At 66.8% G+C, this 53,947-nt stretch carries 44 protein-coding genes; 20 read left to right on the plus strand and 24 right to left on the minus strand.

Going from position 1 to position 53,947, the window contains the following annotated elements; genetic code table 11:
* Window positions 1–7: 7 nt before the first annotated feature.
* The 10 genes from A7X97_RS22180 to ligA all read right to left on the minus strand — a co-directional run bounded on the left by A7X97_RS22180 (window position 8) and on the right by ligA (window position 12,781).
* Entirely contained in the window at window positions 8–292 is a 285-nt protein-coding gene (locus A7X97_RS22180; protein WP_088497061.1) for a hypothetical protein, read from the minus strand.
* 47 nt (window positions 293–339) lie between these two features.
* Entirely contained in the window at window positions 340–834 is a 495-nt protein-coding gene (locus A7X97_RS22185) for an XAC2610-related protein (RefSeq protein ID WP_409349625.1), read from the minus strand.
* A gap of 58 nt (window positions 835–892) precedes the next feature.
* On the minus strand, window positions 893–1,213 hold the full coding sequence (locus tag A7X97_RS22190) for a lysozyme inhibitor LprI family protein (protein WP_227836985.1): 321 nt from the start codon (window positions 1,211–1,213) through the stop codon (window positions 893–895).
* A 40-nt stretch (window positions 1,214–1,253) separates the two neighbouring features.
* Window positions 1,254–3,782 carry a membrane-bound PQQ-dependent dehydrogenase, glucose/quinate/shikimate family gene (locus A7X97_RS18010; protein WP_088497060.1) on the minus strand — a complete coding sequence of 843 codons (2,529 nt, stop codon included), beginning with the start codon at window positions 3,780–3,782 and terminating at the stop codon, window positions 1,254–1,256.
* A gap of 130 nt (window positions 3,783–3,912) precedes the next feature.
* A complete protein-coding gene (gyrA, locus tag A7X97_RS18015; protein WP_088497059.1) occupies window positions 3,913–6,627 on the minus strand; it encodes a DNA gyrase subunit A in 2,715 nt (904 codons plus the stop codon).
* A gap of 215 nt (window positions 6,628–6,842) precedes the next feature.
* The gene (mtnA, locus tag A7X97_RS18020; RefSeq protein WP_088497058.1) at window positions 6,843–7,907 is read right to left on the minus strand and encodes an S-methyl-5-thioribose-1-phosphate isomerase; all 1,065 of its coding nucleotides are present in this window, start codon (window positions 7,905–7,907) and stop codon (window positions 6,843–6,845) included.
* A 47-nt stretch (window positions 7,908–7,954) separates the two neighbouring features.
* A complete protein-coding gene (locus tag A7X97_RS18025; protein WP_072168143.1) occupies window positions 7,955–8,683 on the minus strand; it encodes a DUF3011 domain-containing protein in 729 nt (242 codons plus the stop codon).
* A 138-nt stretch (window positions 8,684–8,821) separates the two neighbouring features.
* Entirely contained in the window at window positions 8,822–9,778 is a 957-nt protein-coding gene (gene epmA / locus A7X97_RS18030; RefSeq protein WP_088497057.1) for an EF-P lysine aminoacylase EpmA, read from the minus strand.
* Window positions 9,775–10,260: a GNAT family N-acetyltransferase gene (locus tag A7X97_RS18035; protein ID WP_088497056.1), complete on the minus strand. Its 486-nt coding sequence runs from the start codon at window positions 10,258–10,260 to the stop codon at window positions 9,775–9,777. The genes epmA and A7X97_RS18035 overlap by 4 nt, the downstream gene beginning before the upstream one ends.
* Window positions 10,261–10,309: 49 nt before the next feature.
* Window positions 10,310–12,781, minus strand: a complete 2,472-nt coding sequence (ligA, locus tag A7X97_RS18040) for an NAD-dependent DNA ligase LigA (protein WP_409349624.1) — start codon at window positions 12,779–12,781, stop codon at window positions 10,310–10,312.
* A 256-nt stretch (window positions 12,782–13,037) separates the two neighbouring features.
* Between ligA and A7X97_RS18045 the strand changes: the two genes are divergently transcribed.
* Entirely contained in the window at window positions 13,038–14,162 is a 1,125-nt protein-coding gene (locus A7X97_RS18045) for a pyridoxal phosphate-dependent aminotransferase (protein WP_111008255.1), read from the plus strand.
* Between the two features lie 93 nt (window positions 14,163–14,255).
* Here the strand turns inward: A7X97_RS18045 and zipA are convergent, their stop codons facing one another.
* From zipA to A7X97_RS18075, 6 genes are all read right to left on the minus strand, one after another.
* Window positions 14,256–14,996, minus strand: coding sequence for a cell division protein ZipA (gene zipA / locus A7X97_RS18050; RefSeq protein ID WP_061480035.1), 741 nt, complete (start codon window positions 14,994–14,996; stop codon window positions 14,256–14,258).
* Between the two features lie 46 nt (window positions 14,997–15,042).
* On the minus strand, window positions 15,043–18,546 hold the full coding sequence (gene smc / locus A7X97_RS18055; protein WP_072168147.1) for a chromosome segregation protein SMC: 3,504 nt from the start codon (window positions 18,544–18,546) through the stop codon (window positions 15,043–15,045).
* Between the two features lie 259 nt (window positions 18,547–18,805).
* A complete protein-coding gene (rplI, locus tag A7X97_RS18060) occupies window positions 18,806–19,255 on the minus strand; it encodes a 50S ribosomal protein L9 (protein ID WP_065178618.1) in 450 nt (149 codons plus the stop codon).
* 104 nt (window positions 19,256–19,359) lie between these two features.
* Window positions 19,360–19,590 (minus strand): 30S ribosomal protein S18, encoded by a 231-nt coding sequence (gene rpsR / locus A7X97_RS18065; RefSeq protein ID WP_002804494.1) that lies wholly within the window; start codon window positions 19,588–19,590, stop codon window positions 19,360–19,362.
* An 11-nt stretch (window positions 19,591–19,601) separates the two neighbouring features.
* Window positions 19,602–20,039 (minus strand): 30S ribosomal protein S6, encoded by a 438-nt coding sequence (gene rpsF / locus A7X97_RS18070; protein ID WP_005410228.1) that lies wholly within the window; start codon window positions 20,037–20,039, stop codon window positions 19,602–19,604.
* A 195-nt stretch (window positions 20,040–20,234) separates the two neighbouring features.
* Window positions 20,235–20,573, minus strand: a complete 339-nt coding sequence (locus tag A7X97_RS18075; protein ID WP_072168148.1) for a HesB/IscA family protein — start codon at window positions 20,571–20,573, stop codon at window positions 20,235–20,237.
* Window positions 20,574–20,701: 128 nt separating this feature from the next.
* On the opposite strand from A7X97_RS18075, the gene asnS reads away from it, so the two are divergent.
* From asnS to A7X97_RS18135, 12 genes are all read left to right on the plus strand, one after another.
* Complete coding sequence (gene asnS, locus A7X97_RS18080) at window positions 20,702–22,096, plus strand: asparagine--tRNA ligase (RefSeq protein ID WP_049415614.1); 1,395 nt, start codon at window positions 20,702–20,704, stop codon at window positions 22,094–22,096.
* Between the two features lie 30 nt (window positions 22,097–22,126).
* Window positions 22,127–22,426, plus strand: a complete 300-nt coding sequence (locus tag A7X97_RS18085) for a hypothetical protein (RefSeq protein WP_005417403.1) — start codon at window positions 22,127–22,129, stop codon at window positions 22,424–22,426.
* A gap of 5 nt (window positions 22,427–22,431) precedes the next feature.
* Window positions 22,432–22,746 (plus strand): hypothetical protein, encoded by a 315-nt coding sequence (locus A7X97_RS18090; protein WP_005417404.1) that lies wholly within the window; start codon window positions 22,432–22,434, stop codon window positions 22,744–22,746.
* A gap of 7 nt (window positions 22,747–22,753) precedes the next feature.
* Window positions 22,754–23,392, plus strand: a complete 639-nt coding sequence (locus tag A7X97_RS18095; RefSeq protein ID WP_088497052.1) for an FMN-binding negative transcriptional regulator — start codon at window positions 22,754–22,756, stop codon at window positions 23,390–23,392.
* Between the two features lie 71 nt (window positions 23,393–23,463).
* Window positions 23,464–24,126, plus strand: a complete 663-nt coding sequence (gene can / locus A7X97_RS18100; RefSeq protein WP_005417406.1) for a carbonate dehydratase — start codon at window positions 23,464–23,466, stop codon at window positions 24,124–24,126.
* 20 nt (window positions 24,127–24,146) lie between these two features.
* A complete protein-coding gene (locus A7X97_RS18105) occupies window positions 24,147–24,668 on the plus strand; it encodes a 3-hydroxyanthranilate 3,4-dioxygenase (protein WP_088497075.1) in 522 nt (173 codons plus the stop codon).
* Window positions 24,669–24,806: 138 nt separating this feature from the next.
* Window positions 24,807–26,081 (plus strand): kynureninase, encoded by a 1,275-nt coding sequence (kynU, locus tag A7X97_RS18110; RefSeq protein ID WP_088497051.1) that lies wholly within the window; start codon window positions 24,807–24,809, stop codon window positions 26,079–26,081.
* Between the two features lie 32 nt (window positions 26,082–26,113).
* The gene (locus A7X97_RS18115; RefSeq protein ID WP_072168152.1) at window positions 26,114–27,481 is read left to right on the plus strand and encodes an FAD-dependent oxidoreductase; all 1,368 of its coding nucleotides are present in this window, start codon (window positions 26,114–26,116) and stop codon (window positions 27,479–27,481) included.
* The gene (sbcB, locus tag A7X97_RS18120) at window positions 27,481–28,920 is read left to right on the plus strand and encodes an exodeoxyribonuclease I (RefSeq protein ID WP_088497050.1); all 1,440 of its coding nucleotides are present in this window, start codon (window positions 27,481–27,483) and stop codon (window positions 28,918–28,920) included. The genes A7X97_RS18115 and sbcB overlap by 1 nt, the downstream gene beginning before the upstream one ends.
* Window positions 28,917–29,603, plus strand: coding sequence for a DUF2461 domain-containing protein (locus A7X97_RS18125; protein WP_053500718.1), 687 nt, complete (start codon window positions 28,917–28,919; stop codon window positions 29,601–29,603). The genes sbcB and A7X97_RS18125 overlap by 4 nt, the downstream gene beginning before the upstream one ends.
* Complete coding sequence (locus tag A7X97_RS18130) at window positions 29,603–30,595, plus strand: aldo/keto reductase (protein WP_088497049.1); 993 nt, start codon at window positions 29,603–29,605, stop codon at window positions 30,593–30,595. The genes A7X97_RS18125 and A7X97_RS18130 overlap by 1 nt, the downstream gene beginning before the upstream one ends.
* Window positions 30,596–30,637: 42 nt before the next feature.
* Window positions 30,638–31,189: a DUF2939 domain-containing protein gene (locus A7X97_RS18135; protein ID WP_111008256.1), complete on the plus strand. Its 552-nt coding sequence runs from the start codon at window positions 30,638–30,640 to the stop codon at window positions 31,187–31,189.
* 60 nt (window positions 31,190–31,249) lie between these two features.
* Here A7X97_RS18135 and A7X97_RS18140 read toward each other — a convergent pair whose 3' ends face one another.
* From A7X97_RS18140 to A7X97_RS18150, 3 genes are all read right to left on the minus strand, one after another.
* Window positions 31,250–32,194, minus strand: coding sequence for a 5'-nucleotidase (locus A7X97_RS18140; protein WP_005417414.1), 945 nt, complete (start codon window positions 32,192–32,194; stop codon window positions 31,250–31,252).
* A gap of 47 nt (window positions 32,195–32,241) precedes the next feature.
* Window positions 32,242–33,015, minus strand: a complete 774-nt coding sequence (locus tag A7X97_RS18145) for an NAD kinase (protein ID WP_069139728.1) — start codon at window positions 33,013–33,015, stop codon at window positions 32,242–32,244.
* 281 nt (window positions 33,016–33,296) lie between these two features.
* Window positions 33,297–38,273 (minus strand): NAD-glutamate dehydrogenase, encoded by a 4,977-nt coding sequence (locus tag A7X97_RS18150; protein ID WP_111008257.1) that lies wholly within the window; start codon window positions 38,271–38,273, stop codon window positions 33,297–33,299.
* Between the two features lie 250 nt (window positions 38,274–38,523).
* Here A7X97_RS18150 and A7X97_RS18155 point away from each other — a divergent pair, with 250 nt between their 5' ends.
* From A7X97_RS18155 to A7X97_RS18165, 3 genes are read left to right on the plus strand one after another with little or no spacing between them, the layout of a single operon-like run.
* Window positions 38,524–39,180, plus strand: coding sequence for a TetR/AcrR family transcriptional regulator (locus A7X97_RS18155; protein WP_072168157.1), 657 nt, complete (start codon window positions 38,524–38,526; stop codon window positions 39,178–39,180).
* Entirely contained in the window at window positions 39,180–40,448 is a 1,269-nt protein-coding gene (locus tag A7X97_RS18160) for an efflux RND transporter periplasmic adaptor subunit (protein ID WP_072168158.1), read from the plus strand. The genes A7X97_RS18155 and A7X97_RS18160 overlap by 1 nt, the downstream gene beginning before the upstream one ends.
* 15 nt (window positions 40,449–40,463) lie before the next feature.
* Window positions 40,464–43,637, plus strand: a complete 3,174-nt coding sequence (locus A7X97_RS18165) for a multidrug efflux RND transporter permease subunit (protein WP_005417430.1) — start codon at window positions 40,464–40,466, stop codon at window positions 43,635–43,637.
* A 152-nt stretch (window positions 43,638–43,789) separates the two neighbouring features.
* On the opposite strand, the gene A7X97_RS18170 is transcribed toward A7X97_RS18165, so the two are convergent.
* The gene (locus A7X97_RS18170) at window positions 43,790–44,053 is read right to left on the minus strand and encodes a hypothetical protein (RefSeq protein ID WP_072168159.1); all 264 of its coding nucleotides are present in this window, start codon (window positions 44,051–44,053) and stop codon (window positions 43,790–43,792) included.
* Window positions 44,054–44,221: 168 nt separating this feature from the next.
* Complete coding sequence (locus A7X97_RS18175) at window positions 44,222–45,370, minus strand: acyl-CoA dehydrogenase family protein (RefSeq protein ID WP_088496857.1); 1,149 nt, start codon at window positions 45,368–45,370, stop codon at window positions 44,222–44,224.
* Between the two features lie 153 nt (window positions 45,371–45,523).
* On the opposite strand from A7X97_RS18175, the gene A7X97_RS18180 reads away from it, so the two are divergent.
* From A7X97_RS18180 to A7X97_RS18195, 4 genes are all read left to right on the plus strand, one after another.
* The gene (locus A7X97_RS18180) at window positions 45,524–46,453 is read left to right on the plus strand and encodes an ArsR/SmtB family transcription factor (protein ID WP_072168161.1); all 930 of its coding nucleotides are present in this window, start codon (window positions 45,524–45,526) and stop codon (window positions 46,451–46,453) included.
* A 13-nt stretch (window positions 46,454–46,466) separates the two neighbouring features.
* Complete coding sequence (locus A7X97_RS18185) at window positions 46,467–47,558, plus strand: homocysteine S-methyltransferase family protein (RefSeq protein ID WP_111008258.1); 1,092 nt, start codon at window positions 46,467–46,469, stop codon at window positions 47,556–47,558.
* Between the two features lie 57 nt (window positions 47,559–47,615).
* Entirely contained in the window at window positions 47,616–50,300 is a 2,685-nt protein-coding gene (gene metH / locus A7X97_RS18190; protein WP_088496859.1) for a methionine synthase, read from the plus strand.
* An 87-nt stretch (window positions 50,301–50,387) separates the two neighbouring features.
* A complete protein-coding gene (locus A7X97_RS18195) occupies window positions 50,388–51,575 on the plus strand; it encodes an MFS transporter (RefSeq protein ID WP_088496860.1) in 1,188 nt (395 codons plus the stop codon).
* A 48-nt stretch (window positions 51,576–51,623) separates the two neighbouring features.
* Here A7X97_RS18195 and A7X97_RS18200 read toward each other — a convergent pair whose 3' ends face one another.
* The 3 genes from A7X97_RS18200 to A7X97_RS18210 are packed head-to-tail and all read right to left on the minus strand — an operon-like array spanning window position 51,624 to window position 53,899.
* Window positions 51,624–52,304 carry a DUF2058 domain-containing protein gene (locus A7X97_RS18200; protein ID WP_088496861.1) on the minus strand — a complete coding sequence of 227 codons (681 nt, stop codon included), beginning with the start codon at window positions 52,302–52,304 and terminating at the stop codon, window positions 51,624–51,626.
* A 10-nt stretch (window positions 52,305–52,314) separates the two neighbouring features.
* Window positions 52,315–52,557, minus strand: a complete 243-nt coding sequence (locus tag A7X97_RS18205; RefSeq protein WP_005410256.1) for a SlyX family protein — start codon at window positions 52,555–52,557, stop codon at window positions 52,315–52,317.
* Window positions 52,550–53,899, minus strand: coding sequence for a UDP-glucose dehydrogenase family protein (locus tag A7X97_RS18210; protein ID WP_072168167.1), 1,350 nt, complete (start codon window positions 53,897–53,899; stop codon window positions 52,550–52,552). Before A7X97_RS18210 ends, A7X97_RS18205 begins: the two co-directional genes overlap by 8 nt.
* Window positions 53,900–53,947: the final 48 nt, after the last annotated feature.

The following is a 53,947-nucleotide window of genomic DNA, read 5'->3' on the forward strand; positions in this document are numbered from 1 at the left end:
ATCCACGCTAGGGACTCTGCCGCAACACCTCGACCGTGACGGCGAACGCCTCGATGCGATGCCATTCACTCCGCTCCTGCGGCAGCGATTCCACGCCCATGCCGATCTGGTACCGCACCGCTTCCTCGGGCGCGGAGAAATCACGCGATTCGTGCTGCGCTGTGGCCAGCACATAGGCAATCTGCCGATGGACGGTAATGCCGTTGTCGATGCAGGTACGCACGATCATCTCGACCGACTGGTCCCGGGTCAGGCCGAAGCCCACCCCACCTTTTCCATAGCCTTCGCTCATCCTTCAGCTCTCCAGTTCCGGAACGCATCCGTTCGTCGGGGAAAGACCTACTTCAGCAGGTCCGATTCGGTAGGGGCCTCGCCCCTGCAGGTGTCATAGCGGCGCTGCAGCAGCGTGCGCGGCCCGGTTCCGCGCAGCTGGATGACCTTGTCCTCGTGCGCGCACGGGCTGACCTTCGCGCGCAGCACGAACCGCCCATTGTCGATACGGTCGATGTCGCGCCCGCCGATGGCCGCTTCCAATGCCTTGGCACGCACATAGCGGTTGACCTTGGCGTCGAACAGGTAGAACGCATGCACCGGAACGTTGTAGACACCGTTGTTGTCCTGCCACACCTGCAGGTCCGGCACGCCATCGCCATTGAAATCCGAAACGGTCAGCAGCACGGCCACCGCACCCTGGGCATCGGCGCCAGCGCGGGTCAGGCGCGGCTGCACGTCCGTGACCGCCACGTTGCGCCCGCCACGGGTCACGCCCATGCTCCTCACCCGGCAGGTCGTCACGTTGTCGGCGCCGCCGCAGTCGGCCACCTGGAAGACCACCTGCAATGCAGGCGTGATCCTGCCCTCGCCGGGCCGCAGGACGATCCAGCCCTGTTTTTCAGGCGCGGCACATGTGCGTGCGGCACTGCTGTGAATCCAGCTGGGCAACGGCCGTGCCGCCTTCCGGGCAACGACTGTCGCGCTGGCGCAGCCATTGCCGCTGCAGATCGCGCAGCACCTGCTGATCACTGACGGTCAGCGTGGAGCGCGCCGCACTGTAGGCGGCGTTGAGCGCATCGTCGCGCACCTTGAATTCAGCGTCGACACAACGACGACGGGCCTCCAGTGCGGTGCCCGCGGCCCCCATGCAGGGCGCATACGCAGGGCTCAGAAAGCGTGCATCGCCGGCAATCAGTTCGGCACCACTGGGCAGCGACATCGGTCACGGCCCCCGTCGCCCATGTTCAGGCCGGCAACCGCTATTTCGGCAGCGCAAACGCCATCACGTAATCGCCGTTCGGGGTTTCCATGAAATGATGGCCGCCGGCCATGATCACCACGAACTGGCGTCCGTCCTGTTCATACACCATCGGCGTAGCCTGCCCGCCCGCGGGCAGCTTGGCATGCCAAAGCTCCTTGCCGGTCTTCAGGTCGATGGCGCGCAGCAGGTCATCGGTGGCGGCCGCGATGAAGATCAGCCCGCTGGCGGTCACCACCGAACCGCCGTTGTTCGGCGTGCCGATCTCGATCGGCAGGCCGGAACGGATGCCGAACGGCCCATTGCCGCGCGCACTGCCAAACGGACGATCCCACAACAGCTTGCCGGTGCGCAGGTCGATGGCGCGGATGCCGCCGTAGGGAGGCTGCTTGCACAGCAGACCCGTGAACGGCAGCCGCCAGCCAGCGTTGACCTGGATGCCATACGGCGTTCCCACCTGCGGATCGCCGGCGCCCTCGCCACCGCCCCTGTCGGCACGGATCTTTTCGCGCGGCAGCCAGCCCAGGCGGTCGGCTTCGGCACGTGGCACCAGCCGGTTGTAGTTGGGCATGTCGTTGTAGTTGGCCACGATCACGCCGCGGCGCGTGTCGATGGACACACTGCCCCAATCCGAACCGCCGTTGTAGCCGGGGTATTCGATGGAATGGCGATCACTGCTCGGCGGCGTGTAGAAGCCTTCGTAATAGGCCTTGCGGAACTGGATGCGGCAGATCAGCTGGTCGATCGGGGTGATGCCCCACATGTCGCGCTCGGTCAGATCATGCTCGCGGCGCAGCGTGTGGTACAGCGAGAACAGCTGGGTGGGTGAACGCTGTTCCGGTTCGACACCGCCGACCGGCACCTTGCGCTCTTCGGCAGCGGTCAGCAGCTGGCCGTTGCGGCGGTCGAGAATGTAGATGTCACCCTGCTTGGTCGGCAGCAGGATCGCCGGCACCTTGCCTGCCGCCGTCGGGTAGTCGATCAGGCTGGCCTGCGAACCGAGGTCGTAGTCCCACACATCCTTGCGCACGGCCTGGAAATGCCAGGCCGGCTTGCCAGTGGCCACATCGATCGCCACCAGCGACGTCGCATAGCGGTTCTGGTTTTCCGTACGCGAGCCACTCCAGTAGTCGCCCGCAGAATTGCCCAGCGGCAGATAGACCAGCCCCAGCGCCTCATCACCGGTCGCGGTGGTCCACATGTTCGGCGTGCCGCGGGTGTAGGTCTGCCCATGCGGCGGCAGGCCGCTGCGCTCGGGCTGGTCCATGTCCCACGCCCAGCGCAGCTTGCCGGTGATCGCGTCGTACGCCTGGATCACGCCCGATGGCGCGTCGCGGCGCTGACCATCCAGCACCTGGTGGCCGGTGACGATCACGCCGCGCACGATGGCCGGGGGCGAGGTGATCGACACGTAGCCGGGTGGCACCTCACCCATCCCGAGGGTGATGTCGACCTGGCCGTTGTTGCCGAAATTCGCGCAGGGACGGCCGCTATCTGCATCCACTGCAATGATGCGCCCGTCCAGCGTGCCTTCGATGATGCGCGCCCAGCACGCCGGACGACTGCCCGGTGCAGCGCTGCGGCTCACGCTGGGCGGCGGTTCGGGCAACGCCAGATCGGCCGCGGCATCGGCCAGGGTGGCATCGGCCAGGATCGGCGTTGCCGGTTGCTCGTAGTAGCTCACACCACGGCAGGCGGCGGTGTACGGGATCGAGGCGTCCTTCACCTTCGGATCGAAGCGCCACACTTCCTTGCCACTGGCGGCGTCGAGCGCGATCAGGCGGTTACGGGCAGTGCACAGGTACAGGCGGTCGCCGATCTTCAGCGGCGTGGTTTCCGCACCCCAGCGCTTCTTCGGCATATCGCCGGTGCGGAACTGCCAGGCGGGCTGCAGCGTGGCCACGTTGGCCGGGGTGATCTGCTGCAGTGGCGAATAGCGGGTGCCTGCATTGCTGCGCCCCCACGCCGGCCAGTCTCCCTCGGCAGGCTGGTCGGCCGGTTGCAGGCCGGTGGTATCCCGCGTGGGTTCCAGTCCGGCGCTGGCCGCGCCTTCCGGGAACGGCTGGTGCCCGTCCACTTCACCATGCGGTGCGAACGCCAACCCGAAGGCAGCGACGAACACCAGCATCAGGACGCCCGCCACGCTGCGCGACAGGCGCTTTGAAACCGGTTCGCGAAGGGTCGGCGCGAGCAGCGCCAGCACGATGCCGAGCGCGGTCACCAGGCCCAGCCGCGGCACCCAGCGCCAGTAGTCGTTGCCCGACTCCCACCAGGTCCACAGCAGCGTGCCGACGAACACCAGCGCGTACAGCAGCGCGCCGCTGCGGCGATTGCCGAACAACAACAGGCCACTGGCCAGAAGGCCGGCCCCGGCGATGGCGTAGTACGCCGACCCGCCCAGGCTGAGCAGCCACGCGCCGAGCCCGCCGATGACCAGGCCGAGTACGACCAGCAGTAGCGACAGCACGGTAACGAGAGGGTGCCGTGAGGCGCGGACGGGAGCAGGAACGGACTGCGGCGTGGCGGACATCGTCGATCTCCGGGGGCAGCATGCGCCGTTATCCCACCGCCTGTGTGAAGCGCGCGCGTATGCGTGGCATCCGGATACGACGACGCCGGCACAGGGCCGGCGTCGTCGGGTACCCAGGCTCGCGGCAGGATCACTCCTGCGCGGCGTCCTCGCTGCTGGCAGCAGCCGGTGCGCCGTCGGTCGTGGCCGGGGCGGCGACTGCCACCTCGTCCTCGTCCTCGTCGATCGAGGCATCCATGCGCTCCACCGCCTGCAGCTTCTCGTCCTTGGACAGGCGGATCAGGGTCACGCCCTGGGTGTTGCGGCCGACGCGGCTGATTTCCGAGCCACGCGTACGCACCAGCGTACCGCCGTCGGAGATCAGCAGGACTTCGTCGCGGGAGCCCATCAGCACTGCGGCGACCAGCTTGCCGTTGCGCTCGGTGGTCTGGATGCCGATCACGCCCTGCGTGCCACGGCCCTTGCGCGGGTAGTCCGGCAGCGGGGTGCGCTTGCCGTAGCCGTTCTCAGTGGCGGTGAGGATGTACTGCACGCTGGCATCGTCGGCACTATCGATCACCGCATCGCCATTGGCGGTGGCTTCCTCGACACCGTTGTCGTCCTCGTTCTCGTCCTCGATGCCACCGGCACTTTCGGCCACGATCAGGCTGACCACCTCCTCGCCGGCCGGCATCCTGATGCCACGCACGCCGGTGGCGGTACGGCCCATCGAGCGGACTTTGTCCTCGCCGAAGCGCACGGTCTTGCCGTTGGAGGCGAACAGCAGGATGTCGCGCTGGCCATCGGTCAGGCCGACGCCGACCAGGGCATCGCCCTCATCGAGGTTGATCGCGATCTTGCCGCGGGCCAGGCGGAAGGCGAACTCGCCCAGGGGGGTCTTCTTGACCGTACCGTTCTTCGTGGCGAAGAACACGAACTGGCCATCGGCGTACTCGCGCACCGGCAGCACGGCCTGCACGCGTTCGCCGGGTTCCAGCGGAATCCAGTTGATGATCGGACGGCCGCGGGCGTTGGAGCCCGCTTCCGGCAGCTGGTAGACCGGCAACCAGAACACCTTGCCCGAACTGGTGAACGTCAGCAGCGTATCGTGCGTGTTGACCAGCCACAGCTGTTCGATGAAATCCTCTTCCTTGGTCGCCGCCGCACTGCGACCACGGCCGCCGCGGCGCTGCGCGCGGTACACGCTGACCGGCTGGCGCTTCACGTAGCCGGCATGCGACACGGTGACCACCACGTCTTCCGGTGCGATCAGGTCCAGGATGTCCAGGTCTTCTTCGCTGTGGCGGATTTCGGTGCGACGTTCGTCGCCGAACTCGGCCTTGACGTTGACCAGCTCCTCGCGGATCACCTGCAGCAGGCGGTCGGGATCTTCCAGGATGTGGATCAGCCCGGCGATCACTTCCAGCAGCTGCTTGTACTCGTCGGTCAGGCGGTCCTGCTCCAGCCCGGTCAGGCGGTGCAGGCGCATTTCCAGGATCTGGGTGGCCTGGATCTCGGTCAGCTGGTAGCCGCCCTCGATCAGGCCCACGCCCTTGGGCAGGTCTTCCGGGCGCGAGGCTTCGGCACCGGCGGCACCCAGCATCGCACCGACCAGGCCCGGCTCCCACACGCGCGCCAGCATGCGCTCGCGTGCTTCGTTCGGGTTCGGCGAGGTCTTGATCAGTTCGATCATCTCGTCGATGTTGGCCAGCGCGACGGTCAGGCCTTCCAGCACGTGGGCACGGGCGCGCGCCTTGCGCAGCTCGAACACGGTGCGGCGGGTGACCACTTCGCGACGGTGGCGGACGAACGCCTCCAGCATCTGCTTCAGATTCATCAACTGCGGGCGGCCGTCGACCAGCGCCACCATGTTGATGCCGAACACCGATTCCATCTGCGTCTGCTGGTACAGGTTGTTCAGCACAACCTCGGCAGATTCGCCGCGCTTGATCTCGATGTAGATGCGCATGCCGTCCTTGTCGGACTCATCGCGCAGCTCGCTGATGCCTTCGATCTTCTTTTCCTTGACCAGCTCGGCGATCTTCTCGATCAGACGCGCCTTGTTCACCTGGTAAGGAATTTCAGTGACGATGATCGACTCGCGGCCGTTATCGGCCACTTCGATGTCGGCCTTGGCACGGATACGCACGCGGCCACGGCCGGTGCGGTAGCCGGCGACGATGCCGGCGGTGCCGTTGATGATGCCGGCAGTCGGGAAATCCGGGCCCGGGATGTACTCCATCAGGCCGTCGACGTCGATCTCCGGGTTGTCGATCAGCGCAATGCAGGCGTTGATCGATTCGCTCAGGTTGTGCGGCGGGATGTTGGTCGCCATGCCCACCGCGATACCGGCCGAGCCGTTGACCAGCAGGTTCGGGAACCGGGTCGGCATGACCGTCGGCTCCAGTTCCTTTTCGTCGTAGTTGGGCTGGAAATCGACGGTTTCCTTGTCGATATCGGCCATCAGCTCATGCGCCAGGCGCGACATGCGCGCCTCGGTGTATCGCATCGCCGCGGCGGAGTCGCCGTCGATCGAACCAAAGTTACCCTGGCCGTCGACCAGCATGTAGCGCAGCGAAAACGGCTGTGCCAGGCGCACCAGCGTGTCGTACACCGACTGATCGCCATGCGGGTGGTACTTACCGATGACGTCACCGACGATACGCGCCGACTTGAAGTAGGGCTTGTTGCTGTGCGCGTTGAGTTCATTCATCGCGTACAGCACGCGACGATGCACCGGCTTGAGGCCGTCGCGCGCATCCGGCAGCGCGCGGCCCACGATCACGCTCATGGCGTAATCGAGGTAGCTCTTGCGCATCTCGTCTTCCAGGTTGACCTGGATGATTTCCTTGGCGGTTTCTGCCATTCGGGTTCCGTTGTCTGGTAGCGGTCCAGTCCGGCGCAGCCCTCTGCGGGAGGGGGTCGCGCCGGAACCTCGATTCAACCTGTGGATACTACCACAACGGGCTGGTTTCCGCCTGCCTTTACGGGGATTTTACCGGCACAAATCAGGAACTTAGGGTTGCCGGCCAGCGGCCGGCACTACCGGGGGCGGCGGTCGCGCCGCCCCTCCCCTGCGCCTCAGCCGCCGAAGGCGGCGCGCATGTTCTCGGCGGTCGGGTTCAGGATCACCCCGCGCTCGGTCACGATGGCGTCGATCAGCTCGCCCGGGGTGACGTCGAACACCGGGTTCCAGGCGGCAATGCCTTCGGCCACGGTGCGGGTGCCGCCCACGCCATACAGCTCACCCGGGTCGCGCTGCTCGATCTCGATCTGGCTGCCGTCCACGGTCTCCATGTCCACGGTCGAGGACGGCGCCACCACCATGAACTTCACGCCATGGTGGCGCGCGGCAATGGCCAGTTGGTAGGTGCCGATCTTGTTGGCGGTATCACCATTGGCGCAGATGCGGTCTGCGCCCACGATCACCCACTGCACGGCACCGGTCTTCATCAGGTGCGAGGCCGCCGAGTCGGCGATCAGGGTGGCATCGATACCGTCCTGCTGCAGCTCCCACACCGTCAGGCGTGCGCCCTGCAGCCACGGCCGGGTCTCGCCGGCGAACACGCGCGCGATGCGGTGCTGGGCCATGCCGGCGCGAATGACGCCCAGCGCGGTACCGAAGCCGGCGGTGGCCAGCGAGCCGGTATTGCAGTGGGTCAGCACACCGCTGCCGGCCTCGATCAAGCCAGCGCCCAGCGCGCCCATGTGGCGGTTGGCGGCCAGGTCTTCCTCGGCGATGGCCTGCGCTTCGGCCTCCACCAGTGCCTTCCAGTCGGCGCCGGCGGCGTGCAGGCAACGGCGCATGCGTGCCAGCGCCCAGGCCAGATTGACCGCAGTGGGGCGCGATGCGTTCAGGCGCTGCAGTGCCGGTTCCAGCTGCTGCAGCGCGTGCGCACCGTCTGCGGCCTGCACCTCGCGCGCGGCCAGCACCACGCCCCAGGCGGCGGCAATGCCGATCGCCGGCGCGCCACGCACGGTCAACGCATGGATGGCGCTGGCAACCTCGTCGCTGTCGTGGCAGACCACATGCTCGACCACGAACGGCAGCTTGCGCTGGTCCAGCAGTTGCAGGGCATCGCCGGTCCACAGGATCGGGCGGATGTGGTCATAACGGGCGTAGTCGATGTCGGAGGCAGTGTTCATGGGCCCATTGTAGGGCCACGCCCGGCAGCGTTGGAGCCCGCCCGGGCTCAATTCACCGAGAATTCGGCGCGGCAGCCGCCGTCCACCCAGATGCCGTTGCGGCTCCAGCCCCAGGTACTGCCTTCCTCGCAGGGCGTGCTCGACAGCTGCTCGGAAACGACCGCGCCAACGGAGATGCTGGCGCCGCAGAAACGCCGCTTCTTCGACTTCGATTCGCAGGTCAGGCGACGCGGCACATCGACGAAGCGGCCATCCTCGTCGGCCACCTCGAAATCGCCCTGGCAACCACGGCTGGTCCAGATCTCATTGCGCTTGTAGCCCCAGCCCTGCCCCTCGCGGCATGGCAGCACCGACAGCTGGCGCAGCAGGCGCACGGGGGCGCCATCCAGGCGCACCGGGCAGCTCTGCGGACGGCCATTGGATTCGCAGCGCACCACGCGGCGCACCAGGCGCTTGCCTTCCGTTGCCGCAGGTGCCGCACCCTGCGCACGGCGCGCACGGAACTCGGCGCGGCAGCCAAGGGTGACCCACACGCCGCTGCGGTCGGTGCCCCACTCGCTACCGCGGATGCAGCTGTTGCTCGACAGCTGGCGCACCAGATCGACGCCGTTGGCCACATCGATGTCGCAGTGCACCCAGCCCATGTCGTGGGACTCGCAGGTCACCACTTCATCGTCGTAGCCCACCTGCTGGGCCGACGCCGGCGACGGCAGCCAGGCACCCCAGAGCGCGATGGAGTACACCGGTGCAGCGACAACCGCAAACCACTTGACCAAAGCCTTCCCCAGCAGGAATAGATGAACTGCATGCCAGTGTCCGGCATTGGCCGTGATAAAAGCATCATCCCGCTTGCCGACGCAAGCGCGCAGAACCCGCGTTTCGTTCAGCCTGGGATGTTCAGCAACGCGTGATGGTCACGCGTGGGCGAAGTCGTAGGCCAACACATCTGCAATGCGGGGTGTGCGGTTCATCGCCATCAGCAGGCGGTCGATCCCCAGCGCAACGCCGGCACAGGCCGGCAACGCTGGCAACGCCGCCAGCAGCGCCTCATCCAGTGGCGGCTGCACCTGCCCACGTTCGTGGCGGCGCTGCTGGTCGCGCTGGAAGCGGGCGCGCTGCTCGTCGGCGTCGTTCAGTTCGTGATAGCCGTTGGCCAGCTCCACTGCACCCAGGTACAGCTCGAAACGCTCGGCCAGCGGCGGCGTGCCGGCGCGGATGCGTGCCAGCGCGGCCTGGCTGGCTGGCCAGTCATGCACCACGGTCATGACCGCGTCATCGAAATGCGGCTGGATACGATGGGTCATCAACAGGTCGAGCCAGTCATCACGGGTCAATCCGACCGGGTCAATGTGCACCTCGCCCAACGCGGCACGCAGCGTGGACTCATCCGCCTCGAACGGATCCACGCCAAGGTGCTGCTGGAACAGCTCGCGGTAACTCAGCACGCGCAGGGTCGCACGGCGTCCCACCAGGGCCAGCGCCTGGCCGACCAGCTCGGCGGCCTCCTGTACCAGCCGATGGTGGTCCCAACCGACCCGATACCATTCCAGCATGGTGAATTCCGGGTTGTGGCGGCCGCCGGCCTCACCGTTGCGGAATACCCGGCCCAGTTCGTAGCAGTCGCCCACACCGGCCGCCAGCAGGCGCTTGAGCGGATACTCCGGCGAGGTGCGCAGCCAGCGGCGGCGTCCGCCGGCATCGACATGGCCGGTGAAGTCGGTATGGAAGCTGTCGATGTTCGGCTCGGTGTTGCCCGCGACCGACAGGATCGGCGTCTCCACCTCGAGCACATCGCGCTCTGCAAAGAAGCGGCGCACCAGCGCGTTGAGCGCAGCGCGCTGCTGCAGCGCGCGCAGCAGGGCCTCGCTCACAGGATGCCTTCCGGGCGCGGATGGTCGAGCGGCAGGGTCAGCAGATCGCGCGTATCGTCGATGTAGCCGCTGGCCAGGTACAGGCGTCGGGCCAGTTCGTTGTGGTGGTTCACTTCCAGGCGAAGGCGGCTGACGCCACGACCACGAGCGCGCTGTTCGCAGATGGCCAGCGCCTGCTTGCCGCGGCCACGACCGCGCGCGCGATGGCTCAGGTACAGTTCGTCCAGCAGCATGAAGTGGCCGCCCTGCTCCAGGCTGAAGCCCATCGCGATCACCGCGTAGCCGACCACCTCGCCCGCCTCGTCCATCCACAACAGCACTTCGCCATTGCGCGGATCGGCCAGCAGCGCGTCCACGCCGCGACGCACGCGCGCGTCATCGAAGTCGATCCTGTCTTCGGCGTAGAACTCGCGCATCAGCGCGATCAACAGCTCCTCGTCGGCACGGGTGGCCGGGCGGAAATCCAGCGGGGCGGTCTGCATCGGTGTTCCTTTGTGTTTCATGCCGGGCGCCATGCACCCGGCGGGGTCATCATTCGTGTTCGGCCAGATAAGCCAGCAGGCGGTCTTCGTCCCATACCGGCACGCCCAGCGATTGCGCCTTATCCAACTTGGAGCCGGCCTCGGTACCGGCGACCACGAAGCTGGTCTTCTTCGAGACGCTGCCGGAGACCTTTGCACCGAGGGCTTCCAGGCGCTCCTTGGCGGCATCGCGGGTGAGCTGGGCCAGGGTGCCGGTCAGCACCACGGTCTGCCCATCCAGCGGGCCGGCCACGATCTCGGCCAACGCCGGTGCCTTGGCCAGGATCTGCTGCATCGCCTTCTCGGCTGCCAGCAGCATCGCGCCATGGCCCTCGCTGTCCAGCCACTGGGCCAGGCCACGCGCGGTGTCGTCGGGCAACCCGGCGTTGACGAACTGCCCATGCTCGGCGTCGAGCACCGCCTGGGCACCGGGCAACACGGCCACCAGTTTTTCCGCGCGCAGGCGGGTGATGCCGGGAATCTCTGATTCGACCAACAGCTGCGCCAGGTCCAGCCCCTCGCGCAGCCTCGCGCTGGGCGCGTGCACATCGCTGATGCGGACCTGGCCGACCTGCAGCAGGTCATCGATGGCCTGCTGGTTGCCCTGCTGTTCGAAGAAGTGGCCGAGCGAGCGCGCCACTTCGCCACCAATGTCCGGCACGCGCTTGAACAATGGCCACGGCAGGTGGCGGATCAGTTCCAGGTCACCGAACCACTGCGCCAGCGCCTTGGCCGTGCTCTCGCCCACGTGCTCGATGCCCAGCGCGAACAGCAGCCGTTCCAGCGTGGCGGCACGACTGGCGTCGATGGCCGCGATCAGGTTGTCGGCCCACTTGGTCGCGATCTTCTTCGTGTTCCATTCGAAGCGGGCCGGCTGCGCCAGCGCCTGCGCGCGCCAGCCCGGATCGTTGCCGTCCAGCCTGAGCACCGCATTGAGCACCGCGCCACTGCCTTCGGCCGGCAGGTGCAGCTTCAGTGCGGCGGCCAGCGCCGAGGGATCTTCAGCGTCCAGCACCAGCTTCAGGTGCAGCAGCTGGTCACGACTGAGCCGGTACAGGTCGGCCACGCTCTTGACGATGCCAGCGTCGACCAGGGTTTCAATGTATTTGTCGCCCAGGCCGTCGATGTCCATCGCGCGGCGAGAGGCGAAATGGGCGATGGCTTCCTTGCGCTGCGCCGGGCAGGACAGCTCGCCCGAGCAGCGCCATGCGGCCGCCCCTTCCTCGCGCACGATCTCCGAGCCGCACACCGGGCAGCGCGTCGGCATCTGCCAGGGCGTGGTGCCCTGCGGGCGGCGATCGAGGATGACGCTGACCACTTCCGGGATCACGTCGCCGGCGCGGCGCACGATCACGCTGTCGCCGACGCGCACGTCGAGGCGTGCGATCTGGTCGGCGTTGTGCAGGGTGGCGTTGGACACGATCACGCCGGCCACGGCCACCGGCGCCAGGCGCGCGACCGGCGTGGCCGCACCGGTACGGCCGATCTGGATCTCGATCGCCTCCACGGTAGTGCTCTGTTCCTGCGCCGGGAACTTGTGCGCGATGGCCCAGCGTGGCGCGCGCGAGACGAAGCCCATCGCCTGCTGGCCGGCACGGTCATCGAGCTTGTAGACCACGCCATCGATATCGAACGGCAGGCTGTCGCGGCGCTCGCCGATATCGCGGTAGTAGCCGAGCAGGCCGTCGGTGCCTTCCACCACCTTGCACAGCGCGCTGACCGGGAAACCCCAGGCGCCGAGCTGCGCCAGCGTGCCCGAATGGGTATCGGGCAGCTCGCCGCCCTGCACTTCACCGGTACCGTAGGCGAAGAAGCTCAACCTGCGCTGCGCACTGATCTTCGGGTCGAGCTGGCGCAGCGATCCAGCCGCCGCATTGCGTGGGTTGGCCAGCACCTTGCCGCCGTGCAGGCGCGCACGTTCGTTGTAGGCCTCGAAATCGGCACGCGCCATGTAGACCTCGCCGCGCACCTCGAGCACGTCCGGCCAGTCCTTGCCGTGCAGCCGCTTGGGAACATCGCCGATCTCGCGCAGGTTGGCGGTCACGTCCTCGCCGGTGCTGCCATCGCCGCGGGTCGCGCCGAGCACGAAATGACCATCCTCGTAGCGCAGGCTGATCGCCAGGCCGTCCATCTTCGGCTCGGCCGAGAACTGCAGGCTGCGGCGGCCCAGGCGTTCGTCAATGCGGCGCGCGAAATCCGCCACTTCCTCATCGCTGAAGGCGTTGGACAGCGACAACATCGGCACCGCATGGCGGACTTCGGGGAAACGGCCGGAGGGACGCGCGCCGACCTGCTGGGTCGGGCTGTCGGCCCGGGCCAGTTCCGGATGTTCGCGCTCCAGTGCTTCCAGCTCGCGCACCATCCGGTCGTAGTCGATGTCGGGGATCTCCGGGGCGTCCAGCTCATGGTAGGCGCGGTTGGCCTGGGCGATCTGCCGGCGGAGATCTTCGGCGCGTTCGGCGGGGCTGGAGCTCATCGGAATCCGGTGGTTCTGGGATGGCCGGGGATTCTACCGCGCCCGGCCGTCAGGCCCTGTAATGCCCCCCTTCGCAGCGCCGAGCCATGCTCGACGGGCGCTCCCCTGCCCTGGTGGATGCCGACCTTCTCCCCACCCCGGCAGGTGCCAACCTTGGTTGGCACACCTGCAGCCGAGCATGGCTCGGTACTACAAAAAGCGGGCTTGCCGCCCACCGCAACCAGCGCTAGCGTGCGACGGTCTGCCCTTCGGAATCGTGCCCGTGACCCTGCCTGCTTCCCGTCGACGCTTCCTGCAACTGGCCGGTGCCGGCCTCGCCGTCGCTGGCAGCGGGCTGCCGCAGCTTGGCCATACCCAACCCGCGACGGCCGCCGCTCCTGCCCCCACCGAAGGCGTGGTACTGCTGAACTTCAACGAGTGCCCCTACGGCCCCTCGCCGGCGGCCCAGCAGGCCGCGCGCGACAGTATCGCCAGCTGCGGCCGCTACCGCTTCGCCCTGGCTGCACAGGTGCGCGATGCCTTCATCAAGCAGGCACGCATTCCGGCCGACCACGTGCGCCTCTATCCCGGCTCAAGCGAGCCGTTGAACCGCGCCGCCATGGTGTGGACCGGCCCGCAGGCAGGACTGGTAGTCGCCGATCCGACCTTCGAGACGCTGGGCGAGGTCGCCGCCGCACACGGTGCGCACGTGCAGAAAGTGCCGCTGCGCGACGACGGCGCGCATGACCTGCGTGCAATGGTCGCCGCCGCGCACGCACGCCCGACCGGGCTGCTGTACGTGTGCAATCCGAACAACCCGACCGGTTCGATCAGCCCACCGGATGAGCTCGCCTGGCTGCTGGCCCACAAGCCCGCATCGACCCGCGTGCTGGTCGACGAGGCCTACCTGCAGTACAGCGAGCAGCCGAGCCTGATCACCCGGGTGACGCAGCGCGATGACCTGATCGTGCTGCGCACGTTCTCCAAGCTGTACGGCATGGCCGGCCTGCGCCTGGGCGTGGCGGCCGCACACCCCAACCGCCTGCGCGAACTGGCCAGCCTGGGCGACAACCCGCTGCCCGTGCCAGCACTGGCCGCGGCACTGGCCAGCCTGCAGGATCCCCAGTTGATCGCGCAGCGGCGCCTGCAGAATGCCCAGGTGCGGCAGGCCACCATCACGTGGCTGGGCAAGCGTGGTTTCAGCTGCGTGCCGTCGGAAGCGAACTGCTTCGTGGTGGATGTGCAGCGCGACGGTGCCGCCTTTGCCAAGGCGATGGCAGACAACGGCGTGATCATTGGCCGCAGCTGGCCGATCTGGCCACAGCGCGTGCGCGTGACCGTCGGCACCGAAGACGAGATGGCCGCATTCCGCCGTGCGTTCGCCAAGGTGGCCGGCGTACCGGCCTGACCCTGTTGGCGGGGGCGAACCTTGGTTCGCTCCATCCACGCATGGCGTGGATCTACCGGCGTGGGTGCCGACCGTTGGCCGGCACAACAGGCTTTACCAGCGCGGGGTCTTGGTCAGCGGCGGTGCCTGGTGCTGGCGGTCGTAGGCACGCAGCTCGTCGCGAATGTGCGCGATGCGCTGGCGGCCCAAGGCATTGCGGCTGTCATCCAGCACCACGCCATCGAGCAGCTCGGCCATGCGCTGCACGGTCGGCAGCATCTTCTCCCAGGCATCAAGCGCGGTCAGCGGCGCCGGCAGGGTCAGGAAGAAGGCGATGGCCGGGGTTTCCATGGCACGGATGTTGGCCATGTCGAAGCTGCCCGGCTTCATGATGCTGGCCATCGAGAAGATCGGGCCGCGCTCGGGGTGGCCTTCCACCAGGCGGTGGAACACGTTCATGTGGCCGAATACCAGGCCGGTCTTCTCGGCCGCCACCACGATGTCTTCGCCGCGCAGCTGCTCGCCGGCACGGGCGGCCACGAACAGCGAGACGATCTTGTCGAAATCCTGGGTAGTGCGCTTGCCGAGGTCGTTGGCCGCGCCCGGGTCAGTGTCGGCCAGGCCAAGTTCGGCCTGCTCGCCTTCCCCGCGCATGCCCGGTTCGACGCGGCCCTCAGCCACCACGACGCCGTCCTCGCCCAGGACCGGTTCGCGGCGCTCGCCACTGGCCGGTTCCGTGTTCTCCACGCGACGGCCCTGGGGCTTCTTCTTCGGACGGCCAAACAGGAAGATCGCGGCGATCAACAGCAGGCCGGCGGCCAGGATGCCGATGCGCAACAGTGCCGTGTCGGACATTCGATAGGTTCTCCGGCTAATTCATTCAGGTAACTAGGATGGCACGTCAGGCCGCGCCCGCCAATCGCGCCGCTTCTTCCAGGTCCACGCTGACCAGGCGGCTGACGCCCGGCTCACGCATGGTCACGCCCGACAGCTGGTGCGCGGCCTCCATCGTCGCCTTGTTATGGCTGACGAACAGGAACTGCACCTTCTCGCTCATTTCCTTGACCATGTTGGCCAGGCGGCCGACGTTGGCTTCGTCCAGCGGCGCGTCCACCTCGTCCAGCAGGCAGAACGGGGCGGGATTCAACTGGAAGATGGCGAACACCAGCGCCACTGCGGTCATCGCCTTCTCGCCGCCGGACAGCAGCGAGATGCTGGACACGCGCTTGCCCGGCGGGCGCGCCATGATGGTCACACCCGTGTCGAGCAGGTCTTCTCCGGTCAGTTCCAGGTAGGCGTGGCCACCACCGAACAGGCGCGGATACAGCGCCTGGACGCCGGCATTGACGCGGTCGAAGGTGTCCTTGAAGCGCCCGCGGGTCTCGCGATCAATCTTGCGGATGGCATCCTCAAGTGTTTCCAGCGCCGTGGTCAGGTCGGCGTGCTGCGAATCCAGGTAGTCCGAACGCTGCGAAGCCTCGCCGTACTCGTGGATGGCGGCCAGGTTGACCGGCTCCAGCCGGCGCATGCGTGCGTCGATCTGGTGCACGGCCTGCTCCCAGTCGCCCAGGCGGGCGTCCTCGGGTAGTGCATTGAGCACGTCCTGCAGCACGAAGCCGGCCTTTTCCACCGCCGCCTGCAGGGTGTCGGCGCTGAGCGCCAAGGCCTGCTGGTCGAGCTTGCGCTGCGAAATGCGCTCGCGCTGGGCCAACGCCTGTTCGTCGCGCTGGTGGCGGGTCTGCTCGTAGTTGCGCAGCTCGGCGTCGATGCCGTCCAGCAGCGTCCGCGCCTCGGTCAGCACGCGGTCGGCGCGCACGCGCTCTTCCAGCGCGTTCTGGTGTTCGGCCTGCAGCGCTTCGACCGGCGAATCCCCTTCGTCCAGCTGCGAGTGCAGCTCGCCCAGTCGCGCATCCAACTGCCCACGCTGGGTGCCCATGCGCTCCAGCGCCTGGCTCAACGAGGCCAGCTGCGCGCGCTGTGATTCCAGGGTGAGTGCCAGCGCATGCGAGCGCTCGCGCACCGCACGGGCGGCATCGCGGGCCAGGTCGCGGGCCTCGGTCAGCTGGCGGCGCTCGCCCTCCAGCCGCTGCCGGGTCGACTCCAGGTCACCCATGCTGCTGACCGCGTTCTCCAACCGCGAGCGCGCTTCGCGCGCCTGCTCGTTGTTGGCTTCAATCGTTTCCTGCAGCTGCTTCAGCTCGCCTTCGATGCGGTCGATGCGCGTGCGTGCAGCCTCCACCTTGCCCTGCTGGCCCTGCAACTGGCCGGCCAGTTCGGACACCGCGCGATGGGCCTGGTACAGCGCGCGCTGCGCGTCCTCGCGCTGCTGTTCGGCCGCCTGCAGCTGCTCGCGGAAACCGGCCAGCTGGTCTTCCAGTTCGGCCTCGCGGTCCTGCAGCTGTTCGATCTGCTCGCGCAGTTCCTGGATCTCACGTTCGCGCAGCAGCGCGCCCTGCTCGGCGGCACCGGAGCGCGACACGCGCAGCCAGCCCCGGCCCAGGCGCTCGCCGCTCTGGGTGATGATCGAATCGCCTTCGGGCAGGCTGGCCTGCAGCGCCTTGGCTTCGGCCAGATCCCTGGCACCGTGCAGGTGCGCCAGCAGGCGCCGGATCGCTGCCGGGCCACGCACGCGTGCAGCCAGCGAGGTCGGCGCGACCTTCAGGTCCGCGCCATCGTTGGCGACCAGTGCAATGTGGCCCTCGCCCAGTTCGCCCAGCGCGTCGACCAGGCTGGCCGGGTCATCGACCAGCACGCCTTCGATCAACTGGCCAAGCGCGCTTTCCACCGCGTTTTCCCAACCGGCATCGACATCCAGGCGTTCGCCGACACGCGCCGCCGAATCCAGCCCGCGCGCCTTCAGCCAGGCGACTGCCGCGCCCTGCTCCTGGCCCAGCGCGGCCTGCTGCAGGGTTTCCAGCGAGGCCAGGCGACCGCGCAGGCCGTTGGCCTGCTTGCGCAGTTCGGCCAGTTCGTTCTGGCCATTGCGCTGCTGTTCCTGCACCGCCGCCACGCCCTGCTTGCGCAGCTCGACGTCTTCGCTCAGTTCATCCAGCGCGGCCTTCTGCGTGTCGTGCTGCAGGTGCAGCTGCTCGAAGGCTTCTTCCAGCGCGTCCACGTCCAGCCCGGCACGCTCGGCGGCCAGGGCTTCACGACGCCGGTCGGCATCGAGGATCTGCTTGTCCAGGTAGTCCACGCGCGTGCGCTCGACATCGCCGGCGCGCGAGGCCTCCGAACTCTGCGAGGTGTGCTGTTCCCAGCGCTGCTGCCAGCTGGCCAGCCGTTCTTCAGCCTCGCGCAGGCTTTCCTGCTTGATCTCGTTCTCTTCCTGCAGTGCTTCCAGCTGCGGGGCGGCGGCCTCCACCGCCTCGCGCAGCACGCTCAGCCTGGCCTCGTCGCCGCTGATGTGCTGGCCCAGTTCGGCCAGCGCCTGCTGCGTTTCATCGCGCGCCTTGTGCAGGCGCTGCGACAGCTCGCGCTGGTGCTGGATCTGCTGCTCCAGGCGCGCCAGCGTACTGCCGACCTGGTAGACCGCCGCCTGCGCGGTGTTGAGCGCGTCGGCAGCCTCTTCGCGCCGCGCACGCGAGGTTTCGATGCGGGCTTCGGCATCACGCTGGTCGGCAATCAGCTGCTGCAGCTTTGTCTCTTCCTGCGACAGGCCTTCGCGCAGCTTCGACAGGCGCCCGTCGAGGCCGCGGAATTCCAGCGCCTTCCACTCGGCGTCCTTGACCCGGCGCTCTTCCTGCAGGGCCTGGTACTGCTCGGCCTGCTTGGCCTGGCGCTTGAGGTGCTCCAGCTGCTTGCTGATCTCGTCGCGCAGGTCGCCCAGCCGGTCCAGGTTCTCGCGGGTGTGGCGGATGCGGGTCTCGGTCTCCTTGCGGCGCTCCTTGTACTTGGAGATGCCGGCCGCCTCTTCCAGGTACACGCGCAGGTCTTCCGGGCGCGCCTCGATGATCTGGCTGATCATGCCCTGCTCGATGATCGAGTAGCTGCGCGGGCCCAGGCCGGTGCCGAGGAACAGGTCGGTGATGTCGCGGCGGCGGCACTTGGTGCCGTTGAGGTAGTAGTTGCTGGTACCGTCGCGGCTGACCGTGCGCTTGACCGAGATTTCGTTGAACGCGGCGTACTCGCCGGAGATCGTGTGGTCGGAGTTGTCGAAGATCAGCTCGACCGTGGCCTGCGACACCGGCTTGCGGGCGTTGGAACCGGAGAAGATCACGTCGGTCAGCGAGTCGCCGCGCAGGCGGCTGGCCGAGCTCTCGCCCATGACCCAGCGCACGGCGTCGATGATGTTCGACTTGCCGCAGCCATTGGGGCCCACCACGCCGGTCATGTTGGTCGGCAGGTGCAGGGTGGTCGGATCGACGAACGACTTGAAGCCGGACAGCTTGATCGTGGAAAGACGCATAGGGGTTCCGGACTGGGGCCGGCAAGCGGCCTGCGTTTACCCTCCAAGTCATTGATCCTGTTGGGATCGATGCCCGTGGAACGGGTGTGACGCCCTGAGTATACCGATGTGGCCGTGTTCTACGAATGGGCGTGGAACATTGCCCGGCCCTGCCCCGCCGGCCGCACGTGGCCCGAGCTGGCGAAACGGAACCATAAAACAAAACGGGCACCCTTGCGGGCGCCCGTTCTGCGGTGATGCCAGGCCTTGCGGCGGGGGATCAGGCTTCGGCGACGACGACGACCTTGACGGTGGTCTCGACGTCGGCGTGCAGGTGGATCAGCACGTCGTATTCGCCGATGTTGCGGAAGGCGCCTTCACCCAGGATGACTTCGCTCTTCTCCAGCGGCAGGCCGGCGGCAGTGAAGGCTTCGGCGATGTCGCGCGGGCCGACCGAGCCGTACAGCTTGCCCTCGGTCGAAGCGTTGGCGGCGATGGTCACGCTCGCGCCTTCCAGCTTGGCCTTGCGGCCTTCAGCTTCTGCGTGGATGGCCTGGGCCTTGGCTTCGTACTCGGCGCGCTTGGCTTCGAACTCTGCCTTGTTGCTCTCGGTGGCCGGCACGGCCTTGCCCTGCGGCACGAGGAAGTTACGGCCGTAACCCGGCTTCACGTCGACCAGGTCGCCCAGGTTGCCGAGGTTGGTGACTTTCTGCAGGAGGATCAGCTGCATGGTATTGCTCCAGATGAGTTATTCGTTAGCGAGGCGATGCCCCGCAACAAAGGCTGTCCGAATAGCTGGCACAGCGGGGGCGGCACCGGGCCGCCCCGCCGGCATCAGACGTCGTGGTTGTCGGTGTACGGGATCAGGGCCAGGAAGCGAGCGCGCTTGACGGCGGTCGCCAGCTGGCGCTGGTACTTCGACTTGGTACCGGTCACGCGGCTCGGCACGATCTTGCCGTTCTCGGTCAGGTACTGGCGCAGGGTGTTGAGATCCTTGTAGTCGATCTCCTTCACACCTTCAGCAGTGAACTTGCAGAACTTGCGGCGACGGAAGAACTTGGACATGGGAAGGCTCCTTAGGCGGCGGAAGCGGCGTCGTCGCCGGCTTCGTTGTCAGCGGTGTTGTTGGACTCGCCTTCTTCGTCGTCACGACGACGGCGCTCACCGCGCTCCGGCTTGTCACCCTTCTCGTCCTTGCTCTTCATGATCAGCGACTGCTCGGTGTCAGCCTCGTCACGCTTGATGACCAGGTTGCGCAGCACGGCGTCGTTGAAGCGGAAGCTCTCGGTCAGTTCGTTCAGAACGGCCTGGTCGGCTTCGATGTTCATCAGCACGTAGTGGGCCTTCACCAGGTTCTGGATCGGGTACGCCAGCTGGCGGCGGCCCCAGTCTTCCAGACGGTGGATGGTGCCGTTGCCGTTCTCGACCAGCGACTTGTAGCGCTCGATCATGGCCGGGACCTGCTCGCTCTGGTCCGGGTGGACCATGAACACGATTTCGTAATGACGACTCATGTTTTTTCTACCTTTCGGATGTGGCCTCGCGGCCGGACAGCCCCCCGCCGTTGAGACCGCGGTGGGGCAAGGATTCCCGCCAGGAAGGCAGGAAGCCGCGCATTATGGCGCAGATGAGGGTGCCGGGCAACCGGCCCGCGGCGGCTGAACCTGCCCCCAGCGCCCGGCCATGCCCGGCGGGCGCCAGAACCGGCCTCAGGCCTTGTCGGCGTCGGTGGTGAAGCTCTCGCCGCAGCCACACTCGGCGGTGGCGTTCGGGTTGCTGAACGTGAACGTCTCGCTCAGGCCTTGCTTGCCAAAGTCGATCACGGTGCCGTCCACCAGCGCCAGGCTCTTGGCGTCGACGTAGATCTTCACGCCGTCCTGCTCGAACACGGTATCGCCCTCGCGCTCGTCGCGGGCCAGGTCGGTCACGTGGCCCCAACCGGAGCAGCCGGTCCTGGTCACGCCGAAACGCAGGCCCAGCGCGCCGGGGGTCTGGGCGACAAAGCGCTGCACGCGCTCGAAGGCAATGGGGGTCAGGCTGACGGCCATGGGGCTACTCCAGAGGTACGGGAACATTATAAGGAGCCGTTGCCGCGAAAAATGCCTCGCAAGCAGAACGCTGCAACCGGTAAACTCCCGTGTTCACAGATCGAGTCGATCAGCAGAGGATTCAAGTCATGACGGTGGTCAGCGTTGAACATGCGCTTGCCGGGAAGATCCCGGAAGGCGGCGAAGTCACGGTACGCGGATGGGTGCGCACGGTGCGCGGTTCAGCGAATCTGGCCTTCGTGAATGTGAGCGACGGCTCCTGCTTCGCCCCGATCCAGGTCGTGGCCAACGACACCCTGGCCAACTTCGACGAGATCAAGCGCCTGACCAGCGGCTGCTCGGTCATCGGCACCGGCACCCTGGTGAAGTCGCAGGGCAAGGGCCAGTCGTTCGAGATCCAGGCCAGCGCCCTGGAAGTGGTCGGCTGGGTCGAAGATCCGCTCACCTACCCGATCCAGCCCAAGCCGATGTCGCCGGAGTTCCTGCGCGAAGTGGCGCACCTGCGCCCACGCACCAACCTGTTCGGCGCAGTCACCCGCATCCGCAACTGCCTGGCCCAGGCCGTGCACCGCTTCTTCCACGAGAACGGCTTCAACTGGATCAGCACCCCGATCATCACCACCTCCGACGCCGAAGGCGCCGGCCAGATGTTCCGCGTGTCCACCCTGGACATGGTGAACCTGCCGCGTGACGAGAAGGGCGCGATCGACTTCAGCCGCGACTTCTTCGGCAAGGAAACGTTCCTGACCGTGTCCGGCCAGCTGAACGTCGAGGCCTACTGCCTGGCGCTGAGCAAGGTCTACACCTTCGGCCCGACCTTCCGCGCCGAGAACAGCCACACCACCCGCCATCTGGCGGAGTTCTGGATGATCGAGCCGGAAATCGCCTTCGCCGACCTGGCCGAAGACGCACGCCTGGCCGAAGAGTTCCTGAAGTACCTGTTCCGCGCCGTGCTGAACGAGCGCAGCGACGACCTGGCCTTCATCGCCGAGCGCGTGGACAAGAACGCGATCACCAAGCTGGAAGATTTCATCAACGCACCGTTCGAGCGCATCGACTACACCGATGCGGTCAGCCTGCTGCAGAAGTCCGGCAGGAAGTTCGACTTCCCGGTGGAATGGGGCCTGGACCTGCAGACCGAGCACGAGCGCTGGCTGACCGAGGAGCATGTCGGCCGTCCGGTGGTGGTGACCAACTATCCGGAGCACATCAAGGCCTTCTACATGCGCCTGAACGACGACGGTAAGACCGTTGCCGCGATGGACGTGCTGGCCCCAGGCATCGGTGAGATCATCGGTGGCAGCCAGCGTGAGGAGCGCCTGGACGTGCTGGACGCGCGCATGGCCCAGTTCGGCCTGGATCGCGAGCACTACAGCTGGTACCGCGACTTCCGCCGCTATGGCTCGGTGCCGCACGCCGGCTTCGGCCTGGGCTTCGAACGCCTGGTGGTGTACGTCTGCGGGCTGTCCAACATCCGCGACGCGATCCCCTACCCGCGCGCCCCGGGCAGCGCGGACTTCTAAGCCCCACACGACCACGGAGGTACGGCTCCCATGACCCTGTTCTTCGCCCTGTGTTTCGTCGGCGTTGCAGTGGCCGGGTTCAGTGCCTTCGTGATCTTCTGGCCGCTGACCCTGGTGCACGTGCGCGACCGCCATCCGGCGCTCGCCGAGCGCTTCGGCAGCGGCGCCTTCCTCAAGCCCGATGCCCTGGCCTGGCTGCTGCGCCGCGACTATCGCCAGCAGCCGGACCGCTCGCTGTCCGGGCTGGCGACGCCGGCCTGGGTATCGCTGCTGACCCTGCTGGCCGGACTGGGCATGGCCGCCCTGCTCTGGCTGGCCTCGCTCTGGTAACCCCCATGAATGACATTTCTGCCTCGCGCGACAGCTGGTGGCTGGCCAGCCTCGGCAACACCCTGATCTGGGCGCGCCTGCGCGTTCGCCCGGCCGGCACCGCCGAAGTGCTCGACAGCGATGGCAACACGCTGAGCTACGACAGCGAAGACACCGCCCGTTCGCAGTTGTTCGACGCCGAATTCGTCGAGTATGACGGCCTGGACGAGGAAGACGCGCTGGTGCGCGGCTTCAGCCTGCACGAAGTGCAGCCGCCGCAGGCCGACAACGACGAGGGCCTGCGCGGCCGCATGATCCAGTCGCTGGGCGCGCGCGCCTAATCCAGGCATGTTCACTCCACGCGCCTTCGCCGAGACCGACCTGCTCTGGCTGGACCGCCTGCTGGCGCGCGATCCGTTCGTCACCGTGCTCACCCCCGGCAGCGATGGCCTGCCGGAGCTGACCCGGATGCCGGTACTGTACCGGCGCGAGGGCGAGCGCATCGAGCTGCGCGGGCACTGGGCCCGCGCCAACCCGCAGTCACGCCACGGCGGTGCGGCCAAGGTGCTGGTCGACGGACCACACGGCTACCTCTCGGCCAGCTGGTATCCGGACAAGGAGCCTGCCGCACGGGTGCCAACCTGGAACTACGCCGCCGCCGAGCTGCGTGGCCAGTTGCACACCTTCGACGACACCGATGCGCTGGCCGAACTGGTCGGCGCGATCAGCGATCACTTCGAAGCCAGTGTCGGCCAGGCCTGGCAGTTCGATGCCACGCGCGCCGAACATGGCCCGGAACTGCGTGCCATCGTCGGCTTCCGTTTCCAGGTCGAACACGTGCAGCTGAAGCTGAAGCTGAGCCAGAACCATCCCGACGCCAACCAGCGCGCCGTGATCGCCGAACTGGAACAGCTGGGCACCCCTTCCTCCACCGAGTTGGCGCAGTGGATGCGCTGGCACCGCGAACAGGCCGCCCGCAGCGGCTGAACACCCCAGATTCCCGCGACGTCGCAGCCGGATGGCTGCGATGCGCCCCCACCCGACGCCAGGGACCGAACATGAAAGACATCCACAAGCTGCTGCAGAACAACCGCGACTGGGCCGACCGCATCGAGAAGGAGGACCCCGACTTCTTCCACCAGCTGGCCAAGCAGCAGCACCCGGAGTACCTGTGGATCGGCTGCTCCGATTCGCGCGTGCCGGCCAACCAGATCATCGGCATGGCGCCGGGCGAAGTGTTCGTGCATCGCAACGTCGCCAACGTGGTCGCCCACACCGACCTCAACTGCCTGAGCGTGGTGCAGTACGCGGTGGACCAGCTGAAGGTCAAGCACATCCTGATCGTCGGCCACTACGGCTGCGGCGGCGTGCATGCCTGCCTGCACAACACCCGCGTCGGCCTGGCCGACAACTGGCTGCGCCATGTCGGTGACGTGGTGCAGAAGCACCAGGGCATCCTCGACGCCATCGAAGACGACGAACTCAAGCACGCCCGGCTGTGCGAGCTGAACGTGATCGAGCAGGTCGCCAACCTCTGCCGCTCGACCATCGTGCTGGATGCCTGGGCCCGCGGCCAGAAGCTGATGGTGCACGGCTGGGTCTACAGCCTGAAGGACGGCCGCGTGCGTGAAATGGGCATCGACGTCGGTTCGCTGGAAGAGCTGCAGCCGGCGTATGAAAAAGCGCTGTCCTTCGTGCCGCGCAAGGGCCGTCGCGACTGATCCCCACACGGATGACCACCATGCTCGCTCCGCCGATCAACCTGCACGCCTGGATCGAAGAGAACCGCCACCTGCTGAAGCCGCCGGTGGGCAACAAGATGATCGACAACGGCGATTTCATCGTGATGGTGGTCGGCGGGCCGAACTCGCGTACCGACTACCACTACGACGAAGGCCCCGAGTGGTTCTACCAGCTCGAAGGCGAGATGGTGCTGAAGGTGCAGGAGGACGGCGCGGTACGCGACATTCCGATCCGCGCCGGCGAGATCTTCCTGTTGCCGGCGAAGGTGCCGCACTCGCCGCGGCGCCCGCCCGGGGGCATCGGCCTGGTGGTCGAGCGCAAGCGGCTGCCGCATGAGTTGGACGGCGTGATCTGGCACTGCGAGCGCTGCAACCACAAGCTGCACGAAGAGTATTTCCCGCTGCAGAACATCGAAACCGACCTGCCCAAGGTGTTTGCGCACTACCAAGCCAGCCTGGAACTGCGTACCTGCAGCCAGTGCGGGCACGTGGATCCGCTGCCGGTGCCGGCGGCGGGCTGAGCACCTGCCCCTGTAGAGCCGAGCCCATGCTCGGCTTCGTGGCCCGGCAGCCGAGCATGGGCTCGACTCTACAGGTTCGGCGGCAGGCACGCCGCCAGGCGCTACACTGGCGGTCCCGTTGCAGCCTGTTGCCCGACCATGTCCGACCTGCTCAGCCGCACCCACGCCATCGCCCTGGACGCCGCCGATCCGCTGCGCCCGCTGCGTGGCGAATTCCTGATTCCGCGCCATGGTGGCGGCGAGCAGACCTACTTCGTCGGCAACTCGCTGGGCCTGCAGCCGCGCGGTGCGCAGGCAGCGGTGCAGGAAGTGATGAAACAATGGGGCGAACTGGCGGTGGAAGGCCACTTCACCGGCCCGACGCAGTGGCTGTCCTACCACCGCCTGGTGAGCGCGCAGCTGGCCCGAGTGGTCGGCGCACTGCCCAGCGAGGTGGTAGCGATGAACACGCTGAGCGTGAACCTGCACCTGATGATGGTCAGCTTCTACCGGCCGACCACGCAGCGCCCGGTGATCCTGATGGAAGCCGGCGCATTCCCGACCGACCGCCACGCGGTGGAAGCTCAGATCCGCTTCCATGGTTTCGACCCGGCCGAGTGCCTGGTGGAAGTGCAGCCGGACGAAGCCAACGGCACGATTTCGCTGACCGCGATCGAACGCGCCATCGCCGAGCACGGCCCGCGCCTGGCGCTGGTGCTGTGGCCCGGCGTGCAGTACCGCACCGGCCAGGCCTTCGACCTCGATGCGATCACCCGCGCCGCACGCCTGCAGGGCGCACGCATCGGCTTCGATCTGGCGCACTCGGTTGGCAACCTGCCGCTGCGCCTGCATGACGTGGCGCCCGATTTCGCCGTGTGGTGCCACTACAAATACCTCAACAGCGGCCCCGGCGCGGTGGCTGGCGCGTTCGTGCACGAGCGCCACCACCGCGACACCACCCTGCCGCGCTTTGCCGGCTGGTGGGGCCATGAGGAATCGACCCGCTTCCAGATGGCGCCCCAGTTCACCCCCGCCATCGGTGCCGAAGGCTGGCAGCTCAGCAATCCACCGATCCTTGGCCTGGCACCACTGCGTGCCTCGCTGGACCTGTTCGAGCGTGCCGGCATGGAGGCGCTGCGCAGCAAATCGCTGGCGCTGACCGGCCTGCTCGAAGCACTGGTCCGCGCACGCCTGCCGCAGGTGCTGGACATCATTACCCCGGCCGATCCGCAGCGCCGCGGCTGCCAGTTGTCGCTGCGCGTGATCGGTGGCCGCGAGCGTGGCCGTGCACTGTTCGAGCACCTGCGCGGCATCGGCGTGCTCGGCGACTGGCGCGAGCCTGACGTGATCCGCATCTCGCCCACCCCGCTCTACAACCGCTACCTGGACGTGCACCATTTCGTCGAGGAAGTGGAAGCCTGGGCCGGCCTGTAAGCCGGCCCCTCCCCCTGCTGCTGGACAGTTCGTTGATCGCACACGCCTCCCGCTCGTTGAGCATTATCGGTGCCGGCCTTGCCGGGTCCCTGCTGGCCATCCTGCTGTCACGGCAAGGCTGGCGCATCACCCTGTACGAACGCCGTGGCGATCCCCGCATTGCCGACTACGAGAGCGGTCGTTCGATCAACCTGGCGTTGGCCGAGCGCGGGCGCAATGCACTGCGCCAGGCCGGTGTGGAAGACGAGGTGATGGCGCGCGCGGTGATGATGCGCGGGCGCATGGTGCATCCACGCGACGGCGAACCGCAGCTGCAGCGCTATGGCCGCGACGACAGCGAGGTGATCTGGTCGATCCATCGCAGCGATCTGAACACCACGCTGCTGGAACTGGCCGAACAGGCCGGTGCCACCGTGCATTTCCATCGTCGCCTGCATACCGTGGATTTCGATGCGGGCTACGCGCGTTTCATCGATGACCGTGACGACAGCCCGCACGACATCCGCTTTGACACCCTGATCGGCGCCGACGGCGCGGGCTCGGCACTGCGCGCGGCGATGAACCGTCGTGCGCCGCTGGGCGAGGACATCGCCTTCCTTGACCATTCGTACAAGGAACTGGAGATCCCGCCGGCTGCCGATGGCGGCTTCCGCATCGAGCGCAATGCGCTGCACATCTGGCCGCGCGGCCACTACATGTGCATCGCGTTGCCCAATCACGAAGGCACTTTCACGGTCACCCTGTTCCTGCCCAACCAGGGCGATCCCAGCTTCGCCACGGTCAATACCGGTGCGCAGGCCGAGGCCCTGTTTGCACGCGAGTTCGCCGACGCGCTGCCGTTGATCCCGAACCTGCGCGTGGACTGGGAACAGCACCCGCCGGGCCTGCTCGGCACGCTCACCCTCGACCGCTGGCATCAGCAGGGCCGCGCCGTGCTGATCGGTGACGCTGCGCATGCGATGGTGCCGTTCCACGGCCAGGGCATGAACTGCGCGTTCGAGGATTGCGTGGCTCTGGCCCGCCATCTGATGGAAGCGGATGATCTGGAAGGTGCGTTCGCCGCGTTCGAGGCCGAGCGCAAACCGAATGCACGTGCCATCCAGCAGATGGCGCTTGAGAACTACCTGGAGATGCGCGACCGCGTGGCCGACCCTGCATTCCTGCTGCAACGCGAGCTGGAGCAGGAACTGCAGCGGCGCTGGCCGACCCGCTTCGTGCCGCATTACACGATGGTCACCTTCCTGCACACGCCCTACGCCGAGGCGCTGCGCCGCACCGAACTGCAGCGCGACCTGCTGGCTGCAGCCACCGCCGGTCACGATTCACTGGACAACATCGACTGGGCCGCACTGGAAGCGCAGGTCCACGCGCAGTTGCCGGTCCTGGAGGGAGCGCACTGATGGCCGACAGCTTCCTGTTCTACGACCTGGAAACCTTCGGCCAGGACCCGCGGCGCACGCGCATCTCGCAGTTCGCCGCGGTCCGCACCGATGCCGACCTCAACGAGATCGACACGCCGGTCAGCTTCTTCGTGCGCCCGGCCGATGACCTGCTGCCCTCGCCGATGGCCACCCTGGTCACCGGCATCACCCCGCAGCAGGCCCTGGCCGAGGGCATCAGCGAGGCAGAAGCCTTCGACCGCATCAACGAACTGATGTCGCGATCCGGCACCTGCGCACTGGGCTACAACACGCTGCGCTTCGACGATGAGTTCGTCCGCTACGGGTTGTTCCGCAACTTCCACGATCCCTACGAACGCGAGTGGCGCAACGGCAATTCGCGCTGGGACCTGCTGGACATGCTGCGGCTGATGCGCGCGATGCGCCCGGACGGCATCCGGTGGCCGCTGCGCGAGGACGGCGCCACCTCGTTCAAGCTCGAGCACCTGGCCGAGGCCAACAACGTGCGCGAAGGCGATGCGCACGAAGCGCTGTCAGACGTGCGCGCCACCATCGGCATGGCACGGCTGTTCAAGCAGTCGCAGCCGCGGCTGTGGGAGTACGCGCTGAAGCTGCGCGACAAGCGCTTCGTCGGCGGCTTGCTGGACGTGGCGGCGATGAAGCCGGTTCTGCACATTTCCATGCGCTACCCTGCCAGCCGCCTGTGCGCCGCACCGGTTCTGCCCTTGGCCGTGCACCCGACCATCAACAACCGGGTGATCGTGTTCGACCTGGAGGGCGAGATCGACGACCTGCTCGACCTGCCGGCCGAGGTGATCGCACAGCGCCTGTACATGCGGGCCAGCGAGCTGCCCGAAGGCGTGGCACGCGTGCCGCTGAAGGAAGTGCACCTGAACAAGGTGCCGGCACTGATCGCATGGAACCACCTGCGCGCCGATGACCATGCGCGCCTCGGCCTGGACGTGGCCGCGATCGAAGCCAAGGTGGAACGGCTGCGCGCGTTCGCTCCACAGCTGGCCGAGAAGGCACGCCAGGTCTACAACCAGCCCCGCGTCGCGACCGTGGCCGATGTCGATGCCTCGCTGTATGACGGCTTCCTCGGCAATGGCGACAAGCCGCTGCTGGCGCTGGCACGCACCACCGCGCCGGAGCAGCTGGCCGCGCTGGAAGGCCGCTTCCGCGACCCGCGCCTGCCGGAGCTGCTGTTCCGCTACCGTGCGCGCAATCATCCCGACAGCCTCGCGCCGGCTGAACGCCAGCGCTGGCAGGATTACCGGCGCCAGCGCCTGCTCGGCGACGGCGGCCTGGGCGAACTCAACCTGCCCCAGTACCAGCAACAGCTCGATGCGCTGGCCGCCGAGTCGCCCGACGACGCGCGGCGCCAGGCCCTGCTGCAATCGCTGCGCGACTGGGGCCAGCACCTGCAGGAGACCTTGTGAGTACCTATTTCTCGGACGCCAGCTTCAAGTTCCTGCGCAGCCTGGCGCGGCACAACGACAAGACCTGGTTCAACGACCACCGCCAGCAGTATGAAGACCACGTTCGGCAGCCGTTCCTGCGCCTGCTGGGCGACCTGCAGCCGGCATTGGCCGAGGTCAGCGAGCACTTCCGCGCCGATACCCGCGGCGTCGGCGGCTCCCTGTTCCGCATCCACCGTGACGCGCGCTTTTCCAACGACAAGTCACCGTACAAGACCTGGCAGGGTGCGCGCCTGTTCCACGAGCGGCGCCGCGAGGTGGCCGCGCCGTCCTTCTATGTGCACCTGCAACCCGGCGAGAGCTTCGTCGGCGCCGGCCTGTGGCATCCGGAACCGGAAACCCAGCGCCGCGTGCGCCACTTCATCCTCGACAACCCGGGCAGCTGGAAGGCCGCCGCGCACGCGCCGGCCCTGCGCAAGCGCTTCGATTTCGAGGAGAGCGAGAAGCTGGTGCGGCCCCCGCGTGGCTTCCCGGCCGACTTCGAGTTCATCGACGACCTCAAGCACCGCAACTGGGTGATGTGGCGCTCGCTGGACGACGCCACCATGACCGGCCCACGCCTGCTGTCCACGCTGGGCAAGGACCTGGCCGCGCTCGGCCCGTTCGTCGACTACCTGTGCGCTGCGCTGGACCTGGAATTCTGATGTCGCAGAATCTTCCGCTGGCCCGCCAGCGGCGCGTGCTCGGCCGCACCGGCCTGGCCGTTTCACCGATCGGATTGGGCTGTTCCGGCTTCTGGGGTCATCGCCGCTTCCCCGAGCATGAGGCGGCTGCTGTGGTCGAGCATGCGCTTGCCCACGGGGTGAACCTGCTCGATACCGGTCACAACTATTCCGGCTTCCATGCCGAGCCGCGCCTGGGCCGCATCCTGCGCCCGTTGCTGAAGCAGTACCCGCGCGATTCACTGGTGATCTCAAGCAAGGGCGGCACGCTGACCGGCCAGGCCGGCATCAGCGTCGCCGAGCAACGCAATTTCTCGCCCGCGGCCATCACCGCCAGCTGCGAGGCGTCGCTGCGCAACCTCGGCCTGGGCCATCTTGATGTCTACCAGCTGCATGACGCCAGCGAACACGACATCAGTGACGACCTGCTGGCGGCACTGCAGCGCCTGCGCGAACGTGGGTTGATCCGATTCACCGGCATCAACACCCACTCGGCCTCGACCCTGCGCTGGATGATCGCCCATCCAGATGCCTTCGATGTGGTGCTGCTGGACTACAACGCCCTACAGCAGGACCGCGAACCGCTTATCGATCAGCTGCAGGCAGTGGGCATCGGCGTGCTGGCCGGCACCGTGCTGGCGCAGGGCCATCTGCTGCCCGCACGCCCGCGCCTGCCACGGCTGGCCGATGGCTGGTACCTGGCGCGCGCCTGGCTGAAACCCAGCAGCCGCCATCTGATGCGCAGTGCCCGCCAGATGCGGCGCGCGGTGGCCACGATCCACAGCCAGCGTCCGGCCCAGACCGCCTTCGCCTACGCATTGGGGCATCCCGGTGTGGCCAGCGGCATCCTCGGCACCACCCGCATCCGCAGCCTGGACGAGGTCTTGGCAACGCGCGTGGAGGCGCTGAGCCCGGCGGAACGGCAACAGCTGGTCGATGCCTTCGGTGATGGCCGTGGTTCGCCCAGTCAGTGAGTCTTCACCCGGCACTGCCGCCGTTGCGGCAGTCTGTCCGGCATGAAGAAGCTCACCGCACTGCTTGTGCTGCTGGTCCTGGCCTTGGCGGCCTGGTGGTTCGGCGGCCCGTACCTGACTGTCAATGGCTTGTCCAAGGCCATCGAACGGCGCGACACCGCGCGCCTGGGGCGTTACGTCGATTTCCCGCGCGTGCGCAGCAGCCTGCGTGCGCAGCTCAATGATTACCTGGTGCGCCAGGCGGGCCCGGACGTGGCGGCCAGCCCGTTCGGAGCCCTGCTCTACGGCCTGGGCGACCAGCTCGGGGGGGCCGCGGTGGAAACCATGGTGACCCCGACCGGGATCGGCGCGATGCTGCAGGGCCACGTGCTGTGGAAGCGTGGCCGCAATGAACTGCAGGGTGGCGACGCCTTCGGCGCGACCGAACCTGCGCGGCCGTTGAAACACGCCGAGCACCATTTCGAGGCGTTCGATCGCTTCGTGATCAATGTGGATCGCGGCCCCGGCCAGCCACCGACGAAGGTGGTGCTGGAGCCGCAGGGCCTGCGCTGGAAAGTGGTGGACCTGCAGTTGGGGATGTCGGGCAGCCCTTGATCGGCCCCGTGGCCTGACGGCAGCGCCAACCAAGATTGGCACCTACCGGTCAAATCCGCCCTATCCCTCGTTGGCGACGCCGTGCGGTACGTGGCCGGCAGCCACATGCTCGCGGGCGCTGTCGATGTTGTGCTGCGAATCATCGAAGAAGATGTCGGCACCGAAGGCCTGCAGGAACGGCCCCTTGTGCCGGCCGCCGAGGAACAGCGCTTCGTCCAGGCGCACGCCCCACTCCCGCAGGGTGCGGATCACCCGCTCGTGCGCCGGGGCCGACCGCGCGGTCACCAATGCGGTACGGATCGGCGCGCTGTCGCCAGCCGGGAACACTTCCTGCAGCGTGTGCAGGGCCGACAGGAAGCCGCGGAAGGGGCCGCCACTGAGTGGCTCGCGGGCGCGTTCGCGTTCGTGGCGGCCAAAGGCTTCCACGCCCTGCTCGCGCGAAATGCGCTCACTCTCGTCACCGAAGATCACTGCGTCACCGTCGAAGGCAATGCGCAGCTGGCCGGCCGGGCGACCGGTATCGATCTGGTCGGCCGCTGCCGCAGCGGTCTCGCCCGGTGGTTTGGGCAGGATGGTCGCCGCCGCGATGCCATGGCGCAGCGCACTGCGCACCGATTCCGGGTTGGCCGACAGGAACAGGTCGGTGCCGAACGGCTTCACATACGGCCAGGTCGGCTCGCCAGCGGTGAACGTCGCACGGATGATGCCCAGGCCGTAATGCTGGATCGAGTTGAAGATGCGCAGGCCGGTATCGGCCGAGTTGCGCGACAGCAGGATCACCTCGACCCGCGGGTTCTCCGGGCTGGCACCCTGGTTCAGTGCCAGCAGCTTGCGCACCACGGGAAAGGCCACGCCGGGGCCGAGGATGTCGTCCTCATGCTGGCGCTGGAACTCGGCATAGGCCGCCACGCCATCGCTCTCGAACAGCGCATGGCTTTCCTCGAGGTCGAACAGCGCGCGCGAGGTGACCGCGACGGTCAGCAAACGGGGGGAGTTGTCGCCCATCGGTGGGGGTCCTTCAAGCGGTCGGCGGGGCCGGCCGCCCATTGTCCTCAAAAAACGAACTGTTCGCTCAGGATCCGGTCTTCCAGGTTGTGCTCCGGGTCGAACAGCAGGGTCACACGACGGTCCCTCGACTCACGGATGGTCACCTCGACCACATCGCGGGTCTCGTGCGAATCAGCGGTGACGCTGACCGGACGCTTGTAGGGATCGAGCACGCGGAAGCGCACTTCGGTGTCGGCCTTGAGGATCGCCCCGCGCCAGCGTCGCGGCCGATACGGAGCCAGCGGCGTCAGCGCGATGGTATGCGACCCCAGCGGCAACACCGGGCCGTGCGCGGAATAATTGTAGGCGGTACTGCCGGCCGGGGTGGCCACCAGCACGCCGTCACCGATCAGCTCGGCCACCCGCTCCTGGCCGTTGAGGTCGATGCCGATATGGGCCGCCTGCCGGGTCTGCCGAAGCAGCGAGACATCGTTGTAGGCCAGCGACCCGGTGCTGGTGCCGGACTCGGTCAGCGCCACCATTTCCAGCGGGCGCAGGTTGGCCGGCTCGGCACGCGCAATGCGGGCCTGCACGTCATCGTCACCGCGGTACTGGTTCATCAGGAAGCCAACGGTGCCCAGCTTCATGCCGAACACCGGCTTGCCCAGGTGCCCGTGCCGGTGCAGGGTCTGCAGCATGAAACCGTCGCCACCCAGCGGGCACAGCACGTCGGCCTGCTCGGGCGCGTGATCGCCATAACGCGAGATCATCGCCGCGCGGGCCATCTGTGCAGGTTCGGTGCTGCTGGCCAGGAAAGCGATGCGGGGGGTGTCGCTCATCGGTGGATCCGGGTGGGTGTGCCAGCAAGAGCATACCCGGTCGTGCCGGCCGCTGGCCGGCTGCTGCACCCGGTTGCGATTCATGAGGTTGCCGGCCAGCGGCCGGCACTACCAGACAATGCAGAACGGCCCCGCTTTCGCGGGGCCGTTCCTCCAACTGCTGCAGATCAGGAGCCCCCCTGAGTCAGGGGGGCGCGCCAACGGCGCGGGGGTCTGGGAGCATGGTTGGCATGGGGCCCACGGTTTGCAGAGCAATCCGTGGGGCGTCAGCGCGAATGCGCTTACGCACCATGCGCGGCCAGCTGGCCCAGGCGCTGCACCGCGACCGAGACGGTCGGGTAGTCCAGGGTCTTCTGCTCGGCCAGTTCGGCCAGCATCGCCAGGGTGAAGCGCAGGCTGTTGTCGTCGCGGCCCATCCAGGCAGCGACCTTGGCCTCGGCACTGCTGCCCTTGGTGCCCAGCACCTGCCCGGCCAGGTTGCGGTGGTTGGCTGCAAGCTCGTCACGCAGCACGCCACGCGCCACCGCGTGCCAACGACCGTTGACCTCCAACGCGTCGACCTGCTCGAACAGCCACGGCAGCTGCAGGGCATCGCCCAGGCGGAAGTGGACCTTGGACACGTCCACCGGCTTCAGCTTGCGGGTGCGGGCCAGCTCGATGATGTCGAACGCCGGCTCCAGGAAGTGCAGTTCGGCCAGCTGCTGTGCCAGTGCAGACGGCAGGCCCTTTTCCTTCCACTCGGCCACCAGGGCTTCGTAGGTCGGACGCTGCGAATCCGGCAGCACGCCCGAAGCGACGCGGATGTCGTTGAACGGTCCCTGGTAGCGGTTGACCGCTTCGGTGATGCCCGGCATCGCGCCCGGGCGCGACAGCAGCCAACGCACGAACGAGCGCTGCAGCTTCCAGATCACTTCCAGGGCGTCGATCTGCACCGACTCCGGCACCTTGCCGTCGAGGGCATCGATCTGTGCCCACAACGCGCGCGCATCCAGCGTTTCGCGGCTGATGGTGTAGGCCTTGGCGACCTCGGCGATGGAACGGCCGGTGTCTTCCTGCATGCGCATCAGGAAGGTGGCGCCCATGCGGTTGATGGTCTGGTTGGTCACGGCCGTGGCGATGATTTCGCGCTTCAGGCGGTGACGCTCCATCGCGTCGGCGTACTTCTTCTGCAGCGGGGTCGGGAAGTAGCGCTGCAGCTCCTTGGACAGGTACGGATCTTCCGGGATGTCCGAATCCAGCAGCTGGTTGAACGCCACCAGCTTGGAATAGGACAGCAGGACCGACAGCTCCGGACGGGTCAGGCCCTGGCCGCGTGCCTTGCGCTGCGAGAGCTCGGCATCGGACGGCAGGAACTCGATCTGGCGGTCGAGCAGGCCCTGCTGTTCCAGGGTGCGGATGAAGTGCTGCTTGGACCCCAGGCGCTTGACTGCCATCCGCTCCATCAGGCTCAGTGCCTGGTTCTGGCGATAGTTGTCGTTGAGCACCAGCTCGGCGACTTCATCGGTCATCGAGGCCAGCAGCTTGTTGCGCTGCTCGACGGTCAGCTTCTTGGCCCGCACCACATCGTTGAGCAGGATCTTGATGTTGACTTCATGGTCGGAGGTGTCGACACCGGCCGAGTTGTCGATGAAGTCGGTGTTGAGCAGCACGCCGGCCTGGGCAGCTTCGATGCGGCCCAGCTGGGTCATGCCCAGGTTGCCGCCCTCGCCCACCAACTTGCAGCGCAGCTCGCCACCGTTCACGCGCAGTGCGTTGTTGGCGCGGTCGCCGACATCACTGTGCTGCTCGCTGGCAGCCTTGACGTAGGTACCGATGCCGCCGTTCCACAGCAGGTCGACCGGTGCCTTCAGGATCGCGCTCATCAGATCGTTCGGCGACAGCGCCTTGACGTTCTCGTCCAGACCCAGCGCCTCACGCACCTGCGGGGTGATCTCGATCGACTTCAGGCTGCGCGGATACACGCCGCCGCCCTTGCTGATCAGCTTGGTGTCGTAGTCCGCCCAGCTCGAACGCGGCAGGGTGAACAGGCGCTCACGCTCGATGAACGACGTGGCCGCATCCGGATTCGGGTCCAGGAAGATGTGGCGGTGGTCGAACGCAGCGACCAGGCGGATATGGCGCGACAGCAGCATGCCATTGCCGAACACGTCGCCGGACATGTCGCCGACGCCGACCGCAGTGAAGTCCTGGCTCTGGCTGTCACGGCCCAGCGCACGGAAGTGGCGCTTGACCGACTCCCACGCACCGCGCGCGGTGATGCCCATGCCCTTGTGGTCGTAGCCGACCGAACCACCGGAGGCGAACGCATCGCCCATCCAGAAGCCGTGCGCGATGGCCAGGCCGTTGGCGATGTCGGAGAAGGTCGCGGTGCCCTTGTCGGCGGCCACCACCAGGTACGGATCGTCCATGTCGTGGCGCACGACATCCACCGGCGGCACGATCTTGTTGTTGACGATGTTGTCGGTGATGTCCAGCAGGCCCTGGATGAACAGCTTGTAGCAGGCCACGCCATTGGCGAAGATCGCGTCGCGATCGCCGTTCACCGGCGGGGTCTTGGCGAAGAAGCCACCCTTCGCGCCGACCGGCACGATGACGGTGTTCTTGACCATCTGTGCCTTGACCAGGCCCAGCACTTCGGTACGGAAGTCTTCGCGACGGTCCGACCAGCGCAGGCCGCCACGCGCAACCGCGCCGAAGCGCAGGTGGGTACCTTCCACGCGCGGGCCGTACACGAAGATCTCGCGGTACGGGCGCGGCTTCGGCAGGTCCGGCACCAGCGCCGAATCGAACTTGAAGCTGATGACATGGCCGTGCTGGCCGTTGGCATCGGTCTGGTAGTAGCTGGTACGCAGGGTCGCGTCGATCACGCCCATGAACGAGCGCAGGATGCGGTCCTCGTCCAGGCTGGACACGCGATCCATCAGCTTCAGCAGCGCATCGCGCGCGGCCTGCATCTGCGCGTCGCGGTCACCCTTGCGGGCATCGACCACGCTCTTGAGCACCTTCAGGGTGGCGTCGTCGCCAGCGGCCAGCACATCGAAGTGGGCCTTCAGCTGGGCCTGGCCGGCCGAGATGTCGTCCTTGCTCTCATGGCCGGTGGCCGGATCGAAGCGGGCCTCGAACAGTTCGACCAGCAGGCGGGCCAGCAGCGGGTAACGCGCGAAGGTGCCTTCCACGTAGGCCTGCGAGAACGGCACGCCGGTCTGCAGCAGGTACTTGCAGTAGCCACGCAGCATGGCGACCTGGCGCCAGTGCAGGCCAGCTGCCAGCACCAGGCGGTTGAAGCCGTCGTTCTCGGCGTCGCCGTGCCAGACGCGGGCGAAGGTCTCGCCGAAGGCTTCATCGACACTGGCGGCATCGATCGCGCCAGCGGTCGACTCGACCTCGAAGTCCTGCACGTACACCGGCGCGTTGTCGACCGACAGGCGGTACGGACGTTCGGCGATCACGCGCAGGCCCATGTTTTCCATCATCGGCAGCGCGTCCGACAGCGGGATGTCATCCAGCTGGCGATACAGCTTCAGGCGCAGGCCATCGCCGCTTTCGCGCGGCACGGCCTGCAGGCTCAGGCGCAGGTCGTCCGGGCCGGTCAGCGCGTCGAGCTGGCTGACATCGTTGGCGGCAACGGCGGTGCTGTTGTCTTCGATGTAGCCGGCCGGCAGCGCCTTGCCGATGCGGGCGGCGATGCGCAGGCCTTCGGTCTCGCCGTGGCGGCTCACCAGCGCTTCGCGCAGGTCGTCCTGCCAGTTACGCAGCACCTGGGCCAGCTTCTGCTCCAGTTCGGCGGTATCAACGTCGAGCATTTCACCCGGCTTCGGGCGCACGATCAGGTGCACCTGCGCCAGCGGCGATTCGCCCAGCACCACCGAGCTGTCGACGAACTCGCCGTGCAGCGCGTCCTTGAGCATTGCTTCGATGCGCAGGCGCACGTCGGTGTTGAAGCGCTCGCGCGGCAGGTAGACCAGCGCGGAGATGAAACGGCTGTACTTGTCGCGGCGCAGGAACAGGCGGCTGCGCACGCGTTCCTGCAGGCCCAGCACGCCCATCGCGGTGCGGAACAGTTCGTCCTCGCTGGACTGGAACAGTTCTTCGCGCGGCAGGGTTTCCAGGATATGGCGCAGGGCCTTGCCACTGTGGCTGGCGGGGGCCAGCCCGGACTGCTTCATCACGTGCTCGTGGCGCTGGCGCACCAGCGGGATTTCCCACGGGCGACGGTTGTAGGCGCTGGAGGTGAACAGCCCGAGGAAACGCTGCTCGCCGATGATCTTGCCCTTGGCGTCGAACTCCAGCACGCCGATGTAGTCCATGTAGCCGGCGCGGTGCACGCGCGAACGGGCATTGGTCTTGGTCAGGATCAGCGCATCCTTCAAACCGGACGTGGTGTTCAGGCCCTGCGCGGCCAGCGTCTTGACCGGACGGGCGGCGGACTTGTCCTTGCCACGCATCAGGCCCAGGCCGGTGTCGTTCAGCGGCGCCAGCACCTCTTCCTTGCCCTGCTTCTCGACGCGGTACTCGCGGTAGCCGAAGAAGGTGAAGTGGTTGTCAGCGGCCCAGCGCAGGAACTCCTGTGCTTCCTTGCGCGACGCGTCGTCGACCGGCAGCTGGCGGCTGCCCAGGTCGTCGGCCAGCGCCAGCGCCTTGTCCTTCATCGGCTGCCAGTCGCGCACGATCGCACGCACTTCATCCAGCGCCTTGTTGATGGCCTGCTCGATGGCAGCCATCGCATCGGCCGGCTGGCGGTCGATTTCCAGCAGCATCACCGACTCGGCATCACCTTCGCCGACCTTGACCAGCTTGCCGGCCTTGTCGCGGGTGAAACGCAGTACCGGGTGGCCCAGCACGTGGACGCCCACGCCCTGCTCGGCCAGCGACATGGTGACGGTATCGACCAGGAACGGCATGTCGTCGTTGACGATCTGCAGCACGGTATGCGGCGATTCCCAACCGTTGGCCTTCGCGGTCGGATTGAACACGCGGACGTTGGCCTTGCCAGCCTTGCGGGCCCGGGCGAATTCCAGCGTCTCAGCCGCGAGAGCGGCCCACTCTTCAGCGCTGTGGTGCGGGAACTCGTCCGACTCCATGCGCTTGTAGAAGTCAGTGGCGAAGGCCACTGCTTCGGCCTGTGCGGCCGCGGGGTAGCGCTTGCGCAAGGCCGTGTACACCGGCTCCAGGGAGAAACCAGCGGTCACTGCGACCTCCGACTCTGCTGGTTTCGTCTTGTTTTTCACGGTCTTGGCTGCGGTTTTTTGCGGTTTCATGGCAGAGCGATGCGCTTGCTCAGTTGGGAAAATGAAATTGTAGCCCTACCGCACGAAAAGGCCTTGCTGCAGGACGGAATAAGCAGATCCGGGTTTGCTGCGGTTTAGACGCCTATTCAGTTCGCTCCGGTATGGAGCGGGCGCCTGCTTGAGCACTGCCGACAGGATCGGCAAAGCGTGTTACCGGAAGACACACGCGGCGACACCGATTCGATTCCACAATCCTGAACTGGACGGTATAGTCCACCGCGTGAACCCGGCCTACCTTCCCGTTGCCCTCGACGCACGCGATGAGCGCGTGTTCGATGCCGTGCGCGAACTGCTGGCCCAGCAGGGCATGCAGATGAGCATGGACGCGGTGGCCCAGCATGCCGGCTGTTCCAAGCAGACCCTCTACTCGCGCTACGGCAGCAAGCAGCAACTGCTGCGCCGGGTAATGCAGCGCCACGTCGGCCACGCTACCGGCGCCATGGTTCGTGCACTCCGTACTGACGACCTGCGTGCCAGCCTGCTCCAGTTCGCCACCGACTTCCTGGAGCACTTCAACCAACCGCACGTGGGCCAGGCCTGCCGGCTGATCGCCGCCGACGCGGCCCAGTTTCCCGAAGAGGCGCGTACCCTGTACCGGCATGGCGCCGGCGCACTGGCGCTTCATCTTGCTGAATGGATTGAAACCGTTTGCATGCAGGGCCAGCTCCGGCATGACGACCCGCACTTCATGGCCGAACTGCTGCTGAGCATGATCGCCGGTCAGGATTTCGACAAACAGCGCTTCCATACCCCCCACCGTGATGACGCGCTCTTGCGTCGGCGCTGGGCAGAGTTCTCCGTCGACAGCTTCCTGCGCGCCTTCGCGCCTCAGCCGTCGCCGGCCCCGTCTACAAACCAACCCCGGAGTTCCTCCTGATGACCGCCCCACTCCGCACCCTTGCCTTGACGTGCGCCGTTGCTGTCGCGCTGGCTGCCTGCAAGAAGCCGGAACAGCAGACGCCCCCGCCGCCGGAGGTGGGCGTGATCGACGCCAAGCCGCAGACCCTGCCGCTGCAGCGCGAGCTGGTCGGCCGCCTGTCGCCGTTCCGCAGCGCCGACGTCCGCGCACGCGTGCCCGGCGTGCTGCTCAAGCGGGTCTACCAGGAAGGCTCGCAGGTCAAGCAGGGCCAGACCCTGTTCCTGATCGACCCGGCGCCGCTGCGTGCCTCGCTCAACGCCTCCGAGGCCCAGCTGGCCTCGGCCCGCGCGACCTACGCCAACGCCAAGGTCGCCGCCGATCGCGCACGCTCGCTGGCCCCGCAGCAGTTCGTCTCCAAGTCCGACCTGGACAACGCCGAATCGGCCGAGCGCACCGCGCTGGCCGCGGTCAAGCAGGCCGAAGCGGCAGTGACCTCCTCGCGGATCAACCTGGGCTATGCCGAAGTGACCGCGCCGATCAGTGGCGTGGCCAACAAGCAGCAGGTCACCGAGGGTGCGCTGGTGGGCCAGGGCGATGTGACCCTGCTGACCACCGTCGACCAGCTCGACCCGCTGTACGTCAACTTCTCGTTGAGCGTGGACGAGCTGACCCAGCTGCGCGCGCAGCAGGCCAAGGGTGCGCTGGCGCTGTCCGGCGACGGCAAGGCCACGGTCAACGTCAAGCTGGCCGACGGCACCACCTATGGTGAGCCGGGCACGCTGGACTTCTCCTCGACCACGGTCGACCCGGCCACCGGCGCCGTGTCGTTGCGCGCGCTGCTGCCGAACCCGCAGCAGATCCTGCTGCCGGGCGCGTTCGTCAGCTTCCAGGCCAACCTGGGCGAGCGCAACAACGCCTTCCTGGTGCCGCAGCAGGCCCTGCTGCGCGATACCACCGGCGGCTACGTGATGGTGGTCGGCGCCGACGGCAAGGTCGTGCGCAAGAACGTGAAGACCGATGGCGCGCAGGGCGGCAACTGGCTGGTCAGCGACGGCCTGGCCGCCGGTGACAAGGTGATCGTGGCCGGCGTGCAGAAGGTCAAGGAAGGTGCACCGGCGGTGGCCAAGCCGTGGACCCCGGGCCAGGACGCCAACGGCAAGCCGGCCGCAGGCGGCGCCGCAGCGGCGGGCGCTGCACCGGCTGCAGGCAAGGCACCGGCCGACGCGGCCAAGCCCGAGCAGGCCGATGCGGCCAAGCCGGCCGCCACCGATTCGAACAAGCAGTAACGGGAACCTTCCGTCATGCCTAAATTTTTCATCGAACATCCAGTCTTCGCCTGGGTGGTTGCGATCCTGATCTCGCTCAGCGGCGTGATCGCGATCCTCAACCTGGGCGTGGAGTCCTATCCCAACATCGCCCCGCCGCAGGTCACCGTCTCGGCGACCTACCCGGGCGCCAGCGCCGATACCACGGAAAAGTCCGTCACCCAGGTGATCGAGCAGCAGCTGACCGGCATCGATCACCTGCTGTACTTCAGCTCCTCGTCCGCCTCCAACGGCCGTGCGCAGATCACCCTGACCTTCGAGACCGGTACCGATCCGGACATCGCCCAGGTGCAGGTGCAGAACAAGGTCTCGCTGGCCACGCCACGCCTGCCTTCGGAAGTGACCCAGCAGGGCGTGGTGGTGGCCAAGGCCAACGCCGGCTTCCTGATGGTGGTGGCGCTGCAGTCCGATACCCCGACCATTAACCGTGACGCCCTGAACGACATCGTCGGCTCGCGCGTGCTCGACCAGGTCTCGCGCATCCCCGGCGTCGGCAGCACCCAGCAGTTCGGTTCCGAGTACGCCATGAACATCTGGCTGAACCCGGAGAAGATGCAGGGCTATGGCCTGTCGGCCAGCCAGGTACTGGCCGCGGTACGTGCGCAGAACGTGCAGTTCGCCGCCGGCGCGCTGGGCTCGGACCCGTCGCCGGAAGGCCAGCACTTCACCGCCACGGTCTCGGCCGAAGGCCGCTTCAGCTCGCCGCAGGAATTCGAGAACATCATCCTGCGCGCCAACGCTGATGGCTCGCGCGTGCTATTGAAGGACATCGCCCGCGTCGCCTTCGGTGCCAACAACTACGGTTTCGACACCCAGTACAACGGCAAGCCGACCGGTGCCTTCGCCATCCAGCTGCTGCCGGGCGCCAACGCCCTGAACGTGGCCGAAGCGGTGCGCGCCAAGATGGACGAGCTGCAGCCCAGCTTCCCGGCCGGGGTCACCTGGTTCTCGCCGTACGACAGCACCACCTTCGTCAAGATCTCGATCCAGGAAGTGGTCAAGACCCTGTTTGAAGCGGTCTTGCTGGTGTTCCTGGTGATGCTGATCTTCCTGCAGAACTTCCGTGCCACCCTGATCCCGACCCTGGTGATCCCGGTCGCCCTGCTCGGTACCTTCCTGGGCATGTGGATGATCGGCTTCACGATCAACCAGCTGACGCTGTTCGCGATGGTGCTGGCGATCGGCATCGTGGTCGACGACGCGATCGTGGTGATCGAGAACGTCGAACGCATCATGACCGAGGAGGGCCTGGCGCCGAAGCCGGCCACGCAGAAGGCGATGACCCAGATCACCGGTGCGGTGGTGGCGATCACCGTCGTGCTGGCCGCGGTGTTCATCCCCTCCGCCCTGCAGGGCGGTGCCGCCGGTGAGATCTACAAGCAGTTCGCGCTGACCATCGCCATCTCGATGGCATTCTCGGCGTTCCTGGCCCTGGGCTTCACCCCGGCGCTGTGCGCGACGTTCCTCAAGCCGACGCACAACGACAACCCGAACATCGTCTACCGCACCTTCAACAAGTACTACGACAAGATCAGCCACACCTACGTGGGGCACATCACCTCGGCGGTGCGCCATGCGCCGCGCTGGATGATCCTGTTCGTGGTGCTGACCGCGCTGTGCGGCTTCCTGTTCACCCGCATGCCGGGCAGCTTCCTGCCGGAAGAAGACCAGGGCTATGCGCTGGCGATCGTGCAGCTGCCGCCGGGCTCGACCAAGGGCCAGACCAACGAAGTGTTCGCGCAGATGCGTGGCATCCTGGAAAAGCAGGATGGCTATGAAGGCATGCTGCAGGTGGCCGGCTTCAGCTTCGTCGGTTCCGGCGAGAACGTGGGCATGGGCTTCATCCGCCTGAAGCCGTGGGAGGAACGCAAGTTCACCGCGCCCGAGTTCATCCAGAACATGAACGGCGCGTTCTACGGCATCAAGGAAGCGCAGATCTTCGTGGTCAACCTGCCCACCGTGCAGGGCCTCGGCCAGTTCGGTGGCTTTGACATGTGGCTGCAGGACCGTAGCGGTGCCGGCTACGAACAGTTGACCCAGGCCCGCAACATCCTGCTCGGCCAGGCCGCGCAGAAGCCGGACCACCTGGTCGGCGTGCGCCCCAACGGCCTGGAAAACGCGCCGCAGCTGCAGCTGCACGTGGACCGCGTGCAGGCGCAGTCGATGGGCATGTCGGTGTCGGACGTGTACAGCACCATCCAGCTGATGCTGGCCCCGGTGTACGTCAACGACTTCTTCTACGAAGGCCGCATCAAGCGCGTGACCATGCAGGCCGATGGTCCGTACCGCACTGGCCAGGAATCGCTGAAGAGCTTCTACAGCCCGTCCAGCCTGACCCAGAACGCCGATGGCACCAACGCGATGATCCCGTTGAACACGGTGGTCAAGTCCGAATGGGTGTCGGCGCCGCCGTCGCTGAGCCGCTACAACGGCTACTCGGCGATCAACATCGTCGGTTCGCAGGCACCGGGCACCAGCTCGGGTGAGGCGATGCAGACCATGGAAGGCATCGTCAACGACGACCTGCCGGCCGGCTTCGGCTACGACTGGTCGGGCATGTCCTACCAGGAAATCCTGGCCGGCAACGCTGCGACCCTGCTGCTGGTGCTGTCCATCGTGGTGGTGTTCCTGTGCCTTGCCGCGCTGTATGAAAGCTGGTCGATCCCGGTGGCGGTGCTGCTGGTGGTGCCGCTGGGCGTGCTGGGTGCCCTCGGCCTGTCGATGCTGCGCGGCCTGCCCAACGATCTGTTCTTCAAGATCGGCCTGATCACCGTGATCGGCCTGGCGGCGAAGAACGCGATCCTGATCGTGGAGTTCGCGGTGGAGCAGCGCGCAGCAGGCAAGAACCTGCGTGATGCCACCATCGAAGCGGCGCGCCTGCGGTTCCGCCCGATCCTGATGACGTCGTTCGCGTTCATCATGGGCGTGATCCCGATGGCGATCTCCACCGGTGCCGGCGCCAACTCCCGCCACGCCATCGGTACCGGCGTGATCGGCGGCATGCTGTTCGCCACCCTGCTCGGCCTGCTGATGATCCCGGTGTTCTTCGTGGTCGTGCGCCGCATGCTGGGCGACAAGCTGGACGAACCGTCCAAGGAGTTCATGGAACGCCAGCGCGATGCGGATGCCGCACATCGTCCGGATCGTTGATCCGGTGCTGCGCTGAAAACGAAAAGGCCCCGGAGCGATCCGGGGCCTTTTTATTGCCACAATTGAATTCATGCCAATCCAGGTTGGCATCTGCCGGAACAACGGCATTGCCGGTAGCCGCCAACCTGGGTTGGCGCTGTTCGGGCAACGCCTCAGCGCAGCAGCGCAACCACCGCGCACACCGCCACCAGAATCAGCGAGGCCCACTGCATGGGTACGAAGAAGAAATGGTGGGGCGCGGCCTCCCCCTTCTGCCGCGGCGCACGGTTGAGCCACAGGCCCAGCACCACGTTCACCGCCGCGCCGAGGCCTGCGCCCAACAGAACCTGTGACAGCGGGATACTGCCCCTGGGGCCGTCATGCGGAAAGAAGTACGCCAGCAGCAGGATCGCTGCAATCGGCGTCACCAGCGTCATGATTCCCCAACCGCGATAGATCACGTCGTCATCCTCGAAGAAACGGACTGCATTAGAGCAGCATGCATCTCCGCAGGCCAACGGCAAAGACGTCATCTGGATGACCATCATCCACGCGTGGCGTGGGCCTACCGCCGCGCCGCCATTGCGGCGGCGCGGCCATGCGACTCAGCGCAGCCCGGTTTCGTTGCGGGCGATCACCAGGCGCTGGATCTCCGAAGTACCTTCGTAGATCTCGGTGATCTTGGCATCACGGAAGTAGCGCTCCAGCGGCATTTCCTTGGAATACCCCATGCCGCCGTGGATCTGCACGGCCTGGTGGGTAATCCACATCGCCGCCTCAGAGGCGGTCAGCTTGGCGATGGCAGCCTCATTGCTGAAGCGCTTGCCCCGGCCCTTCACCCACGCCGCGCGCAGGGTCAGCAGCAGCGCGGCGTCCAGCTTGCACTTCATGTCGGCAATCTTGGCCTGGGTCATCTGGAAGGTACCGATGGCCGCGCCGAATGCCTTGCGCTCCTTGACGTATTGAATCGTCGCTTCATAGGCGGCTCGGGCGATGCCGACGGCCTGCGAAGCGATGCCGATGCGACCGGCATCGAGCACGCTCATGGCGATCTTGAAGCCCTCACCTTCCTGGCCCAGCACGTCTTCGGCCTGCGCCACGTAATCGTTGAACTCGATCTCGCAGGTGGCCGAGGCGCGGATGCCCAGCTTGGGCTCGGTCTTGCCACGACCGAAACCGGCCTTGTCGGTATCGATGATGAAGGCGGTGATGCCGCGCGCGCCCTTGTCCGGCTCGCTCATCGCGAACAGCACGATGTACTTGGCCACCGGACCGGAGGTGATCCAGCTCTTCTTGCCATTGATGACGAAGGTGCCGTCGGCCTGCTTCACCGCGCGGCAGCGCATGGCGGTGGCATCGGAACCGGACTGCGGCTCGGTCAGCGCGAACGCGCCGATGGCCGTGCCTTCGGCGATGGCACGTACGTAGGTCTGCTTCTGCTGCTCGGTACCGTGGGTCAGGATGCCGTTGCAGAACAGCGAATTGTTGACCGACATGATGGTCGAATGGGCTGCGTCGGCGGCGGCGACCTCCACCATCGCCAGCACGTACGCAACCGGGTCCATGCCCGCACCGCCGTATTCGGTCGGCACTTCAATGCCCATCAGGCCGTTCTCGCCCAGCAGGCGGATGTTGTCCAGCGGGAACTCGCCGGTGCGGTCATGGTGCTCCGCACTGGGGGCGATCTTTTCCTGCGCGATGCGCCGCGCAACGTCCTGCAGCATCAACTGCTCTTCGGTAAAGCTGAAATCCACAACACCCTCCCGGGTACATGAAGTTATGGGCCGCATACGGCGCGCCCAGGTGCTGCGATTGTACCGGGGCCCGGCAGTTTCCGTACGCTGGCGACTTGACCGCGCCAGGCCCCTTCAGCGAATATATCTCTATATCGCGATAGGTAGATGTTTATGGATCTGGAAGACTGGTCGACCCGCCTGAAGGTGTTCGCCGATGCCACTCGCGTGCGCCTGCTGGCGCTGCTGGAGCAGGAGGAACTGACCGTGGCCGAACTGTCGGCGATCACCCGGCTGGCGCAGCCGCGCGTGTCCACCCACCTGGCACGCCTGAAGGAAGCCGGGCTGGTCCGCGACCGCCGTGCCGGCGTGTCGGCCTATTACCGCTTCGACGAGGCCCAGCTGGACCCGGCGCAGCGTGCATTGTGGCATGCCTTGAGCAACGGAAGCGATGATCCGCTGCTGCGCCAGGACGCTGAACGCGTGGCCGCCGTGCTGGCCCACCGCGCCGCCGACCAGAACTGGGCCGACAGCGTGGCCGGCGACATGGAACGCCACTACTCGCCGGGCCGTACCTGGGAGGCGCTGGCACGCACCGCGCTGCCGCTGCTTGAGACCGGCGACGTGCTGGATATCGCCTCTGGTGATGGCGTGCTGGCCGAACTGGTTGCCCCGCATTCCAAGCGCTACATCTGCATCGATACCAGCGCGCGCGTGGTCGCCGCCGCCAGCGAGCGCCTGCGGCGGCTGCCCAATGTGGAAGTGCGCGAGGGCGACATGCATGCCCTGCCGTTCGAGGATGCCAGCTTCGACCTGGTCGTGCTGATGCATGCGCTCACCTACGCCAGCAAACCGGCGCAGGCGGTGACCGAAGCTGCACGCGTACTGCGCCCGGGCGGCCGCCTGCTGCTGTGCAGCCTGGCCCGCCACGAGCACAAGGCAGCGGTGGAGGCCTATGGCCACGTCAACCTCGGCTTCAGCGACAAGGAGCTGCGCAGGTTCGTCGACAAGGCCGGCCTGCAGGTGTCCAGCCTGGAGACGGTCACCCGCGAGAAGCGGCCGCCGCACTTCGAAGTGATTTCGCTGATCGCCAACAAGCCCTGAGTCCGAGACCGCCATGCCCGCCCTGCCCTGGTTGCATCCCGATCGTGCCAACGCCCTGCTCGACGACCTGCGCGAGCGGATCCTGATCATCGATGGTGCGATGGGCACGATGATCCAGCGCCACGGCCTGCAGGAAGACGATTACCGTGGCGAGCGCTTCGCCGGTGGCTATGACCATCTGCATGGCTCCGGCTGCGATCACGCCACAGCGGGAGGCCATGACCTGAAGGGCAACAACGATCTGCTGCTGCTGACCCGGCCGCAGATCGTCGCCGACATCCACACCGCCTACCTCGAGGCCGGTGCGGACCTGATCGAAACCAACACCTTCAATGCAACCTCGGTCAGCCAGGCCGACTACCACCTCGAGCACCTGGTGTACGAGTTGAACAAGGCCGGCGCTGCGGTCGCGCGCACGTGCTGTGATGCAGTGGCCGCAACCACACCGGGCAAGCCGCGCTTCGTGATCGGGGTGATCGGCCCGACCAGCCGCACCGCGTCGATCAGCCCCGACGTCAACGATCCCGGCTTCCGCAATACCAGCTTCGACGAGCTGCGCGACACCTACCGCGAAGCCATCGAGGGCCTGATCGACGGCGGCGCCGATACCCTGATGGTCGAGACCATCTTCGACACGCTCAACGCCAAGGCCGCGCTGTATGCGCTGGAGGAAGCGTTCGATGCGCGCGGCGCGCGGCTGCCGGTGATGATCTCCGGCACCATCACCGACGCTTCCGGTCGCACCCTGTCCGGGCAGACCGCCGAGGCCTTCCACGCATCGCTCGCCCACGCCCGTCCGTTGTCGATCGGCTTGAACTGCGCGCTGGGTGCCGATGCGATGCGCCCGCATGTGGAAACCCTCTCGCAGGTCGCCGACTGCTATGTCAGCGCCCACCCCAACGCCGGCCTGCCCAACGCGTTCGGCGACTACGACGAAACTCCTGAAGAGATGGCCACCACGCTGCGCGGCTTCGCCGAGGATGGCCTGTTGAACCTGGTCGGCGGCTGCTGTGGCTCCACCCCCGAGCATATTCGTGCGATTGCCAATGCCGTAGCCGGACTGCCGCCGCGCGCACTGCCCGGCACCCGGGAGCAGGCCGCATGAACGTTGCCGCCACCGTCCCGCACTTCCCGCCCTACTGCTGTTGAGCCGACGCCTGCCATGACGCCTGTCCGCCCTACCCGCCTGTCCGGCCTGGAACCTCTGGTCATCACCCCGGACCTGCTGTTCATCAATGTCGGCGAACGCACCAACGTCACCGGCAGCGCGCAGTTCCGCAAGCTGATCAAGGAAGGCCGCTACGAGGAGGCGGTGGACGTGGCCCGCCAGCAGGTGGCCAGCGGCGCCCAGATCCTCGACGTCAACATGGACGAGGGCCTGATCGATTCGGAAGCGGCGATGACGCGCTACCTCAACCTGATCATGTCCGAGCCGGACATCGCGCGCATCCCGGTGATGGTCGACTCCTCCAAGTGGAGCGTGATCGAGGCCGGCCTGAAATGCCTGCAGGGCAAGAGCGTGGTCAACTCGATCTCGCTGAAGGAAGGCGAAGCGCTGTTCCGCGAGCACGCGCGCAAGGTGCTGCGCTATGGCGCCGCGGCAGTAGTGATGGCGTTCGACGAGGCCGGGCAGGCAGACACCTGTGCGCGCAAGGTCGAGATCTGCACACGCGCCTACCGCATCCTGGTCGACGAGATCGGCTTCCCGCCGCAGGACATCATCTTCGACCCGAACATCTTCGCCGTCGCTACGGGCATCGAAGAGCACGACAACTACGCGGTGGACTTCATCGAAGCCACCCGGATCATCAAGCAGACCCTGCCGCACTGCCATGTCTCCGGCGGCGTCTCCAACGTCTCGTTTTCGTTCCGCGGCAACGAAACCGTGCGCCAGGCCATCCATTCGGTGTTCCTGTACCACGCGATCGCCGCCGGCATGGACATGGGCATCGTCAACGCCGGCGCGATGCCGATCTACGACGAACTGGAGCCGGACCTGCGCGAGCGTGTCGAGGACGTGATCCTCAACCGCCGAAGCGATGCCACCGAGCGCCTGCTGGAGATCGCCGAGCGCTACAAGGGCAGGAAGGGCGCGGCGAAGACCGAAGACCTGGCCTGGCGCGAAAAGCCGGTGGCACAGCGATTGGCGCATGCCCTGGTACACGGCCTGGATGCCTTCGTCGAGGAAGACACCGAACTGGCCCGGCAGGCCTCCAGCCGCCCGCTGGACGTGATCGAAGGACCGCTTATGGACGGCATGAACATCGTCGGCGACCTGTTCGGCGCCGGCAAGATGTTCCTGCCACAGGTGGTGAAATCCGCGCGCGTGATGAAGAAGGCCGTGGCCTACCTGCTGCCTTACATCGAAGCGGAAAAAGCGCGCAGCGGTGACACCGCCAAGAGCAACGGCAAGATCATCATGGCCACGGTGAAGGGCGATGTGCATGACATCGGCAAGAACATCGTCGGCGTCGTACTGGCCTGCAACAACTTCGACGTGGTCGACCTCGGCGTGATGGTGCCGGCGCAGATGATCCTCGATGCCGCCCGCGAGCACAACGCCGACCTGATCGGCCTGTCCGGGCTGATCACCCCGTCCCTGGAGGAGATGAGCCACGTCGCCCGCGAGATGGAGCGCCAGGGCTTCGACCTGCCGCTGCTGATCGGGGGCGCGACCACTTCGCGTGCGCATACCGCGCTGAAGATCGACCCGCACTACAAGGCGCCGACGGTGTGGGTGAAGGATGCATCGCGCGCAGTTGGCGTGGCGCAGTCGCTGATCTCGCGTGATCTGCGCGAGGCCTTCGTTGCCGCCAACGAAGCCGACTATGCCGAAATCCGCGCGCGCCACCGCAACCGGGGCGACGCCAAGCGCCTGGTCACACTGGAACATGCGCGCGCGCAGAAATTCCAGGGCGGCTGGGACAGTTACACGCCACCGGCACCGAATCAGCCCGGCCTGCACGTGTTCGACGACTATCCGCTGGCCGAACTGGTCGACTACATCGATTGGACGCCGTTCTTCCAGGCCTGGGAGCTGGCCGGCAAGTTCCCGGCGATCCTCACCGATGAGATCGTCGGTACCCAGGCCAGCGAGCTGTACAAGGATGCCCGTGCGATGCTCGAGCGCATCGTCGGCGAGAAGTGGCTGACGGCCAAGGCCGTGTTCGGCCTGTGGCCGGCCAACAGCATCGGCGACGATGTCCGCGTGCAGCACGCACAGGGCGAAACTACCCTGCACTTCCTGCGCCAGCAGGTGGACAAGCCAGCCGAACGTCCGGATTTCTGCCTGGCTGATTTCATTGCCCCGGCCGACAGCGGAAAGCAGGACTGGATCGGCGCGTTCGCGGTCACCGCCGGCATCGGCATCGACGCCCACGTCGCGCGCTTCGAGGCCGAGCACGACGATTACAACGCGATCCTGCTGAAAGCACTGGCCGACCGCTTCGCCGAGGCGCTGGCCGAGCGCCTGCACCAGCGCGTGCGTACCGAATTCTGGGGCTACGACCGCGCCGAGACGCTGGACAACGAGGCCCTGATCGACGAGCAGTACCGCGGCATCCGTCCGGCCCCGGGCTACCCGGCCTGCCCCGAGCACAGCGAGAAGCGCCGCCTGTTCGACCTGCTGCAGGCTGAGAAGAACGCGGGCATGGAATTGACCGAGAGCTTCGCGATGCTGCCCACGGCCGCTGTCTCGGGCTACTACTTCAGCCATCCGCAGAGCCAGTACTTCGTGGTCGGGCGGCTCAGCCGCGAACAGGTCACCGACTATGCCCGGCGCAAGGGCGTGGACCGCGCCCAGGCCGAACGCTGGCTGGCCTCCAACCTCGACTACGACCCCGAATGACACAAAAAGGGGACGGAGGGGATTAAGTCGTTTGTGCATTAGCGACTTGATCCCCTCCGTCCCCTTTTTTTGCTTCATCATTCGGCGATGACCGTTCCCGTTGCCCGCCTCTCAAGTTTCTACCTGTTCTACTACGCGGCGCTCGGCGCGTTCACGCCGTACTGGAGCCTGTTCCTGACCGCGCGCGGGATGAGCGTGACCGCGATCAGCGTGATGATGGGCCTGTGGTACGCCACCCGCGTGATCGCACCCAGTACCTGGACCTCGCTGGCGGCCGCATCACCGCGACCGATCCGCCTGCTGCGCGTCGGCTGCGTGCTGACCCTGCTCAGCTTCGCTGCCTTTCTGCTGCCACTGCCGCAGCCGTGGATGTACCCGGCGATGATCGTGTTCTGCTTCTTCTACAACGCGGTGATGCCGCAGTTCGAGTCGATCACCCTCACCCACCTGGGCAACGACAGCCATCGCTACGGGTTGATCCGGGTCTGGGGCTCGCTCGGTTTCATCGCCGTGGTCACCCTGTTCGGCTGGCTGATCGAGGGCGATGGCGCCGGCAACCACGCCGGATTGTTGCCGTGGATGATGCTGCCCCTGTTCGTGCTGCTGGTTGCCTCGGCCTTCAGCAATCACTACGCGCGCGACATCGGCAGGACGGCGGGTGACACCAGCGGCTTCTGGCAGATCGTGCGCCGACCGCCAGTGCTGGCGTTCTTCCTGGCCGCCTTCATGGAACAGCTGTCGTTCGGCCCGTACTACACGTTCTTTTCGGTCTACATGGACCACCACGGTTACCGCACCACCACCCTCGGCCTGCTGTGGACCATCGGCGTGGTCTTCGAAGTGGGCGTGTTCTTCACCATCGGCCGCTTCTTCCGCCGCTACGACGCCAGCTGGATGCTGCTGATCGCGCTGGTCAGTTCCTGCCTGCGCTGGGCCGTGACCGCACTGTTCCCGGAGAACCTGCCGGTGATGCTGCTGGCGCAGACCGCGCACGCGCTGGGCTTTGCCGCGTTCTTCGCTGCAGCGATGCAGATGCTGGCGACCTACTTCCCCGGTCGTCTAAACGGCCACGGCCAAGGACTGCTGTACGGCTTTTCGTCCGGTGTCGGCGGTGTGCTGGGCGCGCTCATTGCCGGCCAACTGTGGAAGATCGACGACGGCCGCACCGCGTTCCTGGCCGGCAGCGGCTTCGCCCTGATTGGCGCCCTGCTCTGCTTTTTCGCGCTGAGCCTGCCGCTGATCCGTGCGCGGCGCAGCACTGCGTGCACCCAGTAACGAAAACGCCGGGCAATGCCCGGCGTTTTCATCATGCGGCAGATGCAGTTACCAGACCAGGTCGTCCGGCACCTGGTACTGCGGATCCGCGTACGGATCTTCCTCGGCCGGCGCATTCGGATCGACCTTCAGCGCCACCGACGGGGCGAACACCGCCTCGGACTGTGCCAGCACTTCAGCGGTCACCAGCAGGTAGCGCCCGTTGAGCTGGACCACTCCAAGCTCGCCGGCATTGAGCGCGGTCAGCTGTTCGGCGGTCACATAGATGCGCTTGATCTTGCCGCCATACGGGAAGTGGCGGGCGATGTCGGCCGCTTCCGAGTTCAGGCTCTTGTCCTTCAGCAGTTCTTCCAGCTTGGCCTTGGCCTCGCGGCGTACGCGCGCCTCTTCCTGTTTCAGACGCTCGGCCTCGATGCGCTCTTCCTTTTCCTTCTGCGCTCGGATGGCATAGGCCTTGGCCAGATCCATCTCTTCGGCGCTGCGCGGCGTGCGCGGGCCCTGCTGGCCCGGGCCACGCGACTGGCCGGGCTTGCCCGGGCGACCGTGGCCATGCCCACGACGCTCGCCGGGCTTGTGCTCGCCCTTGCCAGCGCCCTGCGGCTTTCCATTGCCGTTGCCACCCTTGCCCTGCGGGCGACCGTCACGGCGGGGGCCATCATTCTTGCGCTCGGGCTTGGGCGCGGGCTTGAAGCCCAGGCCCATCAGCTGGTCGCGGAGGGTATCGCTCATAGGATTCGGATCAGTAGTGCGGCGGCGGCGGTTCGCTCGCCGGATCGGAAGAATTCAGCGCGTTGCGGACCTTGCCCAGGTCTTCCAGCAGCACGCGCAGCACGTCGGCGTTGCGCATGCCCTGCATGCGGGCATCGGCCAGCGCATCGCTCAGTTCGGCCAGCGCCTGTTCCTGGAAGGACACGCGCATTTCCAGTTCGACCAGGCGCGCTTCCAGCGCCTGCTCGCGTTCGGTTGGCAGCAGATCAGACATGCAGCGAGCGCCCCCGGCCAATGCCGTAGTACGCCAGGCCCGCCGCTTCCATATCCGCCGGCTCGTACAGGTTGCGGCCGTCGAACACCACCGCGTCCTTCAACTGCTCGCGCAGCGTCTGGAAATCAGGGCTGCGGAACTGCTTCCACTCGGTCACCACGACCAGTGCATCGGCCCCCTGCAGCGCCTCGTCGGCACTGCTGCAGAACACCAGATCATCGCGCTCGCCGAAGATGCGCTGCGACTCGTGCATCGCTTCCGGATCGTAGGCACGCACCGTCGCGCCGCCTTCCCACAGCTGCGCCAGCAGGCGACGGCTGGAAGCTTCGCGCATGTCATCGGTGTTCGGCTTGAACGCCAGGCCCCACACGGCAAAGGTCTTGCCACGCACACCTTCGTCTTCACCCTTGTCGTAATGACGCTGGATGAGGGCGAACAGATGGCCCTTCTGCGCATCGTTGACCGCTTCCACGGCGTTCAGCAGCTTCGGCTCCAGGCCGGCCTGCTGCGCGGTGCGGGCCAGCGCCTGCACATCCTTGGGGAAGCACGAGCCGCCGTAACCGGCGCCCGGGTAGATGAAATGCCAGCCGATGCGCGGATCCGAGCCGATGCCCTGGCGGACCTGCTCGACATCGGCGCCGACACGTTCGGCGATGTTGGCGATTTCGTTCATGAACGAGATCTTGGTCGCCAGCATCGCGTTGGCGGCGTACTTGGTCAGCTCCGCCGAACGTACGTCCATTTCCACCACGCGGTCGTGGTTGCGGTTGAACGGCGCGTACAGGCGCCGCATTACCGCCACCGACTCGGCGCTGGTCGCGCCGATGATGATGCGATCCGGGCGCATGCAGTCGGCGACAGCATCGCCTTCCTTCAGGAATTCCGGGTTGGACACCACATCGAAGGCGATGTCCGCGCCACGTGCCGCCAACTCTGCGGCAATGGCGGCACGCACCTTGTCGGCGGTGCCCACCGGCACCGTCGACTTGTTGACCACCACGGTCGGCACGCTCATGTGCCGGCCGATGGTGCGGGCCACAGCCAGCACGTACTGCAGATCGGCACTGCCATCCTCGTCCGGCGGCGTGCCAACGGCGATGAACACGACCTGGCCGTGGCCGATCGCGGCCGCGGCATCGGTGGTGAACGCCAGCCGCGACGCGGCGTGGTTGGCCTTCACCATCGGCTCCAGGCCCGGCTCATAGATCGGGATGATGCCCTGGTTGAGGCCATCGACCTTGGCCTGGTCGATATCGACGCAGACCACCTGGTGGCCGACGTCGGCCAGGCAGGTACCGGTCACCAGCCCTACATAACCGGTACCGAAAATCGCAACGCGCATGTCCGTGCAGGCTCCGTGGTCGCTTACGGCAGGACGCCCAGCAGCGCG

Origin of the sequence: Stenotrophomonas sepilia, assembly GCF_003244875.1 — a bacterium.
Taxonomy (GTDB): Bacteria; Pseudomonadota; Gammaproteobacteria; order Xanthomonadales; family Xanthomonadaceae; genus Stenotrophomonas; species Stenotrophomonas sepilia.

What these genes read in the sequence shown, in the direction of transcription:
- A7X97_RS22180 (WP_088497061.1), bottom strand. Translation starts at nt 292, where the DNA reads ATGAGCGAAGGCTATGGAAAAGGTGGGGTGGGCTTCGGCCTGACCCGG.
- A7X97_RS22190 (WP_227836985.1), bottom strand. Translation starts at nt 1,213, where the DNA reads ATGTCGCTGCCCAGTGGTGCCGAACTGATTGCCGGCGATGCACGCTTT.
- A7X97_RS18010 (WP_088497060.1), bottom strand. Translation starts at nt 3,782, where the DNA reads ATGTCCGCCACGCCGCAGTCCGTTCCTGCTCCCGTCCGCGCCTCACGG.
- gyrA (WP_088497059.1), bottom strand. Translation starts at nt 6,627, where the DNA reads ATGGCAGAAACCGCCAAGGAAATCATCCAGGTCAACCTGGAAGACGAG.
- mtnA (WP_088497058.1), bottom strand. Translation starts at nt 7,907, where the DNA reads ATGAACACTGCCTCCGACATCGACTACGCCCGTTATGACCACATCCGC.
- A7X97_RS18035 (WP_088497056.1), bottom strand. Translation starts at nt 10,260, where the DNA reads ATGCAGACCGCCCCGCTGGATTTCCGCCCGGCCACCCGTGCCGACGAG.
- zipA (WP_061480035.1), bottom strand. Translation starts at nt 14,996, where the DNA reads ATGTCCGACACGGCACTGTTGCGCATCGGCATCCTGGCCGCCGGCCTG.
- smc (WP_072168147.1), bottom strand. Translation starts at nt 18,546, where the DNA reads ATGCGTCTTTCCACGATCAAGCTGTCCGGCTTCAAGTCGTTCGTCGAT.
- rplI (WP_065178618.1), bottom strand. Translation starts at nt 19,255, where the DNA reads ATGCAGCTGATCCTCCTGCAGAAAGTCACCAACCTCGGCAACCTGGGC.
- rpsR (WP_002804494.1), bottom strand. Translation starts at nt 19,590, where the DNA reads ATGTCCAAGTTCTTCCGTCGCCGCAAGTTCTGCAAGTTCACTGCTGAA.
- rpsF (WP_005410228.1), bottom strand. Translation starts at nt 20,039, where the DNA reads ATGAGTCGTCATTACGAAATCGTGTTCATGGTCCACCCGGACCAGAGC.
- A7X97_RS18075 (WP_072168148.1), bottom strand. Translation starts at nt 20,573, where the DNA reads ATGGCCGTCAGCCTGACCCCCATTGCCTTCGAGCGCGTGCAGCGCTTT.
- asnS (WP_049415614.1), top strand. Translation starts at nt 20,702, where the DNA reads ATGACGGTGGTCAGCGTTGAACATGCGCTTGCCGGGAAGATCCCGGAA.
- A7X97_RS18085 (WP_005417403.1), top strand. Translation starts at nt 22,127, where the DNA reads ATGACCCTGTTCTTCGCCCTGTGTTTCGTCGGCGTTGCAGTGGCCGGG.
- A7X97_RS18090 (WP_005417404.1), top strand. Translation starts at nt 22,432, where the DNA reads ATGAATGACATTTCTGCCTCGCGCGACAGCTGGTGGCTGGCCAGCCTC.
- A7X97_RS18095 (WP_088497052.1), top strand. Translation starts at nt 22,754, where the DNA reads ATGTTCACTCCACGCGCCTTCGCCGAGACCGACCTGCTCTGGCTGGAC.
- can (WP_005417406.1), top strand. Translation starts at nt 23,464, where the DNA reads ATGAAAGACATCCACAAGCTGCTGCAGAACAACCGCGACTGGGCCGAC.
- A7X97_RS18105 (WP_088497075.1), top strand. Translation starts at nt 24,147, where the DNA reads ATGCTCGCTCCGCCGATCAACCTGCACGCCTGGATCGAAGAGAACCGC.
- kynU (WP_088497051.1), top strand. Translation starts at nt 24,807, where the DNA reads ATGTCCGACCTGCTCAGCCGCACCCACGCCATCGCCCTGGACGCCGCC.
- sbcB (WP_088497050.1), top strand. Translation starts at nt 27,481, where the DNA reads ATGGCCGACAGCTTCCTGTTCTACGACCTGGAAACCTTCGGCCAGGAC.
- A7X97_RS18130 (WP_088497049.1), top strand. Translation starts at nt 29,603, where the DNA reads ATGTCGCAGAATCTTCCGCTGGCCCGCCAGCGGCGCGTGCTCGGCCGC.
- A7X97_RS18135 (WP_111008256.1), top strand. Translation starts at nt 30,638, where the DNA reads ATGAAGAAGCTCACCGCACTGCTTGTGCTGCTGGTCCTGGCCTTGGCG.
- A7X97_RS18140 (WP_005417414.1), bottom strand. Translation starts at nt 32,194, where the DNA reads ATGGGCGACAACTCCCCCCGTTTGCTGACCGTCGCGGTCACCTCGCGC.
- A7X97_RS18145 (WP_069139728.1), bottom strand. Translation starts at nt 33,015, where the DNA reads ATGAGCGACACCCCCCGCATCGCTTTCCTGGCCAGCAGCACCGAACCT.
- A7X97_RS18150 (WP_111008257.1), bottom strand. Translation starts at nt 38,273, where the DNA reads ATGAAACCGCAAAAAACCGCAGCCAAGACCGTGAAAAACAAGACGAAA.
- A7X97_RS18160 (WP_072168158.1), top strand. Translation starts at nt 39,180, where the DNA reads ATGACCGCCCCACTCCGCACCCTTGCCTTGACGTGCGCCGTTGCTGTC.
- A7X97_RS18165 (WP_005417430.1), top strand. Translation starts at nt 40,464, where the DNA reads ATGCCTAAATTTTTCATCGAACATCCAGTCTTCGCCTGGGTGGTTGCG.
- A7X97_RS18170 (WP_072168159.1), bottom strand. Translation starts at nt 44,053, where the DNA reads ATGACGCTGGTGACGCCGATTGCAGCGATCCTGCTGCTGGCGTACTTC.
- A7X97_RS18180 (WP_072168161.1), top strand. Translation starts at nt 45,524, where the DNA reads ATGGATCTGGAAGACTGGTCGACCCGCCTGAAGGTGTTCGCCGATGCC.
- A7X97_RS18185 (WP_111008258.1), top strand. Translation starts at nt 46,467, where the DNA reads ATGCCCGCCCTGCCCTGGTTGCATCCCGATCGTGCCAACGCCCTGCTC.
- metH (WP_088496859.1), top strand. Translation starts at nt 47,616, where the DNA reads ATGACGCCTGTCCGCCCTACCCGCCTGTCCGGCCTGGAACCTCTGGTC.
- A7X97_RS18195 (WP_088496860.1), top strand. Translation starts at nt 50,388, where the DNA reads ATGACCGTTCCCGTTGCCCGCCTCTCAAGTTTCTACCTGTTCTACTAC.
- A7X97_RS18200 (WP_088496861.1), bottom strand. Translation starts at nt 52,304, where the DNA reads ATGAGCGATACCCTCCGCGACCAGCTGATGGGCCTGGGCTTCAAGCCC.
- A7X97_RS18205 (WP_005410256.1), bottom strand. Translation starts at nt 52,557, where the DNA reads ATGTCTGATCTGCTGCCAACCGAACGCGAGCAGGCGCTGGAAGCGCGC.
- A7X97_RS18210 (WP_072168167.1), bottom strand. Translation starts at nt 53,899, where the DNA reads ATGCGCGTTGCGATTTTCGGTACCGGTTATGTAGGGCTGGTGACCGGT.